54 protein-coding genes (2 of these 54 cut by a window edge) are annotated in these 57,671 nt (G+C 51.1%); 23 read left to right on the forward strand and 31 right to left on the reverse strand.

Features of this window, described 5'->3' with window-relative positions:
- The 3 genes from ACYVIY_RS10060 to ACYVIY_RS10070 form a co-directional block, all read right to left on the reverse strand.
- Positions 1-355, reverse strand: the 5' portion of a protein-coding gene (locus tag ACYVIY_RS10060; protein WP_460976196.1) for a hypothetical protein. Its footprint begins 29 nt before the window's first position; only the first 355 of its 384 coding nucleotides appear in the window; its start codon is at positions 353-355; the stop codon falls past the left edge of the window.
- Positions 356-445: 90 nt separating this feature from the next.
- Positions 446-655 (reverse strand): cysteine-rich CWC family protein, encoded by a 210-nt coding sequence (locus ACYVIY_RS10065; RefSeq protein WP_460976197.1) that lies wholly within the window; start codon positions 653-655, stop codon positions 446-448.
- Positions 642-1,193, reverse strand: coding sequence for a PAS domain-containing protein (locus ACYVIY_RS10070; RefSeq protein WP_460976198.1), 552 nt, complete (start codon positions 1,191-1,193; stop codon positions 642-644). Before ACYVIY_RS10070 ends, ACYVIY_RS10065 begins: the two co-directional genes overlap by 14 nt.
- Before the next feature lie 402 nt (positions 1,194-1,595).
- On the opposite strand from ACYVIY_RS10070, the gene ACYVIY_RS10075 reads away from it, so the two are divergent.
- Positions 1,596-2,522 (forward strand): cation diffusion facilitator family transporter, encoded by a 927-nt coding sequence (locus tag ACYVIY_RS10075; protein ID WP_460976199.1) that lies wholly within the window; start codon positions 1,596-1,598, stop codon positions 2,520-2,522.
- A 226-nt stretch (positions 2,523-2,748) separates the two neighbouring features.
- On the opposite strand, the gene ACYVIY_RS10080 is transcribed toward ACYVIY_RS10075, so the two are convergent.
- Both ACYVIY_RS10080 and ACYVIY_RS10085 read right to left on the reverse strand, forming a co-directional pair.
- Positions 2,749-3,069: an antibiotic biosynthesis monooxygenase family protein gene (locus tag ACYVIY_RS10080; protein ID WP_460976200.1), complete on the reverse strand. Its 321-nt coding sequence runs from the start codon at positions 3,067-3,069 to the stop codon at positions 2,749-2,751.
- Positions 3,070-3,136: 67 nt separating this feature from the next.
- Positions 3,137-3,934 carry an SDR family oxidoreductase gene (locus ACYVIY_RS10085; protein ID WP_460976201.1) on the reverse strand — a complete coding sequence of 266 codons (798 nt, stop codon included), beginning with the start codon at positions 3,932-3,934 and terminating at the stop codon, positions 3,137-3,139.
- A 142-nt stretch (positions 3,935-4,076) separates the two neighbouring features.
- Here ACYVIY_RS10085 and ACYVIY_RS10090 point away from each other — a divergent pair, with 142 nt between their 5' ends.
- The 8 genes from ACYVIY_RS10090 (at position 4,077) to ACYVIY_RS10125 (ending at position 12,284) form a co-directional block, all read left to right on the forward strand.
- On the forward strand, positions 4,077-5,012 hold the full coding sequence (locus tag ACYVIY_RS10090; protein WP_460976202.1) for an NAD(P)/FAD-dependent oxidoreductase: 936 nt from the start codon (positions 4,077-4,079) through the stop codon (positions 5,010-5,012).
- A gap of 321 nt (positions 5,013-5,333) precedes the next feature.
- Positions 5,334-7,151: a family 43 glycosylhydrolase gene (locus ACYVIY_RS10095; protein ID WP_460976203.1), complete on the forward strand. Its 1,818-nt coding sequence runs from the start codon at positions 5,334-5,336 to the stop codon at positions 7,149-7,151.
- 187 nt (positions 7,152-7,338) lie between these two features.
- On the forward strand, positions 7,339-7,935 hold the full coding sequence (locus ACYVIY_RS10100; protein WP_460976204.1) for an NAD(P)H-dependent oxidoreductase: 597 nt from the start codon (positions 7,339-7,341) through the stop codon (positions 7,933-7,935).
- 192 nt (positions 7,936-8,127) lie between these two features.
- Positions 8,128-8,619: a GNAT family N-acetyltransferase gene (locus ACYVIY_RS10105; protein ID WP_460976205.1), complete on the forward strand. Its 492-nt coding sequence runs from the start codon at positions 8,128-8,130 to the stop codon at positions 8,617-8,619.
- Between the two features lie 97 nt (positions 8,620-8,716).
- A complete protein-coding gene (locus ACYVIY_RS10110) occupies positions 8,717-9,775 on the forward strand; it encodes a serine hydrolase domain-containing protein (RefSeq protein WP_460976206.1) in 1,059 nt (352 codons plus the stop codon).
- 143 nt (positions 9,776-9,918) lie between these two features.
- Positions 9,919-11,163 (forward strand): MFS transporter, encoded by a 1,245-nt coding sequence (locus ACYVIY_RS10115; protein ID WP_460976207.1) that lies wholly within the window; start codon positions 9,919-9,921, stop codon positions 11,161-11,163.
- A gap of 112 nt (positions 11,164-11,275) precedes the next feature.
- Positions 11,276-11,725, forward strand: a complete 450-nt coding sequence (locus ACYVIY_RS10120; RefSeq protein ID WP_460976208.1) for a hypothetical protein — start codon at positions 11,276-11,278, stop codon at positions 11,723-11,725.
- 25 nt (positions 11,726-11,750) lie between these two features.
- Positions 11,751-12,284, forward strand: a complete 534-nt coding sequence (locus ACYVIY_RS10125; RefSeq protein WP_460976209.1) for a hypothetical protein — start codon at positions 11,751-11,753, stop codon at positions 12,282-12,284.
- A 6-nt stretch (positions 12,285-12,290) separates the two neighbouring features.
- Here the strand turns inward: ACYVIY_RS10125 and ACYVIY_RS10130 are convergent, their stop codons facing one another.
- Together ACYVIY_RS10130 and ACYVIY_RS10135 are read right to left on the reverse strand one after the other, a co-directional pair.
- Positions 12,291-15,833, reverse strand: coding sequence for a carboxypeptidase regulatory-like domain-containing protein (locus ACYVIY_RS10130; protein ID WP_460976210.1), 3,543 nt, complete (start codon positions 15,831-15,833; stop codon positions 12,291-12,293).
- Positions 15,834-15,893: 60 nt separating this feature from the next.
- Positions 15,894-16,199: a putative quinol monooxygenase gene (locus ACYVIY_RS10135; RefSeq protein ID WP_460976211.1), complete on the reverse strand. Its 306-nt coding sequence runs from the start codon at positions 16,197-16,199 to the stop codon at positions 15,894-15,896.
- 89 nt (positions 16,200-16,288) lie between these two features.
- Between ACYVIY_RS10135 and ACYVIY_RS10140 the strand changes: the two genes are divergently transcribed.
- Positions 16,289-17,260, forward strand: coding sequence for an aldo/keto reductase (locus ACYVIY_RS10140; RefSeq protein ID WP_460976212.1), 972 nt, complete (start codon positions 16,289-16,291; stop codon positions 17,258-17,260).
- Positions 17,261-17,331: 71 nt separating this feature from the next.
- Here the strand turns inward: ACYVIY_RS10140 and ACYVIY_RS10145 are convergent, their stop codons facing one another.
- Positions 17,332-18,039, reverse strand: coding sequence for an SDR family oxidoreductase (locus ACYVIY_RS10145; protein ID WP_460976213.1), 708 nt, complete (start codon positions 18,037-18,039; stop codon positions 17,332-17,334).
- 68 nt (positions 18,040-18,107) lie between these two features.
- Between ACYVIY_RS10145 and ACYVIY_RS10150 the strand changes: the two genes are divergently transcribed.
- Complete coding sequence (locus ACYVIY_RS10150; RefSeq protein ID WP_460976214.1) at positions 18,108-19,049, forward strand: tryptophan 2,3-dioxygenase family protein; 942 nt, start codon at positions 18,108-18,110, stop codon at positions 19,047-19,049.
- A 106-nt stretch (positions 19,050-19,155) separates the two neighbouring features.
- A complete protein-coding gene (locus ACYVIY_RS10155) occupies positions 19,156-20,343 on the forward strand; it encodes an ATP-binding protein (RefSeq protein WP_460976215.1) in 1,188 nt (395 codons plus the stop codon).
- Between the two features lie 5 nt (positions 20,344-20,348).
- Here ACYVIY_RS10155 and ACYVIY_RS10160 read toward each other — a convergent pair whose 3' ends face one another.
- Complete coding sequence (locus tag ACYVIY_RS10160) at positions 20,349-20,858, reverse strand: YdeI/OmpD-associated family protein (RefSeq protein ID WP_460976216.1); 510 nt, start codon at positions 20,856-20,858, stop codon at positions 20,349-20,351.
- Between the two features lie 46 nt (positions 20,859-20,904).
- Positions 20,905-21,939: a helix-turn-helix transcriptional regulator gene (locus ACYVIY_RS10165; RefSeq protein WP_460976217.1), complete on the reverse strand. Its 1,035-nt coding sequence runs from the start codon at positions 21,937-21,939 to the stop codon at positions 20,905-20,907.
- Between the two features lie 162 nt (positions 21,940-22,101).
- Between ACYVIY_RS10165 and ACYVIY_RS10170 the strand changes: the two genes are divergently transcribed.
- The 8 genes from ACYVIY_RS10170 to ACYVIY_RS10205 all read left to right on the forward strand — a co-directional run bounded on the left by ACYVIY_RS10170 (position 22,102) and on the right by ACYVIY_RS10205 (position 27,649).
- Positions 22,102-22,554: a pPIWI_RE_Z domain-containing protein gene (locus ACYVIY_RS10170; RefSeq protein ID WP_460976218.1), complete on the forward strand. Its 453-nt coding sequence runs from the start codon at positions 22,102-22,104 to the stop codon at positions 22,552-22,554.
- Between the two features lie 39 nt (positions 22,555-22,593).
- Positions 22,594-23,955: a WGR domain-containing protein gene (locus ACYVIY_RS10175; protein WP_460976219.1), complete on the forward strand. Its 1,362-nt coding sequence runs from the start codon at positions 22,594-22,596 to the stop codon at positions 23,953-23,955.
- Position 23,956: 1 nt separating this feature from the next.
- On the forward strand, positions 23,957-24,205 hold the full coding sequence (locus tag ACYVIY_RS10180; protein ID WP_460976220.1) for a hypothetical protein: 249 nt from the start codon (positions 23,957-23,959) through the stop codon (positions 24,203-24,205).
- 158 nt (positions 24,206-24,363) lie between these two features.
- The gene (locus tag ACYVIY_RS10185) at positions 24,364-24,825 is read left to right on the forward strand and encodes a pPIWI_RE_Z domain-containing protein (protein WP_460976221.1); all 462 of its coding nucleotides are present in this window, start codon (positions 24,364-24,366) and stop codon (positions 24,823-24,825) included.
- 31 nt (positions 24,826-24,856) lie between these two features.
- Positions 24,857-25,207: a VOC family protein gene (locus ACYVIY_RS10190; protein WP_460976222.1), complete on the forward strand. Its 351-nt coding sequence runs from the start codon at positions 24,857-24,859 to the stop codon at positions 25,205-25,207.
- Between the two features lie 130 nt (positions 25,208-25,337).
- Positions 25,338-25,586, forward strand: coding sequence for a DUF433 domain-containing protein (locus ACYVIY_RS10195; RefSeq protein WP_460976223.1), 249 nt, complete (start codon positions 25,338-25,340; stop codon positions 25,584-25,586).
- Positions 25,583-25,933 (forward strand): DUF5615 family PIN-like protein, encoded by a 351-nt coding sequence (locus ACYVIY_RS10200; protein ID WP_460976224.1) that lies wholly within the window; start codon positions 25,583-25,585, stop codon positions 25,931-25,933. The genes ACYVIY_RS10195 and ACYVIY_RS10200 overlap by 4 nt, the downstream gene beginning before the upstream one ends.
- A gap of 99 nt (positions 25,934-26,032) precedes the next feature.
- Positions 26,033-27,649, forward strand: a complete 1,617-nt coding sequence (locus tag ACYVIY_RS10205) for an amidase (protein ID WP_460976225.1) — start codon at positions 26,033-26,035, stop codon at positions 27,647-27,649.
- A gap of 91 nt (positions 27,650-27,740) precedes the next feature.
- Here the strand turns inward: ACYVIY_RS10205 and ACYVIY_RS10210 are convergent, their stop codons facing one another.
- The 4 genes from ACYVIY_RS10210 to ACYVIY_RS10225 are packed head-to-tail and all read right to left on the reverse strand — an operon-like array spanning position 27,741 to position 31,909.
- Entirely contained in the window at positions 27,741-28,766 is a 1,026-nt protein-coding gene (locus ACYVIY_RS10210; RefSeq protein ID WP_460976226.1) for a hypothetical protein, read from the reverse strand.
- Between the two features lie 7 nt (positions 28,767-28,773).
- Positions 28,774-31,110, reverse strand: coding sequence for a DEAD/DEAH box helicase (locus ACYVIY_RS10215; protein WP_460976227.1), 2,337 nt, complete (start codon positions 31,108-31,110; stop codon positions 28,774-28,776).
- A 3-nt stretch (positions 31,111-31,113) separates the two neighbouring features.
- Positions 31,114-31,467: a hypothetical protein gene (locus tag ACYVIY_RS10220; RefSeq protein ID WP_460976228.1), complete on the reverse strand. Its 354-nt coding sequence runs from the start codon at positions 31,465-31,467 to the stop codon at positions 31,114-31,116.
- On the reverse strand, positions 31,457-31,909 hold the full coding sequence (locus ACYVIY_RS10225) for a hypothetical protein (RefSeq protein WP_460976229.1): 453 nt from the start codon (positions 31,907-31,909) through the stop codon (positions 31,457-31,459). Before ACYVIY_RS10225 ends, ACYVIY_RS10220 begins: the two co-directional genes overlap by 11 nt.
- Before the next feature lie 138 nt (positions 31,910-32,047).
- On the opposite strand from ACYVIY_RS10225, the gene ACYVIY_RS10230 reads away from it, so the two are divergent.
- A complete protein-coding gene (locus ACYVIY_RS10230) occupies positions 32,048-32,230 on the forward strand; it encodes a hypothetical protein (RefSeq protein WP_460976230.1) in 183 nt (60 codons plus the stop codon).
- Between the two features lie 75 nt (positions 32,231-32,305).
- On the opposite strand, the gene ACYVIY_RS10235 is transcribed toward ACYVIY_RS10230, so the two are convergent.
- The 8 genes from ACYVIY_RS10235 to ACYVIY_RS10270 all read right to left on the reverse strand — a co-directional run bounded on the left by ACYVIY_RS10235 (position 32,306) and on the right by ACYVIY_RS10270 (position 42,728).
- Positions 32,306-33,073, reverse strand: coding sequence for a DNA methyltransferase (locus ACYVIY_RS10235; protein ID WP_460976231.1), 768 nt, complete (start codon positions 33,071-33,073; stop codon positions 32,306-32,308).
- A 96-nt stretch (positions 33,074-33,169) separates the two neighbouring features.
- Positions 33,170-33,568: a hypothetical protein gene (locus tag ACYVIY_RS10240; RefSeq protein ID WP_460976232.1), complete on the reverse strand. Its 399-nt coding sequence runs from the start codon at positions 33,566-33,568 to the stop codon at positions 33,170-33,172.
- Complete coding sequence (locus ACYVIY_RS10245; protein ID WP_460976233.1) at positions 33,565-33,798, reverse strand: DUF433 domain-containing protein; 234 nt, start codon at positions 33,796-33,798, stop codon at positions 33,565-33,567. The genes ACYVIY_RS10240 and ACYVIY_RS10245 overlap by 4 nt, the downstream gene beginning before the upstream one ends.
- Before the next feature lie 366 nt (positions 33,799-34,164).
- Positions 34,165-34,731, reverse strand: a complete 567-nt coding sequence (locus ACYVIY_RS10250; protein ID WP_460976234.1) for a Uma2 family endonuclease — start codon at positions 34,729-34,731, stop codon at positions 34,165-34,167.
- 178 nt (positions 34,732-34,909) lie between these two features.
- Positions 34,910-35,251: a YrdB family protein gene (locus ACYVIY_RS10255; RefSeq protein WP_460976235.1), complete on the reverse strand. Its 342-nt coding sequence runs from the start codon at positions 35,249-35,251 to the stop codon at positions 34,910-34,912.
- A 78-nt stretch (positions 35,252-35,329) separates the two neighbouring features.
- Positions 35,330-37,015 (reverse strand): glycoside hydrolase family 13 protein, encoded by a 1,686-nt coding sequence (locus ACYVIY_RS10260; protein ID WP_460976236.1) that lies wholly within the window; start codon positions 37,013-37,015, stop codon positions 35,330-35,332.
- A gap of 115 nt (positions 37,016-37,130) precedes the next feature.
- Positions 37,131-40,001 carry a TonB-dependent receptor domain-containing protein gene (locus ACYVIY_RS10265; RefSeq protein WP_460976237.1) on the reverse strand — a complete coding sequence of 957 codons (2,871 nt, stop codon included), beginning with the start codon at positions 39,999-40,001 and terminating at the stop codon, positions 37,131-37,133.
- 159 nt (positions 40,002-40,160) lie between these two features.
- Entirely contained in the window at positions 40,161-42,728 is a 2,568-nt protein-coding gene (locus ACYVIY_RS10270) for a TonB-dependent receptor (RefSeq protein WP_460976238.1), read from the reverse strand.
- Positions 42,729-42,997: 269 nt separating this feature from the next.
- Here ACYVIY_RS10270 and ACYVIY_RS10275 point away from each other — a divergent pair, with 269 nt between their 5' ends.
- On the forward strand, positions 42,998-43,681 hold the full coding sequence (locus ACYVIY_RS10275) for a DUF2490 domain-containing protein (RefSeq protein ID WP_460976239.1): 684 nt from the start codon (positions 42,998-43,000) through the stop codon (positions 43,679-43,681).
- A 92-nt stretch (positions 43,682-43,773) separates the two neighbouring features.
- Here ACYVIY_RS10275 and ACYVIY_RS10280 read toward each other — a convergent pair whose 3' ends face one another.
- The 9 genes from ACYVIY_RS10280 to ACYVIY_RS10320 form a co-directional block, all read right to left on the reverse strand.
- Positions 43,774-44,367 carry a YbhB/YbcL family Raf kinase inhibitor-like protein gene (locus ACYVIY_RS10280; RefSeq protein WP_460976240.1) on the reverse strand — a complete coding sequence of 198 codons (594 nt, stop codon included), beginning with the start codon at positions 44,365-44,367 and terminating at the stop codon, positions 43,774-43,776.
- A gap of 143 nt (positions 44,368-44,510) precedes the next feature.
- Entirely contained in the window at positions 44,511-45,212 is a 702-nt protein-coding gene (locus ACYVIY_RS10285; protein ID WP_460976322.1) for a hypothetical protein, read from the reverse strand.
- A 366-nt stretch (positions 45,213-45,578) separates the two neighbouring features.
- Positions 45,579-48,092: a phosphocholine-specific phospholipase C gene (locus ACYVIY_RS10290; RefSeq protein ID WP_460976241.1), complete on the reverse strand. Its 2,514-nt coding sequence runs from the start codon at positions 48,090-48,092 to the stop codon at positions 45,579-45,581.
- A 59-nt stretch (positions 48,093-48,151) separates the two neighbouring features.
- Positions 48,152-51,388 (reverse strand): TonB-dependent receptor, encoded by a 3,237-nt coding sequence (locus tag ACYVIY_RS10295; RefSeq protein WP_460976242.1) that lies wholly within the window; start codon positions 51,386-51,388, stop codon positions 48,152-48,154.
- A gap of 157 nt (positions 51,389-51,545) precedes the next feature.
- Positions 51,546-52,151 carry a Crp/Fnr family transcriptional regulator gene (locus tag ACYVIY_RS10300; RefSeq protein ID WP_460976243.1) on the reverse strand — a complete coding sequence of 202 codons (606 nt, stop codon included), beginning with the start codon at positions 52,149-52,151 and terminating at the stop codon, positions 51,546-51,548.
- A 156-nt stretch (positions 52,152-52,307) separates the two neighbouring features.
- Complete coding sequence (locus tag ACYVIY_RS10305) at positions 52,308-53,015, reverse strand: head GIN domain-containing protein (protein ID WP_460976244.1); 708 nt, start codon at positions 53,013-53,015, stop codon at positions 52,308-52,310.
- A 258-nt stretch (positions 53,016-53,273) separates the two neighbouring features.
- Positions 53,274-55,127, reverse strand: coding sequence for a glutamine--fructose-6-phosphate transaminase (isomerizing) (gene glmS / locus ACYVIY_RS10310; RefSeq protein WP_460976245.1), 1,854 nt, complete (start codon positions 55,125-55,127; stop codon positions 53,274-53,276).
- 133 nt (positions 55,128-55,260) lie between these two features.
- Positions 55,261-56,676, reverse strand: a complete 1,416-nt coding sequence (locus tag ACYVIY_RS10315; RefSeq protein WP_460976246.1) for a DUF4270 family protein — start codon at positions 56,674-56,676, stop codon at positions 55,261-55,263.
- Positions 56,630-57,436: a glycogen/starch synthase gene (locus ACYVIY_RS10320; protein ID WP_460976247.1), complete on the reverse strand. Its 807-nt coding sequence runs from the start codon at positions 57,434-57,436 to the stop codon at positions 56,630-56,632. The genes ACYVIY_RS10315 and ACYVIY_RS10320 overlap by 47 nt, the downstream gene beginning before the upstream one ends.
- A gap of 199 nt (positions 57,437-57,635) precedes the next feature.
- Between ACYVIY_RS10320 and panC the strand changes: the two genes are divergently transcribed.
- A protein-coding gene (panC, locus tag ACYVIY_RS10325; RefSeq protein ID WP_460976248.1) for a pantoate--beta-alanine ligase crosses the window boundary here: on the forward strand, positions 57,636-57,671 show its 5' end (the start). It continues 804 nt past the right edge of the window; 36 of the gene's 840 nt are visible here — the first part of the coding sequence; it begins with the start codon at positions 57,636-57,638; its stop codon lies off the right edge, out of view.

Genomic DNA, 57,671 nt, shown 5'->3' on the forward strand with positions numbered 1-57,671 from the left:
GAGAAGAATGTGGCGCAGAATACGTAGCGAGGAGGTACGTAAACAAACGGGCCGACCGTTGCGCATAAGGCATTATCGGAAATGTATACGAGGCATATTCGTCGCAGAACAACTGCACCGTGGGCGTATTCTGTACGCGCTCGGTGGTTTCCTTGTCCTGTTTATCCTGTTGCGCTTTGAGCTTCTTAGCTAGGTAGCACTTCCCATCGCAATGGAGTTCGGGCTTGCTACGGTTTTCGCAAAGGACACGGGCGATATACGCTTTGTTAACCTGATAATACGCGATCGTTCCCCACGGGCTGACGGTCGGCAGCAGTGTTGCAAAAAGCAGCAGGAAAACAAGTACGTTTTTCATTATCGGCCGCAAAGGTAAAGCCCGAATACGTACCAGATGCGTTGACCGCCCAATTTTTGTTTGACTAACTAAAATTAACAGACGTTCTGTTTAAGGCTCCATTCGTTCGTGTTCACTACGTACTGCAACGAGACAGTCCGCGCAGAGACAGCCCGTGTACAACGTACTGATATGATGTCGCTGCCTTGCAGTCAGCACGACCGCCTGACACTGGCACGCGCCAATGGTGCCAGCGCGGCAGACGAACGTTCGTTTGCACCGTGGACAGGCAACCGCTTCGGTTACCTCAGCGAAGTCCATGCGGTTCAATTTCCTGTTCAAGCGCAACGAAGTTAACCACCTGTTTCTGGCGATTCATAATGGGCCAGATCGTTACCTGACACCAGTACGTTCGTTGATCTTTCCGGTAATTCAGCAGTTTCTCCGATACCCGCGTCTGTTGTTGAAGTCCCTCTTTGATACGTTGCCGGGTTAGCTGACAGGTACCGGCTCCCTGCAAAAAATCGGGCCGACGACCAACGGCTTCTTCTCTGCTATAACCCGTCATTTGTTCAAAGCGGTTGTTTACGTACTGGATTGTCTGGTCGGTACCAGTTACCACCACGGCCCACAGGCCCGACTTCAATTCATCGCGCAGTGACACTGGCAACAGCCACTCCTGCGTTTTCGCCAGGGCAGCCCAGCCCGTCAGGCCCGCACTTCCCAGAATAGACGCGTGGCCAAACTCCCAGCCGCTCCACAAGGGGGTAATCCGTGCCGTTTGATACTGTTCCGCAATTTGCTTGTCGTACGGTCCACTGAAATTCATAGTACGGATGGTGAGTAACGTCTTTGGCAAGCTGTTTCGCCAGGACGGTGATGGAGTTTCTACGGTCAATAACTAAGTTATCAGCGTTTTGATAGCTCGTTCTTCATTTTTTTTTAGCACTTGTACTACCGAGCCAACTAACAAAATCCGCTCCAAATGCCTGCGTTACAAATCATTGACTTGTTTAATTTCTTGCAAAACTACCGTAAAGAGAAGTACAGCCTTTACTTAATTACCTGTTTTTTCGCCAACTTCCCCTAAGCGCTGATTTGATGGATTAACTTTGACAACAAACATCAGTTGCGCCGGATTGCTTTATAGCTAACCGGTTAGTAGTTCGCGTTGGGTCATTGGTGCGATATAGTGACCCGGTTAATTTTGCAGAACGATTAACCAGTCTTCGGATGATGGTATCAACTAGATTTTTTACACATGGCGCATGACCATACGCACGAACACGACCACCATCATCACGGCCCTACTACGTTAACCAACGTCAATCGGGCGCTGATCATCGGCGCGGTACTGAATACCGCCTACGTAGCGGTGGAGTTTATTCTCGGGTTTTATTACAACTCGCTGGCTCTGGTCGCCGACGCGGGGCACAACCTCAGCGACGTAGCAGGGCTGCTGCTTTCGCTGCTGGCATTCCGGCTGGCGCGGGTTCGGAACACCACCAATTTCACCTATGGGTACCGGAAAAGTACCGTACTGGCTTCACTGACAAATGCCGTTATTCTGCTCGTTACCATTGGAGCGATTATCTGGGAGAGTATCCAGCGCTTCCGCCATCCCGAACCCGTTCCGGGTGGTCCGGTGGCCTGGGTTGCCGGATTTGGCATCATCGTTAATGCGACATCGGCGCTGCTATTTTTCAAAGACAAAGAGCATGACCTGAATATCAAGGGCGCTTACCTGCATCTCATGGCCGACGCCCTGGTTTCGCTCGGCGTAGTAATAGCCGGTATTGTAATCAGTTATACGAACTGGGTTTGGCTTGATCCCATCATCGGCCTTATCGTTGCCGCCGTAATTCTGGGTTCTACCTGGCGACTGTTAAGTGACAGTGTCCGGCTTTCGCTCGATGGTGTACCAACCGCTATTGATCTCAAAGCGGTATTGACCGACCTGCGCGCCGTAACGGGCGTTCGCGATGTGCATCATGTGCACGTATGGGCTATGAGTACAACCGAAAATGCATTAACAGCTCACCTTGTCGTGCAGCCGGGACTCTCCGACGCCGACATAACCGCGCTGAAAGCTGATGTTCGCCATCGGCTACAACATCTCGGCATTGGGCATGCTACGCTCGAAACCGAAGTGGTTGCCGAAAAAGACTGCGAAGCCGAAAGTTGTTAGTCTGCCCTTGCTTTTAGCCGCAAAGTCTTTCTTCGGCTAGCCTTGTGTATCTATTTGGCATTATCTGGCCAAACCGATTGCAATACGACTCCTTACCGATATAATGAATCAACTTCAACGTACTGACGCCCAAATTATCGGATAAACTAGCCTTTAGCGTGTTGGCCAGGTAATTAAGCAGAGATTGGTTGGCTGCCGACGTATCGACTGGCCTGAATAGAGTACGTTAGAGCACCTCAAAGCCGTAGTCACGCTCAACTTTACAAATCCGCGTCTTGTAGGTTTCGTACCACATTTTCCGGCCTCGCTCCTGTGCCAGTTGATGTTCAGCGTGTCGCTTCCAGATTCGGATGGCATCCAGGCTTTCCCAATACGAAACGGTGATCCCCAGTTCGTTACGAGCCGACTCGACGCCCAGAAAACCGGGCTGATGCTGCGCCAACTCAACCATACGGACGGCCGTATCGCCGTAGCCTTCGTCTACATCCGTACGAACTGAGGTAAAAATAACGGCGTAATAAGGGGGTTCGGGGGTTTCAGCGATCATAGGAAGACCTGTAAGGCTGGAGAAGGGAACGTTCAGCCTTACAGGTCTCGTAAAAATAACACCAATTTTATCCCATTATCAATGACTCGGCCCCATCAATCCAGATCGGCGTTCCGGTAATGTGGCTGGATTTATCAGAAGCCAGGAACAGTACCAGGTCAGCTACCTGATCGCTCGTGCCAGGTTTACCATCGGTAAGCGGGATTTTTCCTTCCGGAAATTCAACTGGCTCTTTCTCGCGTTCAATATCGCGTTTTTCAGTACTTTCTTCAATGTTTGTCTCAATAGCACCCGGACAAACCACATTTACGCGAATGCGGTGTTTGGCCAATTCCAGAGCCGCCATCTTGGTGAAAGCCACCTGAGCCGCTTTAGTCGACGAATACGCCGTAGCGCCGGTGTTGCTGAAGATACGCGTGCCGTTGACGGAGGCTGTAATGATAATCGATCCACCCTGCTGCTTGAGCATGGGTATGGCGTACTTGACGGTAAGAAACGTACCGGTCAGGTTGATGTTGATGGTTTTATTCCATTCTTCGGGTTCGAGTTCATCAATGGGTGCCCAAACGCCGTTCACTCCTGCGTTGGCAAACACAACGTCCAATCGACCGTAGTGCTGCTCAACTTCGGCGTAAACCTTCTGCATGTCCTCAGGGACGGACGTGTCCGCTGGAATGGCCATTCCATCCCCACCGGCTTGTTTGACTTCATCGATGGTTTTGTTGATTTCCTCAGCGGTACGACTTATCGCGATTATTTTCGCGCCTTCTTTAGCCAGTAATAAAGCCGCAGCTTTGCCAATACCTGAACCGGCACCCGTGACAAGTGCCACTTTTCCTTCCATTTCTCTGCGTTGAGTCTGCATTCCTTCTGCGTTTTAGTAACCAATTGACTGACCAACTCACTCTATCCGGTTTTGTTAAAATAAGATGTTTTACCACAAATGCAACATTGTTGCATTTGTGGTAAAACATCGATAGGTTTGCAATCAGAAAACAGATGCCCTAATGAATGCTATGGATAACTATGATGTGATTATTGTGGGGGGTAGCTATGCCGGTTTAAGCGCTGCTATGCTTCTCGGCCGTTCGCTGCGTAAGGTATTGGTCATCGATAGCGGAAAACCCTGTAATCGACAAACACCCCACTCGCACAGCTTCCTGACGCGCGACGGCGAAACCCCGGCTCAGATTGCAGCCATTGCCCGGGAGCAGGTATTGGCTTATCCTACGGTTGCATTGATCAACGACCTGGTCGGCCAGGCCCAAACGACCTCGACTGGTTTTATTGTTGAATCGGCCACCGGCCAGCAATTCACCTCACGCAAACTGATGCTGGCAACCGGGGTTGAAGACATTATGCCTGACATTGATGGGTTTGCGGCCTGCTGGGGTCGCACAGTGCTTCATTGCCCATTTTGCCACGGCTACGAGGTTCATAGCCAACCGCTGGGGATACTGGCAAATGGCGAAACGGCCTATGAGCTGGTGCGGCTTATTCAGCACTGGAGTAAAGACCTTACCTTGTTCACGAACGGCCCCGCTACGTTGGCCGATGAGCAACGACAAGTTATCGCCCAACTCGGCATTCCAGTTGTTGATCATGAAATCCGCAGGCTTGATCACGTGGGTGGTAACCTCCGGGCGCTTCAATTCCAGGACGGCACTCACCACGAACTAACTGCCATTTTCAGTCGAGTTCCGTTTCGTCAGCATTCGAACTTGGCCGAACAGCTAGGCGCTGAACCAACCGACATGGGTCTGGTTAAAGCGACTCCGTTGGGGCAGACCAATATTCCGGGACTGTATGTGGCCGGCGACAACTCCACCTTTATGCGTCAAGTTTCGGTTGCGGTCACGAACGGCAGTATGGCTGGCGTCGGCATACATAAAGAGTTGATGGAAGAAGATTTAGCTGCTATTTTATCGTCAGCCAGCGTCTGAAATCGGGTGACAAGTGGCTGTTGAAACTAATATTAAGGTATATGTATGATGAATTGCGGATTTCAACTACGTTAACCGTAAGACCAAGAAACTGCTGGCCTTTAGCTCGGACAAAGTCATTTGGGTTTTTACTAGCTCTCAGCAAGTGATGGTCGCCGAACGTATCGCCGACGCCTGGCTCACCATGAATCGCTCCGACGACCCGATGGCACCGTGATCTGGAGTTGCTCGACGGACAAACCTTCAACATTGGCCACTACCTCGCCGACGAAGGCATACAGGTGGAATAGTAAGACTAGTAATCTGGTGGCTTATAGGTGTATGAAACGCATCGCCTGGTTTTTCTACTTCACACTCTTAAGCAGCCTGGGACTCAACGCGCAATCCCGGCAACGGACGTATTGTAACCCGATGGACATCAGCTATCGGTACAATTTTGAGCAGTTAAATGAGAAAATATCCTACCGCTCCGGGGCTGATCCGGTCATTATAAACCACAAAAACGAGTATTACTTATTCGTCACAATTCAGGGGGGCTGGTGGCAATCCAAGGATCTGGTGAACTGGAAATACATCGTGCCGGATAAATGGCCCATGGAAGACATGTGCGCCCCGGCGGCCTTGTCGGTACGTGATACGTTATACTTATTCCAGTCGACCTTCGAACAGCGGCCCATTTTTATTTCCACGGAGCCCGAGAAAGGCAAACTGAAATTTTATAACCGCTGGCTCCCGCGCCTACCCAAAGACATTGGCCCCTGGGACCCTGCCCTCTTTCACGACGACGATACCGACAAATGGTACATGTACTGGGGCTCATCGAACGTGTATCCCATTTTCGGAGCTGAGTTAGACAAGAGCCGTAACCTTACCTATGCTGGTAACAACCCCGCGCAGGCGTATAAAGCGATGTTCTGGCTCGATCCCTATAAACACGGCTGGGAACGCTTCGGACCTAATCACTCCGACCCGTTTAAGCCGTTTACGGAAGGGGCCTGGATGACCAAGCACAACGGCAAATACTACCTGCAATACGGCGCGCCAGGTACCGAGTACAACGTATACGGCAACGGCACCTACGTCGGAAAAGACCCACTGGGGCCGTTTGAATACGCGCCATACAACCCGGTGGCCTACAAGCCAGGCGGATTTGCAACGGGCTGCGGCCACGGCAATACGTTTCAGGACAACTTTGGCAACTACTGGAATACAGGCACGACCTGGATTGGCTACAACTGGGGGATGGAACGACGGATCGTGATGAACCCGGCCGGTTTCGACAAAGACGATCAAATGTTTGCCAACACCCGCTTCGGCGATTTTCCGCACTACTTGTCTACTAAAAAGATCAATACCGAGTCGGGGCAAAATACGGATGCGTTATTTACGGGCTGGATGCTTCTCTCCTACCGCAAGCCCGTTGTGGCGTCATCAACGCTGGCAGCCGCCCCGACCGATACGCTCACCGCCGACCGGGTAGCCGACGAAAACCCACGAACGTTCTGGGTAGCCGGACGTAACAAACCCGGTGAGACGTTAACCATAGATCTGGGCGGTGAGCGCGATGTCAAGGCCGTGCAGGTCGATTACATTGATTACAAGCAGACGATCTTCGACTCGGACTCGACGGTGTATACTCAGTTTAAGATTCTGACCTCGACTGACAACAAAAAGTGGGAGGTGGTAGCTGATTTGACGAAGGAACCCAAGCGCGACCGGGCCTGTGCGTATGTCGAATTAGACAAACCCACCCGCGCGCGTTACGTTCGCTATGAGCATGTGTACGTTGCCGGACCGACCCTGGCTATCAACGCCTTCCGCGTATTTGGCAACGGCTCCGGCAAAACCCCGGCTACACCGGCCCTATTGACGGCAAAACGCCAGAAAGATCAACGTAACGCCGATCTGAAGTGGAGCAAAGTGCCTGGTGCCGTAGGCTACAACATCCGCTGGGGCATTGCCCCCGACAAACTCTACCAGACGTACCAGTTCTGGAACGATCAGCCCAACACGTTCGAGCTTCGCGCCTTAAACGTCGACGTACCGTACTATTTTGCGATTGAGGCCTTCGATGAAAATGGCGTTTCGGCCTTAAGCAAAGTAGTTGACGACGGGTCGGCCCTTGGCAATAAGAAATGATGTATCCGAATCTGATTGGGCAGTGAACCTGCAACAACTCTACCAGGTAGCTAAATAGCTGACGTGCGACCCTTCGACTCCACTCAGGGTGACATTTCATCAGGTAGTTGTTATCCTGAGCGGAGTCGAAGGGTCGCGCGTTAGCAAAGGTTGATAGCTACGTATTCGCCATACTATTTGATCCAAAATGAACATTTTAGTTATCTATAGCCATCCGAGCAGAAAATCGTACACGTTTCAGGTATTGGAACAACTGAAAAAGGTATTATCAGACCAGAATTGGCATGTTGAAATTTCTGATTTGTATGCAATGGATTTTCAGAGCGATATGACTGAAAACGAATACGAACGGGAAGGATTTGCCAAAACTGAACTGCCGCTACCAGGTGACATAATCGAAGAACACAGAAAGATTGAACATGCGGACTGCATCATTTTTCTCTATCCAGTTTGGTGGAGCGACTGCCCGGCAAAGTTGAAAGGCTGGTTTGACCGGGTTTATTCGGTTGGGTACGCCTACGGTCAAAATGACAAAACGACCAAAATGAAACCCGTCAAATGCGGCCTCGTCATCTGTACAGCAGGACACCCTAACGCTTTTTTAACCGAAATTGGAATCGCCCAAAGTATGCAGACCGTCATGTTGGACGATAGGCTGGGGAAGCGGTTTATGCATAAAGAAATGCTTATACTCGGCGGCACGTTAGACCTTGATAAAGTCAGACAAAAACACCAACTACAACTTGAGGAATTGGTAACAAAACTAAAGAATTACTGTGCCTAACTATGGTACGCCCAAAAAACAGGCTACCAGTAAAGTTGAGTGACGGACTAATTTCAAGCCCAGATAAAGAAAAAAACAAGCGCAAGTTCGCTGCCGAAACAACGTTCTGTGATTTAACTTTTGTAACAGATAATGGCCTTGTCTATCAGAGGCTAATTCATCTGCTTCGGTATTATATCCATCATTGTATTCATGCAATTCACCTTTAGAAGTGACCAGCCCGACGTCGCCATTACGGTGTTGCGGGAAGTTGAACAATGGCTGATCGATAGTGGACGAGAACTGTGGGGAATCGATGACCTGACCCATCAGAAGTTAGTCGATGAGCATACAGAGGGGAATCTTTATGTGATGTACGCCGACAATGAACCCGCGGCTGTTTTCATTCTGCAATGGTCCGATCCGCTGTATTATCCCGATGTGCCCGCTAATACCGCCGGTTTGATCCACAAGGTAGCCATCCGACGCCAGTTTGCCGGGCGGGATTTATTCCGGCAGGTACTCCTGTTCTGCCAGCAGCAGTGCATTGAACGTGGCATCCACGAGATTCAGTTGGAAACCGATGCCACACGACCGGCACTGGTCCAGTTTTACGAGCGCTACGGCTTCCGGCCTACCTACCGACGACTGGTCGAAGAATTCGGACGAACCTATGACTGTCAGTATTACGTCCTGGTGTTTTAACGTATTGGATTCCTGCTTAAATTTAAAGCCTGTTAATTCGATTAAACCATTGGACAGTAAGCTGATCAATGGTTTGCGACCACCGTACTGATGACTTATGAAACCGGCTTGTTTCCTGCTTATCGTATTAAGTATCTCGGCTGCGTTTGGCCAGTCTAAACCCGCTGTTAGCCCGACCAAATCAACGTCTTCTCCTCCGGACGCTAACCTGCAACTCGCCTGGCAGTACTGCCAGCAATCGGGCACGCGGGCCATGTTGGTCATGCACGACGGCAAAGTCGTTTTTGAGCAGTACGCCAATGGCGGTTCGGCCACCCGTCCCCAGCTACTGGCCAGCGGCAGCAAAAGCTTCAATGGAGTGCTGGCCGAAGCGGCCGTAGAAGATGGTATCCTTAAGCTCGACGATCGCGTGGCCGACGTCATTACGGAGTGGAAAAGCGACCCGCAGAAGTCGCAGATTACGTACCGTCAGTTGCTAACGCTCACCAGCGGCTTATCGCCGGGCAGCATCCGAGGCAAGCTGGGTCTGGCGGGCTGGAAGGACGTACTGACGGTACCTATGGTGTCGGCTCCGGGCGAGAAATTCGATTATGGGGGCAATCACCTCAACGCCTTCGCGGCTGCACTTCAGCGCAAGCTCAAAACCGAAACCTACGAGAGCTACCTCAAACGACGGATTCTGGACCCGCTGGGCATTACGTTGACCTGGCGCGGCCGGTTCGATGATGGCAGTCCACAAGTAGCCGGTGGCGGCTTTATAACCGCTCGTGACTGGGCTACGTTTGGCGAATGGATTCGCCGGGAAGGGAACTGGAATGGTAAGCAGATCATTGCCAAAAATCGTCTGGCCGAATGCTTCGTCAGCACTCCGCAAAACCCCGCCTACGGCCTGACATGGTGGCTGCGTAGACCCGTAAGCCCCGACATCATTCAGGCCATTCCCGTATTACGGAGCGAAGCCGGTCCATTTCTCAGTACTCCCAATCTCCCCGACGACATTGTGATGGCGGCCGGAGCCGGTAAGCAACGGCTCTATATTATCCCCTCCCTGAAGTTGGTGGCCCTGCGCCAGGGACCCATGCTCACTCCGAATGCGGAGTATGCGGATGTTGAATTTTTGAATCGACTGCTACTCGGCAAAGCGGCCCGTCAGTAACCAACGTACCGGTTTGCTCCAACAGAAGCACTGAAACAAATCAGATTGGCGTCGTGAACGTGTATACGTAACAAACCCAATGGCTCAACCTTGGGTTTGTTACGTATACACCGGCTCAGTACAGCCGAAAAAATGCTTTATCCATGCTAAGCGACCGCCGTCTGCTTCAGATTTACGCCATTATTCTCATTGATGTTATTGTCGGCTCGGCGGTAGGGCCAGTTCTCCCCCAGTTTGTAAAAGGCCTGGAACGGCCCCAGCTTTGGCTGGCCGTGGGGACAGCCCTTTTTCTGGGTGTGCAACTGTTCTCGGCTCCCCTGCTAGGCAAACTTTCTGATGGGTACGGCCGACGACCTATTTTTATCGTTTCGGCCATTGGTACGTTCCTCGCCGACTGTCTGCTACTGCCCGTTCGGGTCGGGTTTTACTTCGCCAACCGGCTGAGCGATGGCACTACCAACGGCATGTATGCTACAGTTCGGTCGGCCATTACCGATATTTCGCCCAAAGAACAATTATTTAGAAACCTGGGTATCGAAGGGGCCATTATCTCGCTGGGTTTTGTGATCGGCCCGGCCGCTGCGGGCCTGCTCCTAACTACGTTCGACGTGGTGGAGGGCGAACAGGCGCGGGTCGTAGCGATTATGGCAGTTGCGTTATCGAGTATCAACATGCTGCTGAGTTGGACCTTGCGCGAAACGCACCCAAACCCACCCGGCGTGGCTGTAGCCATGCTCAAGTCAGAAATTATCCAGTCGTTGAATGTCCATACCCTTTGGTCTCGCCTGACAGCTAAAGACCGGCAGTATCGGAAAGCCGGGCTGGGGCGACTGAAACAACTGGTGCTCATGCAGCTAGCCTTAACCTTAAGTACAGGTTATTACAACTACTTTGTTACGTTCGCCAGCTTCGGTGAACTGCGCATGGACGCCAAAGATATTTCGTACTTCTTCATGTATTTCGGCGCCTTGAGTATCGTCATCAGCTACGTCTTCTACGCCTATATCGCCGATCGCATTAACCAGCGCCGGGCTATTTTTTGGTTTGCCTTGATTGGCGCACCGATATTAGCCGGTTATGGCCTGGTTGGTTCATCGATGCTTTGGCTATACATTCTGATTACGATCGACTGTCTGACGATGTCGCTTATCCAGGGACTGATTGAAGGCCTGATGGCCCAGTGTACGACTGACGAAGACCGGGGTGAAATCTTTGGTATTAACCAAGCTTTACAGGGTATCGCCAGCTTTACTACGACCCTCGTTTTCGGTGCTTTATCCCTCCTGGATCTGCGTATACCCTTCGGCTGGTTCGGTTTTTGTCTGGCTGCCGTAGCCTGGCTGGCTAATGGACAACTCAAGCAGGCAAAAGCTACTGCCTTACCCTAATTTTCGAAAATTTATCGCATCAACCGTTTGCGAATTGGGCTTCGTTTCGACTAAAGAATTGTCTACCTTAACTAACACAATGACAGAGTCATGGTTGATAACCGATAGATCTATGACAAACCGAATAATCGTAATTCTATGCAGGGTTCACACACCGCTGTTAGTGTTCGCCATGAGCCTACTGCTGCTGGCGGGTTGCTCGAAATGGAACGTAGCGCCCAAAGAGCTGGAGGCCGTTTCTACCCTGCCGAACCTGCAGGTTTCCAACGTCGATGTGTTTGCAATATCCGGCCGGGGCTGGAGCGCTACGTTTACGCTTAACTTAGACCCTAAACCCAACGTAGCTATTAAAGAACTGGGCGTGTGCTATTCGTCGACGAACAAATTGCCATCGCTGGTCGATGCAACCGGGGCTACGGCCACTGCCAAAGCGAAAGACGTTACGTTGCCCAACTCGATCGGTGTGCTTGTCACCGTTAAAACGACGTATTACTACCGGGGCTACGCGCTTTTCGAAGACGGCCGGGTCAGCTACAGTAAAGTAGATTCGTTTGCGCCTTGATGATGAGCTGACTAAACCGATTTTCATGCGCCTGCTTTCTCACCTAACGCTTAGTCTGCTTATTGGCCTGACCGGTTGCCAGTCGCGCCAGGAGCCCAAACCCGATCAATACGTAGTACCGGCGGAGGTTGAGCGGTACGTTCAGGCGTTTCGCAACGAAGCGCAGCAACGGAATCAGGCCATTTCGATTACCAATCTGGTTATCCAATTTGGTGCTACGTCAGGCCGCGATGTCTGCGGCCAATGTTCGCTGGAGGCTGGTAAACCGCCAACTATTACGTTAAGCATGGAGCCGTACTGCTGGCAGAACGCCAGTGAAGCGGAGCGCGAATGTCTGGTGTTTCATGAGTTGGGCCATTGTCTGCTCAATCGGGCGCACAACACAGCACGTCTCCCGAACGGAGCCTTCGGGAGTCTGATGAATCCTGACGATGTCAGCGTGTACGCCACCTGTCGGTATCCGATTGGCGATGAGGTTTGCGACAAACGTCCCCGGCGACTTTACTACGTTGACGAGTTGTTCAACGCTAATACGCCCGCACCAGCCTGGGGAAATTGATTGTTTCTACTGTACCTCGATAAATCCGCTTTTGACCACTGGACGCCCATCTCGGGTGATACCCTGCACAGTTACCCGCAGGGTCCGCACCACATCCGAAAGCGGAAAAATCAGCCGGGTATGTCCACTCGTATCGGTTTGCAGAATGGGTTTCCAGTATAACACATCCCGCCGGTCAACGGCCGATGTTTCGTCAATTTCGCCTTCGTAGCGCGGCACGTAAAACTCCCGAACTACCGACGGGAACCCGATAACCTGTAAGGGTATCATGCCGGATTTCGTTTTGCTGTCTTTATCCGGACGAAACCGTTTGGTGTAAAAGGCGATCACACCATTCCCGCCCCGAACGCCATAGATACCGGTTGACCCTCCGTTTTTGAGGACTTCTATACGCTCAATATCGCCGGGGTTAAAACTCAGCAGCGATGTACCTTCCTCACCCGTAACGGGCATACCATCCATCAGGTAAAGAGGTTCGGTACTACTCACAAACGTACCAATCCCCCGGATAATGACGCTGTAGCCACTACCCGCTGATACCGATGACAGCTGAGATACACTTACACCCGGCACTTTTCCTCTCAGCATTTCATAGAGGTTTGCGTACCGCGGCCCGTTCTCCTCAAATGTTATCGTTGCATCGGCTCCACTATGTAAGCTCATGCGTCGGATGTCTTCGGCTGCCGGGTCACGTTTACGGGCTTTGACGGTTACTTCTTTTAATACTTTGACGGTTTTGTCGCGATATAACGTTGGGTTCGACTCCTGCCGGACCCGGGCGGCTTCGAGTTGAGCCTTCAGGGCTAGCCAGTCCGGCGCGATACGTTCTTCGTCAGTTTTCCACCTTGTTCCTACCCTATCGAGTTCAATCCGCGCATCGGTAACGGGTATGTCTTTAAACTGCCGATTGGTGAGCTGCGCCAATAACTGCGTTGTGTCGGCGATGGGTAAACCCGCCAATCGAAAACGGCCCCGCTCATCAGCGCCCGCCGAGCGCACAAACGACCGCCCCGACGCCGTTGACGCCAAAATAAGCTGTGTGCCCGGCATCGGCTCATTTTTGGGGTTTATAATACGTCCGGAAACCGACACGCCCCCACCCAGTTCATCGTCGGGCTTGCCGTGAACCCGTCGCCAGCCCTGCGTCAGTAATAAATCGTCTAACGCCCGACGGGTCGTGGGTGCATTGTCTTTGAGGTAAAAATTAGGTTCTTCCACCCGGCCCCGCAGTTCGTCGGTCAGCAACAAATGCGTTTGCACGGTAGCGGCTGCTGTATCGTCGGGTATTTGGGCCGCGTCGGTTATGGATGCCGACAGGGTGGCCACCGCTGGTTGTCCGTCATCGTTCAGGTTCATGTTCAGCACTACTGACTCGCGGGGTTTGTACCGGGCTTTGTTAGGCGTCAGCACCACCCGTACCGGTGGCAGCCGATCCGGAATGAACACCAGCCGCTCCGCCTGCGGCCGAGCGATGCCATCGTAAAGGGTAATCTGGATCAGGCCCGCTGGCAGCGTAGCTTTGGGAATTATCAATTGAGCGCTACCGTCCTGCAACTGCACTTTCTGTTGACCTACAAGCTGGCCCCGCTGCTCCAGCAGTACGTATACCGGGTCGGCGCTAAAGCTACTGGTGGCCGCGATCCGGATAATAAGCAGGTTCGTATCACTGACGGCATCGGCTGAAACGATTAGCCCCTGCGCTTCGCAGGTGGGCAGCAGTACAAACTGTTTCTGGCCGTTCTGGTCGGCTTCGGCATAATATTTATGCCCGAGTTTAGGCGTCATCGATACGCTGCCCATGCCAAACCGATTACAGGCAAACCGAACCAGTTCGGTACCGGTACTGTCGACAATCCGGCCTGCGATGGCCCGGCCGCGCCCATCCGGAGCGGTCACTTTGATACCTAACCGGGCAGGTAACCCCGCAACCCAACGGCCACCTTCGGGCAGCAGCTGCACATCCAGAGTCGCTTCGGTTTTAGTCAGCTTTCCTAAACCCGTCCCCTGCATCAGGTTGTACACGGCAACGGACCGTTCAAATGCCGGGCGATTTAATCCATCGTCTTCATCGGTATAAGCTCGTAGCCGATACGTACCCGATGCTAACGAGTCGGACAGGCGGAAATCGCCTACTGCTCTGCCGTCTTTTACGTATATCCACTGGTGTTGCACCAACTGCCCCGAAGGAGCCAGCAAATCAACCTGCAAGGCCGTTTCGCCAATGGGCAGCCGACGCGTGGGGGCATCAAACACATACGCACTTAACCATAACCGGTCGCCCGTGGCGTAGAACGGCTTATCAGTCTGGACAAACACGCCCGGTGCCAAGTTCCGAAACCGCTTTGTAAACTCCTCCGTTATCCGGCCCATACGCGCATCGGGCGGCAGCAGTTGCCCTTTGGCCAAAATTGGAGCCGACGCGTTGGGTTGGTTATCGCTGCCGGCTGGTTTCCAATCGGCAGGCAGCAAGGTCGCGAGGCCCTGTTCGGCCAGCGAGCCCTGAATTTCCATACCGCTGGGCAGGGTAATCCAGCCGTCGGTCGTGAACTGCATCTGCTTATAGGGCAGCATCAACTGCGAATAAGCGAAACGGGCATCGCGATAAGGCGAGTAGGAGGACGTAGCACCGGTGTAAAAAATAGCCAGTTGCTTATCCGACACCAACCGGCGCTCAAAAGCGAGTTTCCCCGGCAGAATCAGTTCTGGGAGTTTTAAAGGCAGCAGCCGCCGACCGATGGAAGCCTGCAACGTAGCGGGCGTTCCGGGCGTCGTAATGGGAACACGGAGATCTTCCTGATAGACCAAAAATCCTTCCTGCTGATACGTCCCCGAGACTAAACTGGCCATCAGATGACGTAGTGATCCCTGGTAGGCCTTTATCCGGTTCCGGCGAAACCGGTTAGCCTGGCGTTCGTCAGCCGCGGGTAGTTCTTCGAACCGCGCCGAACCACCGTAATGCACATGCTGCCGGTAGACATCGAAATGCTGTAGATCGTAAAAGAGCCGATAGCCCATCGCCTGGTTTTCGATGGTCAGCGGTTCGCTAGCTGTCGCCGTCAGCCGACCATCAGTTTCCGTAAACTCCAGTACGTAACTGTTGGCAATGAGGCATTGATTGCCGTAGAGATCCCCGAGCAGGTGTCGTTTAAACTCCCGCAACTGCCGTTCCCAGACCTTATCTTTTTTGCGGGCCTTCACCGTTACGTCGGCCAGCACCTGGTTGTTCGGTTTGAGCGCAAAGTTCAGGGGTTTAGGCTGCGTGTCGTCGATGCGTACGGTACGTCGTTCGGTTTCATAGCCCAAAAAAGAAGCCACTACGTCAACCGTACCCAGCTGCACAGCTGGAAGCACAAATTTCCCTTGTTCGTCGGTAGCGGCTCCCTGGGTGGTGTTGTTCAGGTAGACATTGGCGAAAGGCAGGGGCTTTCCTGTCGCAGCATCCGTTACGTGCCCCGTGAGTTTGGTAGTCGTTGTTTGCCCGAGCGCATCGACAGCGCACCGCCCGACAAAGCAGCTAATCAACAACCCATATAAGAGCCAGCGTTTCATGAGTGCTAAGGGACGACAAACGTATAACTCAGAAAGCCGGGCGAACCGTATTTTTACCTATTAACTCGATTGATCCACTACCTCAAGCGTATTGCCCGAAAACGCAATGGCTTTCTCGGCAAACAATACTTTAGTAGCCGCCCAGGTGGTGCGAAATAGCTCGCTTTGCCGATACGCTTCCAGGGCCTCGGCTGACTCCCACAAACTGTGCGTCATTCGGACGTTCGGATGATCCGGATCGCGCAGCAGTTCGAGGTGATGGTTACCGGGAAACGCCCGGATGTGGTGCTTGGAACGGTCGAAAATGCTGTGGAAATCGGAAAGTTTATCTTCCTGAAAGGTCATACGAACAATGCGAACGAGCATAAAAAACTAAGTTTTATGTTTGTGGTTTCAAGTGTACAGTTGTTACAAACAACGGCAACACGAAAATCATAAACCTTTATTACTATCGAATGGAATACCGTACGTTTGGCCGCACCGGCTGGGAAGTTTCCGAAATTGGCTACGGCATGTGGGGTCTGGCAGGCTGGACTGGCTCGGAACGGGATACGATTGAGAAAGCCCTCGACCTGGCCGTTGAGCGCGGCTGTAATTTCTTTGACACGGCCTGGGGCTACGGCGAAGGGCTGAGTGAGCAGATTCTGGGCGAACTCCTGAAACGTAACGCTGGTAAAAAGCTGTACGCAGCCACCAAGATTCCACCCAAGAACCGCCAGTGGCCCTCGAAACCCGAGTTTCAGCTGGACGATGTGTTTCCGGCGGATTACATTGTCGAATACACCGAAAAAAGCCTGAAAAACCTGGCCGTCGATACCATCGACCTGATGCAGTTCCACGTCTGGGAAGACGGTTGGGCTGACCGGGACGACTGGAAAGAAGCCATTAGAAAACTCACCGAGCAGGGCAAAGTGCAGGCCTGGGGTATTTCAGTCAACCGCTGGGAGCCGGACAACAGTCTCAACACGTTACGTACCGGTCTGATCGACGCGGTGCAGGTTATTTACAACATCTTCGACCAGAATCCGGAAGACAATCTGTTTCCCCTCTGCCGCGAACTGAATTTGGGTGTTATTGCCCGCGTCCCCTTCGACGAAGGCACCCTTACCGGTACGTTCACCAAGGAAACGACCTTTCCGGCCGATGACTGGCGCTCTACGTATTTCGTTCCCGAGAACCTGAACAGCAGTGTCGATCATGCCGACGCGCTCAAACCGCTTATTCCGGAAGGCATGACCATGCCCGAAATGGCGCTGCGGTTCATCCTGAGTAACCCTGACGTACATACGACCATTCCTGGTATGCGGCAACTACGTAACGTCGAAGCCAACACCGCTGCCTCCGACGGAAAAGGTCTGCCTTCTGAATTGCTACAGGAGCTAAAGGGCCACCGCTGGGACCGGACGCCAACCGAGTGGAGCCAGTAGAGACATAAGTCTGCTAACCGACGAATGATAGGTATAAAGTCATTCGTCGATTAGCAGACATTCATATCACTTTAATACTCCTGTTCCAGCGGGTGAACCATGAACTCGTCGATGACGACGTGGGCGGGGCGGCTAACGATGAACAGCATCGACTCGGCCATGTCCTCATTTTTAAGCCAGTTTTTTGACGTCTCGTGGCCATGCCCTTTTTCGTGGAAATGCGAGTCGACCAAGCCTGAATATACGCCCGTTACTTTGATACCAAACGGTCGAACTTCCTTACGTAACGCGCCCATAAACGCTTCCTGTGCGTATTTACTGGCCGTGTAAAGCGAGCCACCCGCAAATGTCCGTTTCGCTACGTCCGACGCCACGACTACGATATGCCCCGAACCTTGTGCTTTCAGCGCAGGCAAGGCCGCTTTGGTGAGTAAGAATGTCCCCTTTACGTTCGTCGCCATGAGATTATCCCATTCATCGACGGAAATCTCATTCACGTTCTTGAAGATGCCGTAACCCGCGTTGTTGATCACAACGTCAATGCGGCCGAAACGATCCAGAGCTGTCTGCACAATGCGTTGCATATCGGCTTCGCTCGTCACGTCGCCCGGTATAGCAATAACCTTACCCTGACCATCCGCTTCAACCTGCTTGAGCTCAATCACATTCCGAGCCGTAACGACCACGTTCGCACCATGCTGGGCCAGGAGTAGCGCCGTTGCCCGACCGATCCCACGCGAGGCACCGGAAATGATAACCGTTTTGTTTTCTAAAGTCATTGTCTGGACATTTGGGTACAAAGAACGAAAAGAAATTGTAGTCAACTTTACACTTCAGTCAACACACGATGCACGAATCCATAGCTGATAAACTCAACCAACTGGAGCAGAAATTTGCAGCCATGGGCCAGGATATGGCCTCTTACCTTGAAGGGTTGCTGCAAGCGGATTACCTCACGTATTGGGATTACGTTCACCTCGAAACGCTGCTGTCGTTACAGACACCCAAAACGGCCTATCCCGATGAACTGATCTTTATTACGTATCATCAGATCACCGAATTGTATTTCAAGCTGATCCTGCATGAGATTGGCCAGATTGCCGATACCCAGCCACTAACAGCAACGTTCTTCGCGGAGCGGATGGGCCGCGTCAACCGCTATTTCGATTTACTGGAGCAGTCGTTCAGCATCATGGTTACGGGTATGGAGCGGGAGCAATTCCTGAAGTTTCGAATGGCTCTTTTACCCTCCAGCGGCTTTCAGTCCGTGCAGTTTCGGCAGATCGAGATCGTCTCCACGGACTTTATCAATTTAGTCCTTGCGCCAGAGACATCGGCCGACCACAAGCCCCTCGCTGAGCTGTATGATTCCATCTACTGGAAACGGGGCGCAACCGAGTTAGCTACCCAGCAGAAAACGTTAACCCTCCGACAATTCGACCAGCACTACGGCGACCAATTGGTTCGATTAGCCGAAGCCTACCAGCCCAAAAACCTATACCAGCGGTACAAGCAGTTAGATCAGGCGGGTTCGGCTACTGACGAGTTGATTGCCGCCCTACGGGAGTACGATTGGCGGGTGAACGTTCGCTGGAAACTAGCTCACCTCCGCTCGGCGGTCCGGTACCTACACGAAGAGCCCGAAGACATCAAAGCGACGGGGGGCACCAATTGGCAGTCATACTTACCGCCTATTCAGCAGCAGCGGGTATTTTTCCCAAGTTTGTGGTCGATAGCCGAACTACAGAATTGGGGGCAATCTGTTCATCTACCAGTTGGGCAGTTGTAATACAGAATGAACCCTATTCGCTTACACCCTATTTCAACCCAATAAAGACAATAATTATAATTTACTCAGTATGCTTAGTAACTTTACTCAATATACTGAGTAAATTATGTTTCAACGTAACGAGCTACGCTTATTAAGGCAGCGGATGGCCGAACCCCGGCGTTTCCTACAGGTCATCATGGGTCCACGTCAAATTGGTAAAACGACTCTGGTTAAACAGTTGATCAATCATCTCAATATACCTGTCCACTACGTGTCAGCCGATGGTGTAGGAGCCGCAAATCAAGTTTGGATAGAACAGCAGTGGGAAACAGCTCGATTTTCACTACGTACTGATACAGTCTTTGAAGGCCTGCTGATCATTGATGAAATACAGAAAATTGACAACTGGGCCGAAGTAGTTAAAGCGCAATGGGATAAAGACACCTTTGCCGAACGACCATTGAAGGTTATTTTGCTGGGATCGGCGCGGCTACTTTTACAGAGAGGGTTAAGCGAATCACTCGCCGGTCGATTTGAGGTAATTCAACTCACACACTGGACGTTGACCGAGATGGAAACGGCTTTCGGGCTAACGCCCGACCAATACGTTTGGTTTGGTGGCTACCCCGGTGCGGCTCCACTTATCGAGGATGAAAACCGTTGGCGCGATTATGTCCTTAACTCTCTGGTCGAAACAACGCTGTCAAAAGATATCTTAATGCTGACGCGTGTTGACAAACCGGCCTTGTTACGACAACTCTTCGAATTAGGTTGTAGCTACTCGGGACAGATTCTCTCATACACGAAGTTGCTTGGCCAACTACAGGACGCAGGCAATACGACCACACTCACGCACTATATACAGCTACTGGATTCAGCTGGACTCCTCAGCGGCCTTGAAAAATATACGGTTGATAAAGCCCGTCAACGTGGGTCAATTCCCAAATGGCAGGTACAAAACTCAGCCTTATTCTCTGCATTTGCTTCCGTGTCTTTCGAACAGATTCGAACTAATCCAGCCGAATGGGGACGCTGGGTCGAAACCGCTGTAGGAGCACACCTTTGCCGAGCAGCTCGTTTAGGTGAAGTAGACTTGTTTTACTGGCGAGACGGTAACGACGAAGTTGATTTTGTGATTCGACGAGGACGTCAGGTAGCTGGACTAGAAATAAAAAGTGGTCGCTCACAAGGCGCGCAAGGTATGGCCGCTTTCCAACGAAAAACTAACCCCGCAAAGGTCCTATTAGTAGGTAATAGCGGGATTCCCTGGGAAAGCTTTCTGCGCGCCGACGTAAAGCAGCTATTTGAATAACTATACTACAACTGCTTCCTCTTAAAGTACCGAATCATTTCTGGGTATCCCATTCCCAGCGCCAGGCCCGTTACGGCCTGCGTAATACGTTTGGTTTTGGTCTCAACGGTCTTGGCGCTTTCGATCCAGTTCGAGAAATAATTCTGGTGGCCTTTGGTCAGTCCGTTGAAGAAGTTGAGTGCCCTGGGGTCGTCTTCCAGACACGCCATCAGATCGGTGGACAAAGGCATGGGCGAATCGTCAACGTCGATACTGACCTGAACACTGGCTCCTTCTTCTTTCCGAATCCCCCGACGCATGGTTGCATTAACTGCCAGAATAAATCGCCCCTCACCCATTGGCACCAAAGCGACCTGCTCAATTGGGTGATTATCCAGCGTTCCTTTTACGCGAAAGGCCGTTTTCTGACCGGGCTTAAGAGATTCGGTGATGTCCAGCGGAATATCAATATATGTCCAGCCGGTTTTCTCGCCTTTTTCGCCAAAGCGCTGAAGAAGGGCAGTGAAGGTGTGCATGGTGTTTGAATAAATCGCAGAAAACAGAGTGAAATCACTTGCCCATTCAAGCTTCGCTGTACTTTGCTAACGTGGCACGTAACGACTCGGCCATCTCCTGGACTAAACTTTGCGGTTGTAAGACTTTCAGATGCTCTCCGTAGCTCCGCAGGTGCATCAGCAGATCACGGTTTGGAGCTAAACGTAGTCGAATCAGGCATTCGGTGTCGGTATCGCTGATGACTTCCTGAGTTTGGTGAATAGGTTTCGCTTTCACATACCGACCAAACAAAGGCGAGAACGACAGAATAATCTCTTCAACCGGCCCACTGCTGTCCGTGATGCCGTAGATGTGCTCGAACAACTCACTTACGTTGGTCAGGATATTCGGTGGCACATCGCAGGGGTCGTCCAGTATTTCGAGGTCGCTCATCCGATCAAGAGCAAACGTTTTTTCGCGACCACTGGGGGCGTCGTAGCCAATTACGTACCAGCTATCCCACACTTCACGTAACAGAATCGGGTGCAGAATACGGAGCTTTGGCCGTTCCTGATCGGGCGTCGGATTCTCGTGTTTACTGTACCGAAACGCAACCTGCCGATTCTGGTTTACCGCCCGGATCAGCACCGGTACGTATTGCCGATTACCTCCCAAAATCTTCTCCTCTACGTATACAACCCGCCGGACCGGACCAGCATCCGCGCCCGCATCGCGCTTTACTTCGCGAATAATGTCCAGACTTTGCCGCACACGCTGTAGGGCGTTGTCCAGCTCATTAGCCACCGACGCGCCTTGTGTTGCGGCTAAGACCTCACTGGCCTGCTCCATGGCTTCCATATCGTCGGGCGAGAGCATCAGCCTCAGCAGCCGAAACTGCGGGTCGGTATAGTAATAGCCGTTACGTCGCTTACAATAGGCAATAGGTGCGTCATGGTCCTCGCGCAACCGTTGAATGTCTTTCTCCAGCGACGAAATCGACCGGATACCGCATTTATCCTGGCACAACTCAAACAGTTTCTGCTTGGAAAACTGGCGAGGATAGCGACTGATGATCTCATCGATCAGCCGATAACGCTGAAAGGCAGAGCGGGTAATGGGCATAAGGAAATGGGCAATGAGTGCTATCAGTGTTTGTCATTCCGACCGGCGTACTGGTCGGAATGACAAACATCACGAAAATATTTTCGCAATAAAAGAAGAACGGAAAAAGATTACGTTTTGCCGGGTAGAACTTTGTTCTGTGAATTTTAAACAACGATACTAATGAACACGCTATTTCAAACCCAACCACAGAACACGTTCCTGCCTCTGTACCCAACTGCTCAGCGGTCAACCCTATCGGCTCAACGCCCCACAAAACGCGCTACGTTGTCGGCTCAGCAACTCCTGGACGTTGAGTTAGGGTTGTTTCTGCTTTCACAACTCCTGCCGACAGCACCACCCGACGCCTTACCCAATTTGCTGGTCGATAAGGGCAGCTCATTTCTGGACCGTCCGACCTGGACTCCGAAGCAACTCCGTTTACTGAACCGCGGACGGGCTATGCTCAGTCACATTCAGCAATGCAACATCTGGAGTGCCCTGCTCGACGCGTACGTGACCATCCCTGAGCGTTTACAAGCCTACGACATCAGCGCCGACCGCAGCCGCTTTAGCGAAAAAACGGTTGGTTTCTTCCGAAATCGAATCATTACGTTGCGGCAAACTGTAGCCTAACCCTTTCTTCTTTTTCAAGTATTTAAGCGTAGCGTACCCATGTTTACCGGTCTATTACAGCAGCTTACCAACGTAGTGAATCCCGCGGTTGCGTTAAAACAGATTCAGCTCTCCTCTGACCTTCCTAAACCCAAACCTATTTCTAAACCCGTTTCCCAGCCCAATGGCACCTCACCGACTCCGCCGGGGCGGGTGGCCAAGCTGATTATGGTGACGGCCGAGAACAACAATAAGTTTTATGAGATGCGCGAGAATGATAATGGTACGTTCACTGTGCAGTATGGCCGGGTGGGCGGCACGCACAGTACGGCAACTTATCCGCTGGCGCAGTGGGATAAAAAGTTTCGCGAGAAAGTGGCGAAAGGCTACGTAGACCAGACCCATCTCTTTGCGAAGTCAACAACGGCTACTAATGTCAGTACTATCGACAATGGCGCCGTACGCGAGCTGATGACCCGATTGCTGGAACTGGCCAATCGCTCGATCCTCCAGAACTACGTCGTAACCGCCCAGCAAGTAACTCGCAAACAGGTGGAAACGGCCCAGCGACTGCTCGACGAATTAGCCGCACTCGTAACCGTTGGCGTAGATATTGATACGTACAACCATAAGCTACTCGACCTGTTCAAGACCATACCGCGTAAAATGGGCAAGGTCAACGAGCATCTGGTTTTGCAAACACCCCAGTCGACCGACGATCTGCACCCCTTGCGCGACCGACTCGCCAGCGAGCAGGACACCCTCGACGTTATGCGCGGGCAGGTAGAGCTCACCCAATCGGGCGACACCCCCGACCAGGCTCCGCCATCGCTGCTGGAATCCCTGAATCTGACTATGGAGCCCGTTACAGACGAGCGTGTACTGACCCTGATAAAGCGCATGATGGGAGCCGACGCCGATAAGTTCGACTCGGCTTTTAGCATCCGTCAAGCCAACACACAAGCTGCTTTCGACGATTATGTAAGCCAGCAAACGAACCGAAAAACACAGTTACTCTGGCATGGCAGCCGAAGCGAAAACTGGCTTTCGATTTTGAAAACAGGGCTGGTGCTACGACCAGCTAATGCCGTGATCACCGGCAAGATGTTTGGGTATGGCATCTACTTTGCGGATCAGTTTAGTAAGTCATTAAACTACACCTCGTTGCATGGATCATCCTGGGCAAGAGGCACTCAACGCGAAGGCTACCTGGCCATTTACGAAGTGCACGTCGGAAAGCAATTGGTAGTGAAGCAGCACGAAAACTGGCATACGCAACTCGATGCCGACCGGCTGAGACAAATCGACGCGGAGTACAATTCCGTGTTTGCGCAGCGAGGTGTGAGCCTACTCAAAAACGAATTTATTGTTTACAACCCGGCCCAGTCGACAATCCGGTACATGGTTAAAATTAAAGTCTGAGATGAACGCAGCACTCAAGCAAATCACCCCTTCGGCGGTACGTATGGCCGCTACCACCTTAATCCTGGCCGAAGGAAGCACATCGACACTTATTGTCAAGCAGTTTCTGCGTAACCGGGGGTATCAGGCCTACCAGGCTCAGGTATCGAAGTGGTTATTCGTCGTGGCCCTGGAAGAGAATTGGGCCATCAATGACAACGGTCTATTCCGGGTTTATTACTTCCCTACCCTACCGGCCTTGTCGCAATAAAGAGCCGGTAGGAGAAGCAGGAAAAAATATTTTTTACGCAACGAGAACAACGTAAAAAAATTACGTTCATGAGGTGAGATCTTTGACATAACAACAGCATACAACGGCCCGACGTATCGAGATTCAATCCAACTGCTGACAGAAAACAACAAAGACAAATGAACACTGTAATGACTTCCGCTCATCCCACCGTCCGCCCGGCCCTGACCAGCCTAATGCGCTGGCAGGAGCCGTTGGCGACCCGCCTACGTCACCGTTACGCTCTACCGGGTATGGTGACAAACCGTCTGCTTAATGTAGAGCTCGGTTTGTATCTGCTGGCGGAGTTGTTGCCCTTGTGCCCTCCGCACTCGTTACCCGACCTGCTCAACGGGCAGGGAGCGGCCTACAAACAACGGCCTATCTGGTCGCCCCGGCAACACCGGGCGTTGAGCCAGGCGCGGGCCCTATTGGCTCCCTACCGCGACCGCACCGTTTGGTACAAGGCTTTGGATAAATACGCGACGTTATCGCCGGAAGTCCGGGCGTTTTCGATCAGCGTACGGGGCGGCTGGAATCCCGAAGTTAGCAGCTACACCCTCCGCGAACGCCTACAGTTATTTCAGGGCGCGTTGGCGTAATAAAAGTAGACTATTCCTATTCCCTTTTCCTATGAAACTCCTTTCGATTGAGCCGTTTATTCCTTCCGGTAGCGACTACGAAGGCTCGAAGCAACTGTTTCAGGCCCTGAGATTCCAACTAAACTGGGAAGCGGATGGCATGGCCGGTTTTGAACGTGACGGCTGCAAATTCATTTTGCAGAAGTATGATAACGTGAGCTTTGCTGAGAACCTCATGCTTAGTGTACGTATCACGAATGCCGACGAATTCTGGCGGGACGTAACAGACCAACAACTTCCTGAGAAATTCGGTATCCGGATAAGCAAACCCATCAATCAGCCCTACGGCCGCGAAGTAAACCTGATTGATCTGGCCGGTGTGTGCTGGCACTTTGTGGAGTAAAGCTACTGTTACTCTGTTTACTTACATAGCAGCGACCATCTGTGCAGTGACCAGAATGAACTGACGTGCTTCGTAAGTGGTTCGGTGCTGTTTATAACGCATTCGCTACCTTTGTAAAAACACGAGTTGTATGAACTGGCAGGAGTACATAGTTGCGAATGAAAAGGTATTGTCGGGGAAACCAACCATTAAAGGAACAAGACTCTCCGTAGAATTTTTACTGGAACGACTGGCTGATGGTTGGACGGAGCAAGACTTACTAGACAACTACCCTCGTTTGACCAAGGAAGCACTACAGGCCGTGTTTGCTTATGTTCATGCCACCATGAAAGACAATCTGGTGCTGTTTCCGGCTAATAACCTACGTCAGGCCTCATGAGGTTTCTGGCTGACGAAAACTTCCCGATTACCTCCTTTCGTATCCTGCAAACGTTTGGCTATGACATCAAACATGTTGCGTTTGATATGCCGAGTGTCGCCGATGCTGACGTCACAAATTTTGCTATTGCTGAACAGCGAATTATCCTCACGTTTGACGGTGACTACGGAACTTTAATTTTCAAATACGGCTATCGCCCACCCGGCGTTATCTACTTTCGATTAACCAATATAGCTGCAGACGAACCAGCTTATATCCTGATGAATATGTTGAAAGAAGGCTATTCAATCAACAATATGCATACGGTTGTTGAGAATGATAAGATACGCCAACGTCGGATAGCTTAAGGATGATTCTTTTGTCGGTGATTTGAATGACCTTATGTGAATGCATGCTTAACTTAATGGCCAGTTAACCTAATCCATTTAGCATTCACTCACTCCTTTATGAACAGACGGAGCTTCATCAAGCACAGTTCAGTCGTTTCCGTATCCGCAACTTCACTGGCCGCAGCCGCCTGCTCATCTCCTAAAGCAGCCGAGTCAACCGATAACTCAACCCACTCTGACGATACGTTCGCCCTTAATGAATTAACCGTCTCCGATCTGCAAACGAAGATGGAGTCGGGTGAGTACACATCCGAAGCGATTACGCAACTCTACCTCGACCGGATTGAAGCCATTGACCAAAAAGGACCCAACCTGAACGCAGTCATCGAAGTTAACCCCGACGCGCTTAAAATTGCCAAAGCCATGGACGACGAGCGCAAGGCGGGTAAGGTACGTGGGCCGATGCATGGTATTCCTGTGCTTATAAAAGACAACATCGACACCGGCGACCAGATGATGACCACCGCGGGTTCGTTGGCTCTTGAGGGACATAAAGCCGCCAAAGATGCATTTATCGTTACTCAACTGCGAAAGGCCGGAGCCGTTATATTAGGCAAAACAAATCTAAGTGAGTGGGCCAACTTCCGCTCAACCCGGTCGAGCAGCGGCTGGAGTAGCCGGGGTGGACAAACCCGCAATCCGTATGTACTGGACCGAAACCCAAGCGGTTCCAGTTCAGGGTCAGGCTCGGCGGCATCGGCTAACTTATGCGCCGTGGCGGTAGGTACCGAAACCGACGGCTCCATCATTGCGCCTTCATCGCACTGTGGCTTGGTTGGCCTCAAACCGACGGTAGGGCTGGTCAGTCGTAGCGGCATCATTCCCATCTCGAAGACACAGGACACCGCCGGACCAATGACACGTACCGTAACCGATGCCGCCATTTTGCTCGGTGCGCTGGCGGGCGTCGATCCGGCCGATACCGTTACGTTAGAAAGTCGTGGTAAGAGCGCGACCGATTACACCCAATTTCTGAAAGCTGATGCCTTACGGGGCAAGCGTATTGGCATCGAAAAATCGTTCCTGAAAGGGCACGAAGGCGTCGTTGGCCTCTACAAAGAAGCGATTGAGGTATTGAAGAAGCAGGGCGCTACGGTCGTCGAAATCGAACTCATGAAGGGACTTGGGGAGACGGGCGGAGCTGAGTTTACGGTGCTGCAATACGAGTTCAAAGACGGCGTGAACCGCTACCTATCGACGGCCAACGCGAAGGTGAAGTCCCTGGCCGACGTCATTGCCTTCAATACCCAAAACGAGGCCAAAGCCATGCCGTTCTTCAAACAGGAAACCCTTGAAAGCAGCGAAGCCAAAGGCGATTTGACCAGCAAAGAATACACCGATGCGTTGGCCAAAACGCGAACCTGGGGTAAACGCATCGATCAGTTGATGGCGGAAAACAAGCTGGATGCCATCGGCGGGACCAGCATCGGCTTCGCTGGCTGCATCGACCTGATCAACGGTGACTACGACACGGGGTTCTACTTCTGTCCACCTGCTGCGATGGCCGGTTACCCCCACCTGACTATCCCGATGGGAAACGTTCACGACTTACCCGTCGGCTTTTCGCTCATGGCTGGTGCCTATCAGGAAGGTCCATTACTCGCGATGGGGTACGCGTATGAGCAGGCTACTAAAAAGCGGGTAAAACCTGGATTTAAGCCCGGTCTGCTTTGAGAGAATGCTACCTAGCATTAAAAACGCGCACTTTTAGGCTAGGTAGCATTTGTGGTAATAGAAAATAAAATCGCTGTACCTTCATTTTCAATCATGAATCAATTATACTAGAGTCTATACTTCCCAAATGGTTTTCTGCTAGTTGCCATAGCACTACTCCTTCTTCGTTTGTCCAGTGCGCGTTTCCGTTTGGGGTACGGTTGAAATCTTGATTGAAACTATTAAATATCTTGCGGGTTAGTGCCGAGATTCGATAGATAGACTGATCTGCCTCCCAACGTACCTGTTGCGAATCACCGCCAATTACTGTAGCTATGAATCGTTTATCTCCATCAGTAAAGGGGACGTAAGTAGGTAGGTTTGCCTTCATGTATAATTTATCACCTGCCTTAAGAATCTGATTCTCTAACAGGATTTCCATTGTACGACGACGTCTGGTTTGAGTCTGCTTTTCGGCTGCTTCTTCCAGCCGCTCTTTCCGTTGGACTTGTACCATATACTGCGATGCTTCCGGTGTTGGAATAATCTTCGTCGATACAATAATTAATTGATCATGGACCGAATAAGGTTGTAAGCGAACACAGGAGATGTCAAGTCCCACTTTATTAAGCCACAAAACAGTTGTGGTTATGGCTGGTGAAAAGTTTTCAGAACAGATAATAATTCTCGGATTACCAGTTAGCTTGTCAAACGCTGTATCATCGATGAAATCCTTTAACTGTTGCAAGGCTGTTTCCGCTGTCTGTTCAGGCTTATTTAAATATTTATGACAGTAGCGGACGAACATGTTGACCACATCTGAAACGGTAACTGTTGATAGCAATGCTGCGTAGCGTATAGCTTGCAAATCAGCGTAGCCTGCATAAGAATCACGCTTTAGTTCAATAACAACTAAGTGCCCGGTCCGGTCAATAGCTAATACGTCAGGGCGGTCGGCGACTTGTTCAAACTGGTCAAATTCAATGGCAAATACTAGTAACTCCTCACCTAGCATCTGAGGATTATGGCGTAGCCATTCCTGGATATGTCTACGTTCAAGTACGTTTTCTCCTAGGAACGTACCTGGCGCTACAGGTGCAGCCTGTGTCAATTCATTGCGCGGTACAACTAACACCATAATTTACTTATTTAAACTCGTTGACAAGGTCATATACTGAATCAAACTGCTTAACTCTCGGGCCCGTATTTTGCTTCAGTACTAACGAAAATCCGTCTTTACTGCTTTGGCGGGGCGTTCCATTGGGACCCAACTCCCATTTCCCTTCTACCGCAAATGCCACCCTAATTTTAAGCGGCATGTCGTCAACGTCTGAGACGCCCAAAAGCTTTGTGCGAATAGCATCGTTCAATAAGTGAGAACCTTTCGGGTCGATTGCCCAGAGGCACTTAGCCGTCCATAAAAGAAAGTCAGGGTAAAAGTTCGTAGTCCCGTGCCCTATTTCTGGAATTGGAATGCCATAGCCTGTTTTTGACGGATTACGGCACCAATCTAGGCCCAGCGTATCCAGTGATTCAGCCAATCTAACTTCAAATGGGTTTAACCCGTTATATTCAGCATGAAGTGCGTTTGTGTAGGTTCTGACCCGATAGCGTTCACGCTTGCCCTCGTCGTCAATCTGCAAGTCAGGCGAGACCAGATTGAAGGGTTTAACCTGATACGTTGAGTCGTACTCATACTCTAACACAAACTCATCGTTCAGTCGATCGATAATGTCCGTCAGGTTTTTGTTGAGCGTATTCATGGCCCCCGACCCCATCTGCATTTTCTGCTTCATACGTGGGTCGTCTTTGATCTTAGTCGAAAAGCGGTGGCCGTTTTTATCAACGATACGCTTGTCGGTTTTTCCCAGACGGTCAGCTAAGTAGTTCCAGACGGTTATTTCGGCGTTGTTGTCGCGCTGTTCCTGTTTGTATAACGAACCGTCTTCCTGATTCCGGCGCATATCCAGCACACGAGTTGTTACTTGGCCCGGTGCTTTGAGGTCAGCATCAGCAAAAAGTGGTACGTTGTTAAGCAGTATTTGGTCAAGTTTGTTAAGGTCTTCGCCAAACGGCTCGGCTACCTTATCAATCGTTTTGGGTTTCAGAATGGGCGATTCCCTCGAAGTTTTAGGCCGGACCGCACCGCTCCCAACAGCAATGATTTCGTATCCTTCGTCAGCTAATTCCCGTTGTGTGTTCCGTACAACAGCGGCAAACTCTTCGTCAGGTACATTAAAATAGAAGTAAGCCGAGTTTAAATCACCGTCATCGAAAGGCGTAGCGTTAGGTTGTCGTAGAAAACGTCCAATCTTCTGTGAAATGTCGGTCATGGACTTGCCCATACCGTCCAGATACGCTACGTAGGCCCAGGGTTCATCCCAACCTTCACGCAATGAAAGGTTCCAGATCAAATGTGTGTATCCCTCGTCCCGCAAGGCTTCCGGCGACTTTTTGGCTTTATGGGTGTCAACTAGCTGAGTCCAGGGAGCATCAGGATTCGCGGCTGCCAGATTAGCACTCACATTGGCTAAATGTACAGCTACCCGGCTGGGATCAACGCCCAGCGTTTGTGTAAGCATATCCCAAACTTCCAGACCGGCCAAAGTCGAATTAACTATGCAACACATCACTGGCCACTGTTTAGTAGGCTTTAGCTTTTCAATCAGCGTAAACCACTTGTCATTAGCTTCACGCAACGCATCGAGCCGTGTTGTGTTACAATCGACCAAATACAGCCGGGTTTTGAGCAAACCATTCTCAACTACTTCTTTAGTCGGTACGACTACTGTTTGGAGTTGAAACGATTTTGTTTTTTCCTCACTGCCTTGCCCGGGTAACAGATCTGCCAGCCCTTCGGGCAGTTCAGACGCGGAGGCTAAAATGAACGCACGAGGGTGTAACTCGGTTAGGCGCGAAAACTGCGCTGATGTACCGCCATGCGCTTCATCATACACTACGTATAACGGACGTTGACGACCTTCGGTACCTTCTCCGGCCAGCATTTGCCAGCGAGTGGTGCCATCGGTAAGGGGTTGATGTACTTTTAATGCATCGCCCTCACGGTTGCCTTGTTCAACCGTTGCCAGAATGATCGTTAACCCAGTTTGTGCTGTACAAACGTCCACCCAGTCAGACGACTGCATATCCGACATTTCCAGTACCTGCGCGTCTTCGGGCAATAATTTGCTGTAATTACCCCCCGCGCTGAGGTTCGTTGCGGTTTGCGAAATAACCGCGCCCCGGTTGGTTGTCCAGAGTACGATAGCATCACCTAAGCTGCCCACACTTAGGGCAAGCATGGGCGTTTTGCCGCTACCCGTGATAGCCTTCAGACGACATAAAAAAGGATTTGGCCTCCCCGTTTTCTGATTATACCAAGGTTCATAAGGCGGGTTGGGGTACGTTGCCAGCATCTGCGTAAGCCTGCCAGCAGCCGTTAGCTGAAAGGGTTTGAGTGTATCCTGAGTAAGTTGTTGCACGAGTTAGTCTTGTTCTTCTTCTTCCAACATGTTCAACCGGGCCAGAATAGAATCTGGGATTTGCTGGAATCGGTATAGTTCATCATTAATGGGCGATACGTTGGCAACTGCGTAGATATATACTGGCTTAGTTACCCCTGCGTCCTCAGCTTCTTTCATAATCTCGGAGCGGATTTGGCGCGTCAAGGGCTGATGCCCGTCGGCGTTGCCTTTTTCCCAAACCAGCGCAATACCAAAGCCAAGCCGGGTTTTGCCGATGAGGTATTTGTAGCCACCAAACCGGCAATCGTGGCGGTTGGAGTCTTCTTCGATGATTTGCAGAATAATATCGGCCATGTTCTCCCGCTCAAAGCCCATAATTACACTTCTTATCGACGGGGCGTTTGGCTTCGTAGAATGTGAAGCCGCCGGGCAGGGCGGGGTGATCTTTGCCATCGGCCCACTGCCCCGACAATACGCGCTTGATACGCTCGGTGGTGAGCCGTTCGGTGTACTCGTCGCGGGGGATTTTCTTGTTGGTGGGGTCGCCGTTTTCGACCAGTACAACCTGCCGGTTGCCACCGTCTTCAGCATTCATCGCCAGCACCGCGTGGCCGGTGGTACCGCTGCCCGCGTATGGGTCAAAAATTTTGGCGTTGGGATCACGCCATGTAACAAGGTTGAACAACTCCGCCAACATTTCGTGGTCTTTAGGATTGTCAAACGTATCCGATAATCCTAAATGCTGAAGTGCTTCAACGGCACGCTGTCCCACTCGTTGAATGACACTGGTTCTTACTTCTGATTCAGATTCGTGCAAGTATCTCTTTAGACGAGGTATGCCTGTATGATCAGCTTTGAAAGCTATTTTGCCTTCATCAATTAGCCGTTGCATATCAGTTGGGTCTGCATACCGCCACCCACCTACTGGCATTTTACAAGGTAACCCAGTGACCGGATGAATAACATCATAACGCGCACCATTACGTTCTGGCTTACTCAAATCTCCATCATCATTGAACATGCCGTTTTTGTCAACTTTGCGAAAACGGTTTTTTTGGGCAGGATGATCAAGAGGAAGTTCCGTGAAGAAATTGTTCATTACTTTCTGGATGCTCTCCAAGTCGTCACCATATTCTAACTTAGCTTCAGCATAAGCAGTCAGTATCTCGTCCGCGCCTTCTTTCAACTTACGCCACTTTCCTTTATAGTCTTTCTACTTCTCAGTCCCCGCCATTTGCTTCATCTTATCATCAAGGGCCGACTTGTCCCGCGCCCACATAAGCATGTACTCGTGGCCTTCGGAGATGTAGTTGGCATCATTTTTTCGGGAGCGTTCCCAGATGAGCGTAGCCAGCCGGTTTTTCTCGCCAAACATTTCTTCCATTAGTAACCACAGGCGTGGTAGTTCGTGTTCATCAATCGAGATGATGATCACGCCCGTGTGTTTGAGTAGCTTACGGGCCGCCCACAGGCGCGGAGCAATGTGGTTAATCCACTTTGTATGCCGCGAGGGATCGTCTACTGAGACACTTCTCTCTATGCAATTAGTAGCGTTTTTTAAACGCTTATATTCAGTTGGCGAGAAGCGATAATTGTCGTTATAGATGAAGGTGTCTTTACCTGTATTGTACGGAGGATCAATATAGACAACATCAAAGCCGGTTTTCGGCCCACCGCGAAACTCGGTGAGTAGCGAACGCATCACGGCCAAGTTATCGCCGTCGATAATGCGATGATTGCCTGCCTCGGCCTTGTAGCTTTTTTCAGGTACGGGCTTGATGACAACCGGCTTTACGTTCTCGGCCAGAAAGCGATTGCGTCCTTGCCACATCAGCGCGGCATCGTTAGAACCGGTTTCAGAAATATGCGAGAAGGCTTCATTCATCCGCTTTTCTTCCTGCAACTCCTCAACCATGCGAATAAGTTGTTCACGGTCAAGGGTATGTAGAAGTGGTAATGTATCGTTGTTCTGAGTAGTCATAAATTAATGAAAGGGCGTAGGTCGATCTGGCAATTCGTAGAGCGCCTACAAACCTAAACTATAAAGAACGTAATCTTTTTACGTTGGTAAATGTCTTTAAGCACCGAGCCATGCCACATGCACCCCAGCCGTGAACTCCTCATCAGCCATACCGTCAGTGCTGACGATCCGCGAAGTACGAGCCTGTATCAGTCGGGAGTATTGTTCTATCAGGAAAGCGTTTAGCTGACGAACTAACGGCAATAGCGTTTCTAACTGTGTGTCTTTAGGCCGCAACAGGCAAAAATGTAAGTTGAAGCGTTTAACCACCTCGTCCGTATACATGCGTTGGTCAGCAGTAATAATGCCATCAAAGCCGCTCATCGCCATGAGCCCAAGCAATTCACCATTCTTGCGACCTTTCCAGCGCATGTATTGCACTGTAACAACGTCAATCGGTGTCAGGAACTCATGCCGAAGGGCAAGCGGCAAATTCTCATCCAGCAGTAGCTTCATGCCTCCAGCTGCCGAATTGTATCAGGGTTAGAGAAAGCCCTCTTAGCCAACAGTAAAAACTCACGAAGTTGTTGGGGGTCAACCGTTGGGTAGTCCTCGCAAAAATCCTGGAGCGTTTTAGTGCCACTATTTAGGTAATCGAACAGGTTGGCAAGCGGCACCCGGCTACCGGCAAAGAGGGGTACACCGCCCGACGTTTCGGGATCTATAGTTATAAGGTCGGTTCGCATTGTTATCATCCGTTCGTTTATCAAATCTACAAAATTAGCTCATTCATTGTCTCACCAATCGCCCATCCAATGGTATCTGCCGTTGGGCAACCACTTCCACCTGAGCGAACGCTGGGTGTTGCGGGTGCAGCAAGAGGTTATAGGAAGGATAATAGCTGAGAGAACAGCAATGGACAGGGAAAACGGATTGAGAAGCCATTCGGTCAGGATAGTTTGCGTTTCAGTTAGGGTGCTGGTTCGCCAGTAGGATGATAACCGGTTGGGGGAAGGCTAGAAAATCGCATTATTCAGATCATCAGGCAGGCGGATAGTACTAAGCCCTATTTGAGGAAGTTCGGGCAACGTAAGCGGAGGCAAGTTCAAAAGCTATTGAGCAAACAGATCTGCCACCGCAAACTGAAGCTCCGGCACGACGGGAGCCGCCGAAGTTACGTCTTGCTCTTTGTAGGTTTTCGATTCGTCGGGTGAGGTGTAGGCAAAGATTTTTTGCCGCGTCGGAGCGATGTACCAAACCAATTGCGCTCCCCCATCGAAGTAATCCTGCAGCTTATCTAATACGCTTTCGTACGATTCGGATTCCGACAAAAGCTCAATAGCAAACAACGTATTCACGCGCTCACCCCGACGGATGGCCTGATGCTGTTCAGCAGTGATGTATGTTAGATCAGGGATTCGCTTTCTAACTCCATCAACGTACGAATCGCCTTCAGGCATCAACGTGTGTTTTTGCGCAAACTGAGCTGTTTGCATGAATTGGCGGATCAAAAAATCAGCAATGTAGAACTCGTCTTGTTTCATGGCGGGTTTAGGAATGATGCGGCCCCGCACAAATTCATAGCTCCCCTCATGCGGATGTTCAAGCTCCCACTGCTCAAACTCGTCAACGGTTTGCAGATGAGTAGGTAAAGATGGTGTGGTTGGCGTCGCGATCATAACGGTACGTTGGCTTGGTCAGTTAAAGCAATTTACGCAAAATAATACAACACCCTTATGCTCGCTGATAGCTTAAATTTAGTCTGAAATAAGTAACGAGCACAGACACCTCGTTCTCATCATAGTAGAAGATTGGTAACACCTACACTGACATCATGCCTGATACCAATCGAACAAGCTACTGTTTCAAGGCTACGGCGATGGCTTCGCTCAGTAGGACTAGTGCAAAGAATATAATGGCTGAGGGGTGATGGCCTACCTTATACCATACGAACGCTGTACTGCCGAACAGTACTATCTTGAACATTGATAGATAGGGATACACGAGACGATGGTCTGATCGTGGGGCAGCATAGTATCCCCATAAGGCTATCGCTATAGCAGGTACACCGATGGCTAGTACGTACTTCCAGCCATTGTTCTTTCCTGTTTCGTATCCCCAGGCACTCAACATATAAAGCATGCATAGCTCGAGTGCGAAAGCCAGAACTTGGTTTGTGTATTTCAATATGGTTATCATTTATTGATCAACACGAGCTATTGAACTATAGATGAAAAGCTGACGCATATCCCCGGACGGCGTACCGCAGTCGAGTCATTACGAATAGCCAATCAGAACTCTTGCTTCGTAGGGACGTAGTGTGAATAAAGAACTAGCGTAGTTGGATAAAACTACTTCTCCGGCTTCCAGCTCCGGTACGTATGCTTCGCTGTTGGAGAAGTTAGCCAGAACCAGAATGCGCTCTTCGCCCAGTGTGCGTTCATATACCCACACTGTGGGATGATCGGGCGACAAGTCTTTATACGTACCCTCCCAGATGACGGGCGTTTTCCTGCGCCAACGAATGAGTCGTTTGTAAAAGCTAAGAATCGAATCATCCCGCACCTGCTGATCCGCTACGTTGGTTTGCGTATAATTTGGATTTACCTTGAGCCAGGGGCGGCCCGATGTGAAACCCGCATTCGGCCCATTATACCACTGCATGGGCGTACGGGCATGATCGCGGGCAATGTAGTTGACCGATTCGAGAAAGGCCGACTCGGGCACTTTTCCGGTTGCCACCAGCGCTTTGTAGGCGTTAAGCACCTGTACGTCGTTGAACTCGGTTATGCTGTTGAAGTGGCAATTGGTCATGCCGATTTCGTCACCCTGATAAATGGTTGGCGTACCACGCTGCGTCAACAAAACCGTGGCTAGTAGAGTCGCCGATTCGTACTGGTAATTCGTTACGTCGCCGAAGCGGGATACGCATCGCGGATTGTCATGATTGCCCAAATAGATATTTTGCCAACCCGCTCCCGTATCGCCTTCGTTCTCCATCGCGCGGTCCCACGTATCGAAAATGCGCTTCAATTCCAACAGGGTAAACTCTGGCGCTGGTTTGGAAAAATGGTATTCATCCCGTGGGATGGCGTGGCCGAAGTGATAGATCATGTCTAGTTCATGCCGATCTTCACCCACATACAGCTTTGCCTGCTCCGACGAAATACCCACGCCTTCGCCAATGCTGATGCAGTCGTACTGGCTAAGCACTTCGCGGTTCATTTCCCGCAAGAACTCGTGAATACATGGTCCGTTGGCATAAACTGACGTATCACCAAACCGACCGGGCGGGTAATCTGGAAATGTGTGATCTTTGGACAGAAACGGAATTACGTCCATTCGGAAGCCGTCTACGCCTTTGTCGAGCCAGAAGCGCATCAGCTGATAGACCTCTTCTCTCAACTTCGGGTTCTCCCAGTTTAAATCTGGCTGTTTATTGAGGAATAAGTGCAGGTAGTATTCACCCGTTGCTTCGTCAAATGTCCAGGCTGGGCCGGAGAAAATCGATAGCCAGTCGTTGGGTAGATTGCCCTGTTCCGGTAGATCCTGAATCGATTCGTGGTCTATCGGAACAGGAGGGCGCCAGATGTAATAATCCCGATAAGGATTGTCTTTGCTTTTGCGGCTTTCCACAAACCACGGATGCTCGTCAGAACTGTGATTGACGACCAGATCCAGCATCAACTTCATATCTCGCTTATGGACGCCCGCCAGTAGCTCATCGAAATCGTCCATATCGCCGAATTCGGTCATGATGGCTTCGTAATCGCTGATGTCGTAGCCGTTATCGGCATTGGGCGACTTAAAAACGGGGCTAAGCCAAAGTATGTCGACACCCAGATCATGCAGGTAATCGAGCTTTTGGATAATACCCATCAGATCACCCACGCCATCGCCGTTCGAATCGTTGAAGCTCCGGGGATAGATCTGATAAATGATCGCGGATTTAAAGTCACTCATGAAGCTACCAGAGATCAATGAAACTTAGGATATGCAGACATAACCGACCAGTCTCCCATAAGGGTATAGCCAGCTTACGTCCATTGAAGGGATTGTGGTGGTCGTCGCAAATCAGCTACCGCATCAGTTCACCAAATGTGATGCTCACGTAATACAGGCCACCAATTTGCGCTAGCCCGTACCCTTGTGAGTAATACTGGTTCAACAGGTTAGTTCCCCCCAGCTTAACCACCGACTTAAACGACGGTACCCGGTACGACACTTGTGCGTCAAGGCTACTCCACGAAGGCAACCACGTATCACCTTGGGTTGTGCCCTGCTCTATCCAGGTCTCGTCTGTCCAGCGGTACGTAACAGTAGCTCCGATTCGGTTCGTTATGCGGCTATTGCTCAGGCCGATGTTGTAGCGGTTCTTAGGCGAATTAAAGTAGTTACGTCCCTGCTGCGACACTTCCGGACTACTCATCTCGCGCTTAACAATGGGCCTGCCCGAACGATCGCTAAGTATGGTGCCCTGTGCATCGCGGAGTGTTACTAAACCATTCTGATACGCGTAGTTGCCGTGCAATGTGTACCCTTTTCCAAGACTATATTCAACGCCAAACCCGATTCCCCGGACAAAAATTTCGTTAGAGCTATTGACGTTTACCAGCAACGGCCGGTAGTTGGACGGCGTTAACAGGTCCGTGGGGCCACCGCCTGGTATTAGCAGCTGATTAAGCGGTTGCGTTGTAATAAAATTAGAATAGCGGCTGGCAAAGTAATAGGCATCGATAAAGAACCGATCAGCCACCAGCGCCTTATACCCAATCTCCCAGGTTTTAAGCGTTTCGGCGGTAAACCGAGTAGGGTCAATTATAAACGCCTGGGGTGCCGTTAAGGTCGTGTTGCTTTGAGAAGTCGTTATCCCAACCTGCAAATAACCGGGATTGGCATTTAATCCTGCTCCGTTATAGGCTTGCCCCAATCCGCCCACTTCACCGCCCTGGCCGATTGGCGGTGCCCCAAACAGTTGCAAAGGGGATGGATTGTGGAAGGCGGACTGCCACGACACACGCAGGTTGTGCACACCGGAACTGACTACGGCCGCTACCCTTGGGGTCAGTATGCCTTTGAGATACTGGTTCTTATCATACCGGGCAGAAACGGTAGGTTTTACCGACAGCGCGCCAACCGCAAACGACTTCGAAGCCTCCACATAAGCGCCTACTTCGTTGATGGTATATTCCGACCCGTCGGGGCGACGCACAAACAGCGTTCCGCCCGACTCCAGCGCATAATGGCGTAGACTGGCCCCGGCAACAACCGTAGCGGCTCCGTTCAGCAGCTTCGAGAAATCATACATTCCCTCGTAGTGCCACAATGCCGAATTGTCGCGAAACCGCAGACCCCGGTTCATAGTCGCCCCCGGAATAAAGTTGGTATTGAACGTATTGGCGTAGGCATCCCGAACCCGGTTGAACTCCAACGAACCCGGCAGGTAACGTCCTCGGTCGGCTACCGAACGCGCCAGGTCAATACCCCCATTCTTCCCGCCGTCGAAATAAGCTAAGCCGAATTCAGATGCCCACTGATCCAGTGGTTTCCAGGTGTTGTTGATGGCGCGGGCCGTTTGGCCGATGTTCCAGCCTTCAGCGCGCTGCTGCGTGGTATACGCCCGCAGAAAGAAGTTATCACCGCGCAACTCGGCTTTGATCTGATTACGTCGGTAATCAGGAAAATACTCTCGAAATTCGGCCGTACGAATAAAGTTACCGTTTCCATAGTACCACCCAATTGAAGCCTCAATAGAATTGGTCAACTTGTAATGCAGCGATACGTCGGCGCGGTTGTTGAACACCTTCCCATTATTGCCGAGTACGTCAAGCTCCGTATAGCCGGTGCGGGTAACCAGCTTATTACGTAACAACGAGTTTGCATAATCGCCCGGAAACAGAAACGCCCCGCCGTTATTGATGTCGTCACCGTAACGATTGACGCCATCGTACTCAAAATTTGTGTTCGAGTCATCATTCGGTACGTAGCTAATTCCCGTTGCGACACCGCCCCGGACGGGATCTGTGCTGAAAAAACCGGTACGAGCGCGTGTCGAACGGTCGCTGTAATCATCGGCGATAAAATCCGTAGCGGTTATTCGTTGGAAATTAACCTTAAAGGCAAAGCGTGTACCCAATTGTTTGGCGTAGCGAATGGCGTAGTCCGAGTAGGGTTTAGCCCCAGAACCAGTCTTACCAAAACTATTCGCCCCAACTTTCACCTGAGCGCTCAGCCCCTGATACGTAAACGGACTCTTGCTGGTTGTCGACAGTACGCCCTGAAGCGCATCGGGGCCGTACAAGGCTGAAGCCGGGCCCGTAATTAACTCTATGTTCTCAACGTCGAGATCGGGAATGCCAGCAATAGTACCAAAGCCAAACCCAAAGCCGGGTACCCGGTTGTCCATGCCATCGTTAAGCTGTAAGAACCGGTTGTTATTGTTCGCGCCGAAACCACGCGCGTTCACCGACTTAAACAGCAAACTTTGGGTCAACAAATCAACGCCCTTAACGTACTGCAGCGCGTCGAACGGCGTAATAGCTGGTGAATTGGCGAACTCCTGAAGGCCTAATTTTTCGACGGTTACGGGCGCTTTTCGAATATCTTCGGACACCCGACTTGGCAACGTAACGGCTTCATCGGTTACGGTAGCCTCTTCAATAAGTTTGACTTCTACCGCTCTGAAGTTAGAGCCACGTACCAGAACCGATTGTCGGCTGTAGCCACCCAAAAAGGCCTGTACCGTTAGCGGGAGCGATTCGGCGGTTTCCAGATTGAACTGTCCATCAGCATCGGTCGTCGCGCTCGCTGCTGTTCCCCGGATCGAAATGGTTACGCCACCCAATGGCTGACTTTTTGCGTCGGTAACCCGCCCCGCAATCTTGATCTGCGCCTGAGCAGCTATACTACACAAAATCGAGAAGTACAGAAAAAGGAGTAGTTGTTTCATAAGCGTCATTCGTTGGATAAAAGCCCGGCCTTTACCAAAGACAAGGCTGGCAAAGATACGCCATCGAACAACCACCTATTAAAAACAGGCCCTGAATCTATCGCTTAGCCTTCGATAAGATTCAGGGTCCGTGTTCAGGACTACGTAACTACACCTGGCTTAGAACGAGTAGCGTAACGTAACGCCATACGTACGTGGGTCGCCGACAATGCCGGCATAATGCCCCGCGCTTCCCGGAGCGGCCAACAATTGCTCAAAGTAATTGGTGTTGAACAGGTTTCGGCCCCAGACGAAAACGGTAATCCCGGTAGACGCCCGGAATCCAACCCGTCCATTGATCAGTGAATACCCATCGATATTCAGGTACTTTGAAGGCGATGGACTCGACGAGAACGAGGACCGGTAGAAAGCATCTACCCCTAAGAAGTAATTACCTTTCAGGCCGAGGAATTTTCCGCGGGCGGTTGCTTCGCCACCCACAGAACCTGACCATTTCGAGATACCGGGCAAAACGCCCCCCGAAACATCTTTGAAGGCTTGCTCGCCACCGGTTTCTTCCAACGGCACCGGCGCATTCTTGAACGATACATACTTACCGTCCGTGTAAGCAATGGCTGCGTTTAAAGTCAGGAAATTAGCGACGCGAATGTTTCCGTCAACTTCAACGCCCATCACACGCACTTTTTCGGCATTGGCCAGATAGCCCCGGTTTACGCCCGGCTCAGGCGTTTGTACCTGCGTCTGGTAATCCTTAATATCTGTGTTATAAAGTACTACGTTCAACGTAGAATTAGGCGTTGGTTTTGTTTTGACGCCGAATTCGAGGTGTTTGACAAACTCAGGCTTCACCTCAGCCAGGCTAAGCAATACCTGCCCATTAGCCGTTGGCAGGCCGCCAATGTTGATTCCAACGGGTTTGTAGCTGATCGCGTACGTCCCAAAGGCATTGATCGCCTTGCCGGCTCTATACTGCAGGGTAAGCTGACCAGAGAAGTTATCCGACGATACGTCGGTATCAAACGCCTGATTCGTATAGACGCCGTTTTTTAGGGCCAGTAGAGCCGGGTCGGTCGTTTGCAGACCGCCGTAGGTTTCGCGCTTGTAATTGGCAACCTTCTTGTCGTAGTTATACCGGATACCGGGCAGAACGTGGATTCGATCCGTTACGGCCCAGTCAAGTTGCCCGAAAGCCGCTAAACCTGTGCTCTGGATTCGGTTGGTGGTACGGATGCCAAAATTATCGAACAGTCCAGGCGTTTTCCAGAGCGCACTGGTTGAGCTTTGGGCAAACCGCCATTGCGCCGAACCCGCTTCTTCGGTCTGCACGGGGTCAGATTTTAAATCCTGCCAAAGACCGAATAAACCAACAACGCCCGTGAGGCGCGATGAAACCCGCCCGGAGTACCGTACTTCCTGCGACCACTGATCATGAACTGAGTTACCAGCTGAAACGGTAAAAACGGGTAAACCGATGTAGTCACGGTCATTCAGTGGCGTCCACCGCCAGTGCCGCCATGCCGTTGTCGAGGTTAACGTACCATTGCCAATCTTTATATCTGCATTCAGCGATACACCACCCAGGCTGTTATCCGCTTTCGAGGGCGTATCCAGGTCAACAACCCGCTCGAATGCGCTCGAGTACGGTAGTTTGTAATTTAAATCCGCAATGATCGCATTGAATTGACGGTAAGCCGCTCGTTTGGTGGGTACAACACCAGCTACTGGCCAGCCGTACCCATTCGGTTTTTGATCAGAAAAATCACCAATCAACGTAATATTTACCTTGTCGCTTGGGGTGTACAGCAGTTGCCCACGCACGCCAATGTTGTTGATATCATTGATGGACTGTTGGGTATGTACATTGAAAAACGTTCCGTTTCGTTGTGTACCTGTAAACGAAACCCGCGCGGCCAGCTTCTTGCTTAATGGCCCTGTGAGTGAGCCCTTAGCCTGGATGTAGCCATAATTACCATAGCTCAGTTCAAACGTTCCGCTTGGCGTAAAACCGGCGGGACGCGTCGTAATATTAAATGCCCCGGCTGTTGTATTTTTCCCATACAGCGTTCCCTGGGGTCCTCTTAATACTTCGACCTGCTCAATGTCGATAAAATCGAGTGCTGTAGCGGCCGGACGAGCGTAGTATACACCATCTACGTAAAAGCCAACACCTGGATCAATCCCATCGTTTGTCAGGCCGTAGGTAGACCCCAATCCACGAATATTCAGCGTCGTGTTCCGGGCGTTCGAGGCATATAACTGAACCGTTGGTACCAGTTCTTTCAGCCGGTTTACGTTAAAAGCGCCAGCATCCTCGGCCCGGTTGCCGCTCACAATCGAAATCGGGATAGGAACCTCCTGTGCCGATTCCTGACGGCGCCGGGACGTAATAACCACATCGTCCAGTTGATTAGCGCCTTCGACGAGTTGAATTTCTACGTTATTGTCGTTAATAACGGTTTCTTTGGTCTGATAGCCCACGAACGATACGACGACGGTGAACGGAAGCTTCTGCCCCGTGAGCAGATTAAACTGGCCGTTAATATCGGTTGGGCCGCCATTCGTTGTCCCTTTTATGGTTACGGTGGCTCCGATCAGTAATTCTTTGGTGCGTGCGTCAATGACTTTTCCCGATACCGTGGAGTTGATAACCGGGGCATTCTGAGCCGATAAAAATGAGGGTATAAAAATTGCCCCTAGTATCAGAACAGATTTTAAAAATTGCTTCATTCTCAGTTGTAGTTAGCAGTGTATTAATGTTTTTCAATGCACAGAGAGTATGGCTTTCAATTCAATTTTTCCATTTCTCCCTAAACTCCCGGTTGTAGATAGACTATTAGTACTTATAATCTATTGAATTAGTAGGGATTGCAAAGAAAGGTGTATATTGCTACCACTTCCAAACAGGAGAGCTAATTATTTTGGTTTCTTATTTATTTTTCTTGTTTTGAAGCTAGCCGTTCGCGGAAAAAGTCAATTTCAACGCATCAATTAGTTGTATGAAGAAAGCAGTACTATTTGTAGTTTACGTTTTGATTTCGAGTACAATTCAGGCTCAGCAACCGACGCTGCCACTGGCCAAACTAGTTCTGGAACAGGAGCAAGCCTGGCTTGGGTACTTCAATCAAACCCGATTCAATACGCATTGGGGTATTTGGACAGACATTCGCCACCGACGTACTGACTTTCTCGACCGGCTGAACCAGAATCTATTCCGGGCCGGACTAACCTACTACGTCGTCGACAATCTGCGGCTCACGGCGGGCTATGCCTATGCCGGATCTGCGTTATCGCCCAGTGGAACCATTCGGCCTGAGCGTCGACCCTGGCAACAAGTCTGGTGGGCGGGGCGGTTCAATCTGTTGCAGTGGATTAGGGCTGGGCAACGGTTCAATCACCGTGTTCAAGGGGACCAGTTAGCGGATGGCTACAGTTTCAACTGGCGGTTTCGGTACAACTTCATGTTGCAAATACCGTTCAATGGCGAAACTATTCAGCCTGGTATTCCCAACTTTGTTATACAGAACGAATTCTTTATTAATGCGGGCAAACAGATCACGTATAATTACTTTGATCAGAATCGCTTTTTTGTCGGACTATCCTATCCGCAAGAATCTGACGGCGCAGCTTGGCTACATGAACCAGTATGTTCAGCAACCGTCGGGCAATGTATTTATCAGTAACCATACCGCACGACTGTTCGTATTTCATACGCTTGATTTGCGTAAACAGCCGTAACGGTCTGGAAGAGGTAAAGCTTCGTTAACGTAGCGCTTTAGCGGAAGTAGCCGGTTAGTTCACCGTAAGCAAGCACATGCCCTTTCATGGCATCCAGAACGGCTTGTTTATCAGGAGCGCTGGGGAAAGTCAGGAGTTTATCGAGCGCATAGACACGAAATACGTAGGCGTGTCGGCCAGCCGGTGGGCAGGGACCGATGTAGGTCAGGTCGCCGGTTGAATTCTTACCGGTTTTGCCACCCAGCATGCGCATCTGCTCAATGGATAGCCCTTCGGGTAAACTACGTACCGACGCCGGTAAATTGTAAATAACCCAGTGCGACAAATTGTAAACGGGAAAAACGGGAGTCGGTACGTCATAATCCGTCATCAGCACTACGTACGACTCGGCATTGGGTTCGTCACCCTCCCACATCAGCGCCGGAGAAGCCTCCTGCCCTTTGCAGCTACAATTTATGGGCATGTCGCCATTGGGCGGAAATGACCTGCTGGTTACAGCAACCGTTTTCCTAAGCGCAGCATGATACGCCTGTTCATCCTGACGCTGGTTTTTTGCCCGGATATGCATCACAGCCGCCACTGATCCACAGATAAGGAATATACCCACAAGCACCCAGAGGAGGACACGCATAAAAAAGCCGGTTAAATACGTTATCGTATCTATCCGGCTAATTTATAGTAAAACTTTGCTAAGTTTCCGGTTTCTCAACCTGTTTATGAGCCCATTCACTCATATTAGTAATACTACTTAAGCGTAATTCTACGCGGCCCGACCTACGCAGCCCGGCTACTCTGTGGCCGACGTAACGTTGTAGAACGTAGCAGCTGCGTATTTGTGCGGGCTTCTTCAATGACCTGTTCAGAAACAAGACCGAGGTGGTTTGCCCGCTTCAGTACGTAGTCGAACGGCAAATTGAAATAATTCGCCACTTCACTGCGGAACGAATCGGGAAACTTCGACAGCCGTAGGCCAAAAAACTTACGAACTTCATCTTCCGGCAACATAGCGGCTAAAGCCACCCGTTCGGCCTCAGCCAGCAGTTCCAGGCGCGAAGGGTACAAATACTCTAGCCCGATAGAAGCCGTTAGAATATTAAGAAACAAGTTCTTATACATTGCCGACAGTTCAGCGGGCAGGATGATCCAGCCCTGCTCCCGAAACTTAGCCGAGAAGCCAGTAAGCCCCTGTTCACCGCGAATCTCTCCGGCAATAATCTCGCTGGGGAAACGCAGGCGGTTGGCCTCACTTTCGCGATCGGCCTTCTGCAGCCGGAATACGACAGCTTCGACCGGACTTTTTTGGAACAGTAAGTCGGCAGGCATGACGCGAGTGCTTTCCCACTGGTCAGTCATACGCATAAACAAACTTTCGTTCACGGGTAAGTTCTCGGGGTTGCCGAGGCTGATAAGCATCCGGCGGAAAGCCGCCAGAAAATCGATCTGGAGTTGATTCGGATTAGTGCGTCCTCGCTTCATGCGGTTGAGGAAACTGAGCGTTGGTTTTAGACCATAACTCAGCGTCATTAGTATGGTTGTTGATTGTAATTGGGGAGGTAAATATAAACAATAAGCTACTGAAAACAAAGGAGTAACGTAGATTTATACCGTGAAGTTGTTTGCCAGAAAAAAATAGCCGAATCACCATTAATCAGGAGATTAGAACGGTGATGTTACTCTTTGTTTCAACGGATGTTTTGACCAGCTGAGCATAATAATACCCCTCAACTTGATACACCAATAGCCTCTCAAACACAGACAAAAATTAATTCTTTACGTAAAAAAGAGGTGGTTGTCGGACCACCTCTTTTTTCGTTTCCTATGGAGCAACGTATCCAGGCGCGTTTACACGACGGCCCCCATCAGCGGATCGGTCTTAGACGGCGTTCCGGTTTCGACATGGCCAGCGAACCGTTCTTCGAAGTCATCAGCACCCGTTACCCGCACGCTCATATCGTACCAGCCGTGCTGTTTGCTTAGGTCAATCAGTACGCTGGTTTTGCTACCAGCTGCTAACCGGACCTCTTTGGCTTTCGTTTTATAACTATTGTCGACCAGGGTCAGCGTATGTGCTTTTGTGTCGCGGTTATGAAGGGTCAGCAGCAGGTTGCCAGTCAGCTTGTTTTGCCGCAGCCGCTGGGCCTCGTAGCCGCACTCGATCTGAATCAGAGGATTCTGCTTACTGCCTATAAACTCCCGATAAAACCCGTTGGGGCCATAGACGCGCAGGTGATATTGACCGGCTTCAAAGTCCTGAATTGCCCATTCATCCCGCAGGGTATCACCCGCAGCTACCGAGTAGTCCCAGGCGCGCATCACTTCGCCCTGATAGGGTCGGACGGCGTATACACGGAACGGCGCTCCAGTAGCCTGTTTTCCAAACACTACGTTACCCGCTTTGAATGTCAGGCCAAACGGTTGCGTATCCCGCCCGGCAACTCGGTTCACGTACAGCTCATAAGGCAAGGCACAGGCCGACCGGATGCCCGGTTCCTGCTGGGGAAAATGGGGCGACTGCGCTGGTTGATTGTTGATCTGCTTAATGGCATCAGGGGCTAGCCTGGAAACCTGAGCAGGAGCCTGCTTGAATTTAGCCTGGTGAATAGCTTCCAGAAAAGGCTGCCGGTCGATGAACTTAGGTTGATCGATGGGTTCGCCGTTATAAGGACGGAACACCGAGGTCAAGTCCCCGCAGATGGTACGTCGCCAGGCTGTAATGTTTTCTTCCCGAATGGCTTTACCGGTTTTTTTGGCCAGAAAATGCTCCAAAAACTGCAGCGACGAGGTATGGTCGAACACTTCGGAGTTTACGTACCCACCCCGAGTCCAGGGCGATGCGATAATCATCGGTACCCGGTAGCCTAACCCAATTGGTCCTTCGCGCAGGCTACTGGCCTGAGCCGACGGGTTGGTCTGCTGCTCCTTGGTGACGAAATCGAGCCGGGGGTCAATACCCGCCGATACCTTACCCGTATTCGGTTTATAGGGGTTAGGAACCACATAAGGCGGCATGTGGTCGAAGTAGCCGTCGTTTTCGTCGTAGGTGATAATAAAGATGGTTTTCTTCCAGACCTCCGGATTTTGCAGTAGAATTTCCATTGCTTCGCTGACGTACCAGGGGCCAAACCACGGCTGACCGGGGTGATCCGAGAAGTGAGCGGGCGGCATCAGCCACGATACGGTGGGCAGGGTTTTGTTTTGAACATCCTGACGGAACTGGTGGAAGACATCACCTTTTGGTACGTCCATCGTCCGTTCGGTGCCGCCGTCGGTATAGGCCATTGCCGCCAATTCATGGAAGAATGGGTCCTGCCGATTTGTCACGAACGCCTTTTCGTGCAGATTTTTGGCTTCATCCGGTAGCTTTGCGTAGCTATCGGCGGTGTAGCGCTGCTGAGCGGTTTCAATGTTAGCCAGCAGCTTACGGGCAGCGGCCAGTTTCTGAGCGGTCTTTTCGTCGGCGGGTTGCTTTTCCAGCCCGGCGATCAGCTGGCGCACCGATTCGTTTTTGGCCTGTAAATTTTCAATCCCTCCCTCGTGCAGCCGGACGTTATACTGCTGGTAATATTCCAGTACGTTCGTGCCGAAGTTACTAAGCCAGGCACTCTCTTCTCCCTTCAGTCCATAGCCCATCGTGATTTCGTTCTGGTACACCTTCCACGAAATACCGTTGGCTTGTAGCCGTTCGGGGTAGGTAGTCCAGTTCAGCGTTGGGTATTCGTAGTTACTGACGTTCCAGAGGTGAGCTACTGCTTCCGGCTCGTTCTTTTCGCGTACCGTACCCGTCATCCAGTAATGCCGGTTGGGGTGCGTGCCGGTGATACTGGAGCAGAAATTATGGTCACAGACCGTGAAGGCATCCGCCAGGGAATAGTAGAACGGAAAGTCCTGACGGTCGCCGTACCCCATTGTCAGCGGCATTTCGGCAAAATCCTTATTGCGGGCTTTTTTTGTCTCAAGCCACTTGTCGTATTTACCATTGTTCATGGCATCGGTCTGGTCGGTCCAGCCGTGGGGCAACGATCCCATCCAGGCCACTTTAGTATCTTTTACATTCAGACGAAGCGGTCCGTATGTATCGCCCTTGGCATTGGTTTGCAGCCAGACGGTGTTCTTGTCGGGCAACTGAATGGCTCGGGGGTCGTTGAAGCCCCGTACGCCCTGCAGCATGCCCAACTGGTGATCGAACGAGCGGTTTTCCTGCATCAGAAACACGATATGCTCAGCATCGTAGAAGGTACTTCCCGGCTCGGGCGCAATCGCCAGCGCTTTCTGAATAACGGGGGGCAGGGTATTGCTAAACAGACCACTGCTTGACAGTAAGGCTGCTTTTTTGAGAAAATCGCGACGATTATCCATTGGGTGGGTTGATTAAGGAGTTTACTCTATAAAAGTAAAACAACTGCTTTGTCATACTTCTAAAACGAGTAACGAGCCCCCAGCTGTACTGAGTAAGGTGTGCCTTGCTTCTGCGTAGTACCAACGTTTTCATTGACGCGGTAGCTGTACTGGCGAGTAGTCGGGTTGAAGCCGGTTGGTGTCAGCAGCGTCTGGTTGCTCAGGTTATAGTTACCGCCCCAGTTGCGCCGGGACGTCGCTTCGCCCCCACGCGTAGTCACACCATCGAGCACCTGACCCAGCAGGTTAGCAAAGTTGAACACGTCGACGCTAAGGGCTAGTTGCTGCTTGCCGAACGTCCGGAACGACTTAGCCAGCCGCACGTCGAACGTACCTGAAAAGCCGTTCTCGCCCCCGTTCCGGTCGAAGATCTTACCAAGGCTGTTGCGAATGGCACCCGCAGCCCTATTGTCGGGGTTATCTAGGACTTTCTGCATGGACGTGCGAATAATCTGCGGCAGCTCAGGATTTTTCGGATCGAATACAAACGCCAGGTCGTTGTCGGTGCCGGGACCGCCCACAAAATCACCGTTAATGTCGCCGTCAACCACCAGCGAATAGCGTGTCCCGCCCACACCTGTAAACCGTACACTGAGCACGATGCCCGCCACCGAAGGCGTCGAACCGTAGGCCACCAGCTTATGCCGGAACTGGTTGTCGGAGTAGTTGATTTCGTTCAGGCTACGCGGATCGCCCTTGATGGGCCGGAAAGTGGAAGTATTGGCTACGTTACCATTGTACGACGTATTATCACGGGCATCGTTCCAGGTATAGCTAAACGCCAGCGACCCGTTGCGCGGCAGGCGGATTTCTCCATCCAGCACGAACGTCAGCGTTTGTAGCTTGGCTCCGTTGGTCAGCATCAGCGTTCGGCCGACAGCCTGCGTTTTACGGCCCAGTACGTTGTTGGTCTGTCCGCTGTTCGTAGCAATCGTATTAGCTGGCACAAACACACCCCGGTTGACTTCGTTACTGAGCGTAAAATACGGCTGATCGACCAGGTTACGATCCAGATACACGTAGTTATTCACGGTTCTGGCATAGAGTACGTTGGCCCCCAGTCGAATGTTATCACCGAAGAAGTGGCTGTACGATACGTTCGCCTTGTAGATGGTGGGCACCTGGAAATTCGGATCGTTGAGATTGATCGTCGAGACGTAGCTGGCTCCCGCTGGAACGCCCGGCGCCGTGCTGGGATCATTCCGATACGAAACAAAATCCGGACGAGGCACCAGATTCGGCTGGCTGGCATTAGTCGGGCGCGTTACGTCGATAGATGCCACTTTGGTACCACTGTTCTGAATATTGTTCACCTGTGCGTAGTTGATGACGTAGGCCGAGAAGGCTCCACCCCCTACCCGGATGATGTCGCGGTTTTTGTTACCGGGGTTCCAGGTCAGTTGAAAACGGGGTTGAATGTTGTTCCAGTCGGTTGGGTTAGCGTCGGTGCGCAGGCCCAGTTCGCGATCTACTACAGGGTTGTAATCGCCTTTGGTTAGGTAGCTGGTCAGGTCCCACCGCAGCCCCGCCTGGAGATCCATATCGAACCTGGGCTTAAATTGCACCTGCCCAAACAGTGACGCATTTAATACGTACTGTTGCACTGATGGAATGCCGTTGATTGGGACTTCGCGGGCGTAGCGCGAGGGATTCAAATCGTTAAACTCCTTGAGGTTATTAAAGATAAATCGCCCGTTTTGTTCGTTGGAAATATAGGTATCCAGGTACGTCAGTGTGTTGTCAGTACCGAAGGTGAAATTGTAGCGGTCCTTATTCCAGTACAGGGTGTTCACCAGTTGTATCTGGTTTTCAAGGTTGCGCTCGGGCGTAAACCGCTGCCCGCCTAACTGAACCGACGTACTTGAATTGCGGCCATTAGGCAACACAGAATTAACGGTCACGATGGCGCGGGGAATGTTGGCCGAGGGAAGTAGACTGTTGGTTTCGTAATTACGGGTCGCGTGCTGGTACTGCACCTTCAACTCATTAACCAGCGTCGGCTTAAACGTCGACCGTAACGACAACAACGTACTGTTTTCTAACGATTTAAAGCCACCATATACTTCAAACAGATTAATAGCCGAGTTATCGTTGTTGCTATTGGGATTATTCCAGTTGCTGAAGTTGTTACGTAATGTCAGGGTATGTTTGGCGTTGATTTGCCAGTCGAGCCGGGTAAAGACAGTGTTGGCTATCGTCTGCCGGTTAAACTCACCCACTTGCTGCGTATTGCTCAACCCATATTTCTGCCGACCAATGGTAATCACACTGTCAAGCACGGCTTTACTGATGCCCAGCGCATTGGCATCGTCGTCCGTGCGAATATCGGCGATATAGAACGGAGCCGACTCGGTTTGTCGGTCGAGGGCTACAAAGTAGTGCAGCTTATCTTTAATAATGGGACCACCCAGCGAAAAACCGTACTGAAACCGGCTAAAGTCCGACGCGCGAACATTACCTCGAATGTCACGTGGGCTCGATAAGCCATTGGCGTTGTAGTACGTAAACGCCGTACCGGTCACGGTGTTTGTCCCGGATTTGGTCACCGCGCTCACCGTACCGCCCCCCTGCCGACCCTTGCTTACGTCGTACTCGTTGGCTACAATCTCAAACTCGCGGATGGCTTCCAGCGAGAGCGAGAACGGCCCGCTGCCCAACGCACCGCTGGTCAGGTTATTCCGTGCGCTGGCTCCGTCGATCAGGAAGTTGGTCGATGAGGCAAGCTGACCGCCTATGCTGGTACCGTTGCTCAGGGGCGACAGTGCCAGCAGGTTTGTAAAGCTGCGATTAAAAACGGGAAGCTTGGCAATGTTGTCGGCCGTAATAGCCGTTGACGCCCCCAGTCGATCAACCCGATTTTTGAGACTGGTACCCGTCACAACAACTTCCTGCAATTGCTGGTCCGTTTCAGCCATCGTTGCGTTAACAGTCACCAAATCGCCTTGATTAAGCTGATACCCCGTCCGGTTCAGGCTGGTAAACCCCACGAATGAAAACGTAACGGTGTAGGGGCCGCCGAGCGGTAGCTGCCGCACGGTAAACCGCCCGTCAACGCCTGTTTGCGTACCCGTTTGAAAACCGGTAGCCTCATTACGAATTCGGACTGTCACACCCGGCAACATACTACCTGTTTTATCCTTGACCATACCGGCGAAGGAGGCATCGGTGGCCTGGCCCCGGACCTGGACCGTACTAAAAAAGCTTACTAAAAGCAGGCCCGTAACAAATCGAAAATAGGAAGCGAAAATGTGCTGCATTGAGTTGGTTAGAGTAGCGAAAAGACAAAACTCGCTGACTCCACCCGCTCACCCGTGTTACTTTTTAACACCCAATCCAGCCTTAATAAAATCGTAACGCCTGCCCCCCGAATGTTAAGCAGGCGTTACTGATTTTGGCCTTAAACCAACCGATTGATTACAGTTCACTAACACAGGAGACGGGCGACTCCGAGCTAGTCCGGGACCAGCGGGAAACGGTCTGACGGGTAGCGCCCACCAAATCGCCAATTTCCTGGTAGGACAAGTGGTCAACCGGTCGATGCAACCGGCCATCTACATCAGGAATCGACAGACTATATTGCGCCCGCAAATGTCGAATTCGTTCCTCGACGGCTAAGCTGTTCCGATGCAGCAGCCGAACTTCCGTGCGGTGCCACCTACGGATAATAGTCTCGGCAAACCAGCTGGCCAGTACGGCGTTGTGAGTCACCGCATACCGAAAAGCGGCCCGGTCGATGGTGATTATCGATACGCTGGTTGCGGCCTGGGCATACTCAAAAAACACGGCTTCATCCAGATAATCCAGATTGCCAAACAGTTCCTGCGGCTGCAGGCAATCGTAAAGGACCCGCTGGCCCCACTCCCCCAGACTACCAATCTTAATCAGTCCCTGTTCCAGTATATACACGTGCGTATCCACGTCGGCTGGTTGGTAGACGAAATCACCCGCCTGGATCGTCTTTCGGAACCAGCTATGCGAACACGTATCAAGTAACAACTGGACAGCATCAGAAAAAGGCATAAGTCGAGCGGCTTGTGATAAGACACTAAAAGTAGGCTCAGAACATGTAGTAGTGATTACCAAACTGTTAATGAATCATTAAATAACCACTACCTGCTTTTATGCTTTATATCACAAGCCGACAACCAAATTTTATACGTAACAGAAGCGAAGAAATTAGTCCCGCGCTACGGTGCTGGCCCCTGACACTTCGGAGTTTACGCGGGCACTGCCCCGGTAACGTACTTTGCTGGCTCCGCTGGCTTTCACGTTTAGCGCGTCGGTAACCTGTACGCGGGCATTGCTGGCTCCTGATACGTCCAGTTCGGCCTGGTTGACCGGAAATTCGTACGCGTCTAACGTACTAGCACCCGATAAACCACCCGATAGACGAGTACCGTTACCCGTAATCGTTAACTGCGACGCTCCGGAAAGATCATGACCAACCTGAGCAGCAATCACGCTCACCGCAGCTTTGGAAGCGCCAGACAGTTTTACGTCGAGTTCGTTCAAGTTTGTGAAGCCGACAATCGTTGACTTAACGGCACCTGAGAAGTCAACCATACGTACCGTTGGCATGGTAACCGTGAATACAGTCTTATAGCGCTGTTTACGATTGTAGTTGCGGTATTGCGCGTGTAGGGTTGAACTCCGTACGTTCACATCTAAATCATCCAAATCCGTCCGATTGCCTCGCACTTCAACCTGGTAGATATTACCAAACCGGACGTCAACCTGAAATCCACTGCCCATCGAGAGCTTATTGAAATCCGCGAGCGCATACGTACGGGTAGCTTCCTCATACGGCCCGATGTCTTCTTTGCAGGAGGCCAAAAATGTGAACAGAACAAATAAAGTAGTGTAAAAAGAGACTTGTCGTTTCATAGTCGTGTGTCATTAGCTTTGATCGCTCAAAGTTCTGACGGCCTTTCTGATCACGAAAGCCTTAAAAGCTGAACCTACGCATTACCGTTCCGAACCCGATAAATTACCCGATGAACAGCACTACCAAAATCCGTTGGCTCGTAGCTTTATTAGTTAGCTAAGACGTATTAACTCAGTAGAGATCGACGTATCGACTGCACCTATAGGAATGTCAACAAGAAAGCCGGGACACTTGCCCCGGCTTTCTTATCGTTTGAATTATTCGACTGTCACGGATTTAGCCAGATTCCTCGGCTGATCGACGTTTCGACCGCGCATCACAGCAATATCATACGCCAGCAGTTGCAGCGGAATCACCGAAATCAAAGGCATCAGCACATCGTGTACTTGGGGGATTTCGATGGTAAAGTCAACCATACCGGGTAGGTGCGAATCACCTTCGGTTGTAATGGCAATGACCCGCCCTTTACGTGCTTTCACTTCCTGAATATTCGAAACCACTTTTTCGTACGAGCTATCCTGGGTGGCAATAACCACAACCGGCATATCTTCGTCGATGAGCGCAATCGGGCCGTGCTTCATCTCGGCAGCCGGATACCCTTCAGCGTGTATATAGCTGATCTCTTTCAGCTTAAGCGCCCCTTCCAACGCAACGGGGAAATTCAGGCCACGACCCAGATAAATAAAATTTCGGGCGTAGGTGAAGATATAGGCGATTTCTTTGATCTTATCGGCGGCCTTCAAAACCGATTCTACCTTCGTTGGGATACTTTCCATCTCAACCAGCAGTTGACGGAACAGCGAATCCGAAATGGTGCCTTTCCGTTGAGCAGCGGCCAGAGCCATTAAGGTCAGTACGGTTACCTGGGCCGTGAATGCCTTTGTACTGGCCACGCCAATTTCCGGACCAGCGTGCGTATAAGCCCCAGCATGCGATGCGCGGGCGATGGATGAACCCACTACGTTACACACGCCAAAAATGGTCGCTCCTTTCGATTTAGCCAGTTCGATAGCTGCCAGCGTATCGGCCGTTTCGCCCGACTGCGAGATGGCAATCACAATATCGCCTTCTTTGATGATTGGATTTCGGTAGCGAAACTCCGACGCGTACTCAACCTCAACCGGAATGCGGGCCAGCTCCTCAAAGATGTATTCGGCTACTAAGCCAGCGTGCCAGGACGTACCGCATCCGACAATAACAATACGTTTGGACTTGGCGAGCTTATCGAGGTAATCGCGTAAACCACCCAGTTGGAGCATTCCCTCGTCGGCCTGCACCCGGCCCCGCATCGAATCAGCGATGGACCGGGGTTGCTCAAAAATCTCTTTGAGCATGAAGTGATCGAAGCCGCCTTTTTCGATCGCTTCCAGCTCCAGCTCAATCTTATGCACGTACGGTGTCGTGGTCGTGTTATCGAGCGTTACCACCTTCAATGCACCATCTCTGATGACCGCAATCTCGTAATCGTTGAGATAGATTACGTTTTTCGTGTACTCAACAATCGGAGTAGCATCCGACGCCAGAAAATACTCATCCTCGCCGACGCCAATCACCAAAGGCGAGCCTTTACGAGCGGCAATGAGCTGGGTTGGATCGGCTTCGCTCATGACCACGATGGCGTACGCGCCAACCACTTCCTGCAACGCCAGCCGTACGGCCTCTTCTAACGTACCGGCATCCGATGCCCCGGCCTGATTTTCCCAGATGTCTTCGATAAACTGACCCAATACTTCGGTATCCGTTTCGCTGCTAAACGTATGCCCTTTCTTGAGCAGCGCCTGTTTAATAGCCGCATAATTTTCAATGATCCCGTTGTGGATAATAGCCAGCTTCCGGTGGAACGAATAATGCGGGTGTGCATTTACATCATTGGGTTCGCCGTGAGTTGCCCAGCGGGTATGCCCCATACCAATAGTGGCGTGCGTATCCTTGGTGGCCAGTTCCTGCTCAAGGGCCGCAACCTTTCCTTTCTTTTTGTAAACCTGTAGCCCCCGACCGTTCATCAGGGCGACTCCGGCGCTGTCGTATCCCCGGTATTCGAGTCGTTTCAATCCTTTTATGACCAGCGGACAGGCTTCACGGTGTCCGACATAGGCGACAATACCGCACATAATTGTTGTTGAGTTAAGCGTCTATTCCCGGATACCAATGACCACCGGGTTAAGACAAGGTGATGGTATTAACGTTAAAATAAATACAAAAAGCCGGGTAATCCGGCTTTTTGTAAGTAAACATACCGACCAACTATTTCGAGGTCGTATAGAAAACAACAAGTTTCACGCTGGCATTACCATCCAGCACCAGGCGCCAAACCCGGTCCGTCAGGTACTGCTGAGTGGTATTCGTAAGACCACCCGATGACGTTTGTGAAAACAGTGGTCCACCTGGTGTCGTAAGCACTAATCCGGTATTGGGACTAAGGCCTGAGACAACCGACTGCAGATAACCACCAATGCTGAAGGTATAGCTGTTCGTCCGATCATCGCGAAGAGGAGCCTGCACATCCGCGAAACTACTGATCAGCCGATCCGATGGCCCACTTGTGGGCACGGCGAACAGGAAGTTGGCCGTTGCATCGCGCCGAAGCCGATTCTGCTCATCTACTTCGGCCAGCACCAACTGCGGTGGATACCCCAGGAACGCGTTATTGGATTTGGTAGGCGTAATGATCAGGTCGGCCCGGTTGATAGCCACGCGGCCGGATTGTACCAGATTCTTCAGATAAGGAAACGAAAGTTTGGTTGTGACACCGGTAGCGGGTTGAACGAACAACCGGTCGTTTGTTGCCGTAGCGGGCAAACTCTTGCCACGTTGCAAAGCAGCCAAGGGCGTACCGCTCCGGTCGGCTGTAATCTGATTGAACCGCTTACCCGCCAGGAAGAACCCGTAGACGCGCGTCGTTTTTTCACCAGCAACGTGATAATACACAACTACGGCTGACCCTTGCGAGAACCCTACCACAGCTGCCTGATCGGTACCGGTCGTGGTCAGCATCAGACCCCGCGGAAACTGCGACCGGAACAAGGCAGAATTGGCCGCTTTCCCGGCATCGGTGTTCGCTAACGCCATTAGCTCACGTCCGTACGAATCGGGTAAGGGCAAGCGGAACGACAACGAATCCGTCGTATTTGGCCGCGGCCGAATCGTCTGCCGCACCAAAGGCTGAGCTTCGGCCGGTATGCTGCTGCTGATGTCGTAGTTGATCCGCGTATTCAAACTATCCGTCAGCCGGTAGACCTGCAATTCCTGCGCCTGCGTGGTATCGCCGTAGGAGAACCGGTTATAATCCAGAAACAGACGGGTTGAATCCAGTATGATCCGACTGGCGGGCGTTGCCGTTGTTGTCGACGAATCGTTCACCACAAAATCGCTGGTAGTCAACAGCTGCACAAAAGCTCGTGACTGAACTTTTCCGAACACCGGATCCGTATACCGGCCAACCATCAGATTACTCTGATCGTTACTACGTACGGAATCAAACCGGATCGTTTCGCGGACGATAGTCACCGTATCGGTATATGAAACATCTACCGGTGTGGTAGGTGGTAATCCAATTTCCCTGGGTTCTTCACAGGCCAGAACGCCCACTACGGCAACAGCGAGTACAAAAAGTTTACCCAGCCAGTTGCGTGTATAGGTTGTAATAGCGTTCGGCGACATCTTCATCTTCGGCAGCATCAAATTTATGTTCGGGTAAATCAGTTAAAATTGCATTCAGGCTTTCGCTCGATTCTTCTTCGGCGCGAACAACCGCGTCGGCGTAGGTGCTACCGATGCGAATAAAACCCTGAAAGTCTGCCGTCTTCAATTCTGCCAACATCTCATCATCAATATCCATCATGCGCGCTTTCTCGATGATGTCTCCCTCAAAGCGGTGCTCGAATGCGTTGTTATAGACCGTGAAAACCGATTTGGTGTCTTTAAACATCGGGTCGTTTTTGTAGGTCGTTTTCAGGTAAAGCGGAATCAGGGCCGTCATCCAGTCGTTGCAGTGCACGATGTCTGGTGCCCAGCCGAGCTTCTTCACCGTTTCCAGCACACCTTTGCAGAAGAAAATGGCGCGCTCGTCGTTATCTTCATAGAAGCGGTTCTCTTTGTCATGGAAAACGTACTTCCGCTGGAAATAGTCTTCATTATCGATAAAATACACTTGTAATTTGGCCGTTGGAATGGAAGCCACCTTGATAATCAACGGCTTTTCTTCATCGCCTACGGCAATGTTGATACCTGACAAGCGCACTACTTCATGCAACCGGTTTTTGCGTTCGTTGATTAGTCCGAAGCGCGGCACCAGAATTCGGATTTCCATCCCCCGCTCCTGCATAGCCTGCGGCAGTTTGCGGACGAAGTCAGCGACATCAGACGTTTTCAGGAAAGGATTGATTTCGCTGGCAACGTAAAGGATACGTAGTTTGCTCATAAGTATACGGGAAGCGTGTGTTGTCTTTGAGAACTAAAAAACTTGCAAAATTATACAATTTTTTCCCGTATTTCAATAAGATTTGTGCAAAAAAAGAGGAGTGAGAAGTCAGGAGATAAGAGTGAGAATGCTGCCGCAACATTGCGTTACCGGACGAATTCTAACTCCTATCTCCTAACTTCTCACTCCTACACGAATCATGCACCAATTCGACTCCATTGCTTCTCTACGTCAG

This window comes from Spirosoma knui, from assembly GCF_054780635.1.

Bases quoted from the DNA above. Each gene is read 5' to 3' on its own strand.
- ACYVIY_RS10065 (WP_460976197.1), bottom strand. From the start codon at position 655: ATGGACTTCGCTGAGGTAACCGAAGCGGTTGCCTGTCCACGGTGCAAA.
- ACYVIY_RS10075 (WP_460976199.1), top strand. From the start codon at position 1,596: ATGGCGCATGACCATACGCACGAACACGACCACCATCATCACGGCCCT.
- ACYVIY_RS10080 (WP_460976200.1), bottom strand. From the start codon at position 3,069: ATGATCGCTGAAACCCCCGAACCCCCTTATTACGCCGTTATTTTTACC.
- ACYVIY_RS10085 (WP_460976201.1), bottom strand. From the start codon at position 3,934: ATGCAGACTCAACGCAGAGAAATGGAAGGAAAAGTGGCACTTGTCACG.
- ACYVIY_RS10090 (WP_460976202.1), top strand. From the start codon at position 4,077: ATGAATGCTATGGATAACTATGATGTGATTATTGTGGGGGGTAGCTAT.
- ACYVIY_RS10095 (WP_460976203.1), top strand. From the start codon at position 5,334: ATGAAACGCATCGCCTGGTTTTTCTACTTCACACTCTTAAGCAGCCTG.
- ACYVIY_RS10100 (WP_460976204.1), top strand. From the start codon at position 7,339: ATGAACATTTTAGTTATCTATAGCCATCCGAGCAGAAAATCGTACACG.
- ACYVIY_RS10105 (WP_460976205.1), top strand. From the start codon at position 8,128: ATGCAATTCACCTTTAGAAGTGACCAGCCCGACGTCGCCATTACGGTG.
- ACYVIY_RS10110 (WP_460976206.1), top strand. From the start codon at position 8,717: ATGAAACCGGCTTGTTTCCTGCTTATCGTATTAAGTATCTCGGCTGCG.
- ACYVIY_RS10115 (WP_460976207.1), top strand. From the start codon at position 9,919: ATGCTAAGCGACCGCCGTCTGCTTCAGATTTACGCCATTATTCTCATT.
- ACYVIY_RS10120 (WP_460976208.1), top strand. From the start codon at position 11,276: ATGACAAACCGAATAATCGTAATTCTATGCAGGGTTCACACACCGCTG.
- ACYVIY_RS10125 (WP_460976209.1), top strand. From the start codon at position 11,751: ATGCGCCTGCTTTCTCACCTAACGCTTAGTCTGCTTATTGGCCTGACC.
- ACYVIY_RS10130 (WP_460976210.1), bottom strand. From the start codon at position 15,833: ATGAAACGCTGGCTCTTATATGGGTTGTTGATTAGCTGCTTTGTCGGG.
- ACYVIY_RS10135 (WP_460976211.1), bottom strand. From the start codon at position 16,199: ATGCTCGTTCGCATTGTTCGTATGACCTTTCAGGAAGATAAACTTTCC.
- ACYVIY_RS10140 (WP_460976212.1), top strand. From the start codon at position 16,289: ATGGAATACCGTACGTTTGGCCGCACCGGCTGGGAAGTTTCCGAAATT.
- ACYVIY_RS10145 (WP_460976213.1), bottom strand. From the start codon at position 18,039: ATGACTTTAGAAAACAAAACGGTTATCATTTCCGGTGCCTCGCGTGGG.
- ACYVIY_RS10150 (WP_460976214.1), top strand. From the start codon at position 18,108: ATGCACGAATCCATAGCTGATAAACTCAACCAACTGGAGCAGAAATTT.
- ACYVIY_RS10155 (WP_460976215.1), top strand. From the start codon at position 19,156: ATGTTTCAACGTAACGAGCTACGCTTATTAAGGCAGCGGATGGCCGAA.
- ACYVIY_RS10160 (WP_460976216.1), bottom strand. From the start codon at position 20,858: ATGCACACCTTCACTGCCCTTCTTCAGCGCTTTGGCGAAAAAGGCGAG.
- ACYVIY_RS10165 (WP_460976217.1), bottom strand. From the start codon at position 21,939: ATGCCCATTACCCGCTCTGCCTTTCAGCGTTATCGGCTGATCGATGAG.
- ACYVIY_RS10170 (WP_460976218.1), top strand. From the start codon at position 22,102: ATGAACACGCTATTTCAAACCCAACCACAGAACACGTTCCTGCCTCTG.
- ACYVIY_RS10175 (WP_460976219.1), top strand. From the start codon at position 22,594: ATGTTTACCGGTCTATTACAGCAGCTTACCAACGTAGTGAATCCCGCG.
- ACYVIY_RS10180 (WP_460976220.1), top strand. From the start codon at position 23,957: ATGAACGCAGCACTCAAGCAAATCACCCCTTCGGCGGTACGTATGGCC.
- ACYVIY_RS10185 (WP_460976221.1), top strand. From the start codon at position 24,364: ATGAACACTGTAATGACTTCCGCTCATCCCACCGTCCGCCCGGCCCTG.
- ACYVIY_RS10190 (WP_460976222.1), top strand. From the start codon at position 24,857: ATGAAACTCCTTTCGATTGAGCCGTTTATTCCTTCCGGTAGCGACTAC.
- ACYVIY_RS10195 (WP_460976223.1), top strand. From the start codon at position 25,338: ATGAACTGGCAGGAGTACATAGTTGCGAATGAAAAGGTATTGTCGGGG.
- ACYVIY_RS10200 (WP_460976224.1), top strand. From the start codon at position 25,583: ATGAGGTTTCTGGCTGACGAAAACTTCCCGATTACCTCCTTTCGTATC.
- ACYVIY_RS10205 (WP_460976225.1), top strand. From the start codon at position 26,033: ATGAACAGACGGAGCTTCATCAAGCACAGTTCAGTCGTTTCCGTATCC.
- ACYVIY_RS10210 (WP_460976226.1), bottom strand. From the start codon at position 28,766: ATGGTGTTAGTTGTACCGCGCAATGAATTGACACAGGCTGCACCTGTA.
- ACYVIY_RS10220 (WP_460976228.1), bottom strand. From the start codon at position 31,467: ATGGGCTTTGAGCGGGAGAACATGGCCGATATTATTCTGCAAATCATC.
- ACYVIY_RS10230 (WP_460976230.1), top strand. From the start codon at position 32,048: ATGAATAACATCATAACGCGCACCATTACGTTCTGGCTTACTCAAATC.
- ACYVIY_RS10235 (WP_460976231.1), bottom strand. From the start codon at position 33,073: ATGACTACTCAGAACAACGATACATTACCACTTCTACATACCCTTGAC.
- ACYVIY_RS10240 (WP_460976232.1), bottom strand. From the start codon at position 33,568: ATGAAGCTACTGCTGGATGAGAATTTGCCGCTTGCCCTTCGGCATGAG.
- ACYVIY_RS10245 (WP_460976233.1), bottom strand. From the start codon at position 33,798: ATGCGAACCGACCTTATAACTATAGATCCCGAAACGTCGGGCGGTGTA.
- ACYVIY_RS10250 (WP_460976234.1), bottom strand. From the start codon at position 34,731: ATGATCGCGACGCCAACCACACCATCTTTACCTACTCATCTGCAAACC.
- ACYVIY_RS10255 (WP_460976235.1), bottom strand. From the start codon at position 35,251: ATGATAACCATATTGAAATACACAAACCAAGTTCTGGCTTTCGCACTC.
- ACYVIY_RS10260 (WP_460976236.1), bottom strand. From the start codon at position 37,015: ATGAGTGACTTTAAATCCGCGATCATTTATCAGATCTATCCCCGGAGC.
- ACYVIY_RS10265 (WP_460976237.1), bottom strand. From the start codon at position 40,001: ATGAAACAACTACTCCTTTTTCTGTACTTCTCGATTTTGTGTAGTATA.
- ACYVIY_RS10270 (WP_460976238.1), bottom strand. From the start codon at position 42,728: ATGAAGCAATTTTTAAAATCTGTTCTGATACTAGGGGCAATTTTTATA.
- ACYVIY_RS10275 (WP_460976239.1), top strand. From the start codon at position 42,998: ATGAAGAAAGCAGTACTATTTGTAGTTTACGTTTTGATTTCGAGTACA.
- ACYVIY_RS10280 (WP_460976240.1), bottom strand. From the start codon at position 44,367: ATGCGTGTCCTCCTCTGGGTGCTTGTGGGTATATTCCTTATCTGTGGA.
- ACYVIY_RS10285 (WP_460976322.1), bottom strand. From the start codon at position 45,212: ATGAAGCGAGGACGCACTAATCCGAATCAACTCCAGATCGATTTTCTG.
- ACYVIY_RS10290 (WP_460976241.1), bottom strand. From the start codon at position 48,092: ATGGATAATCGTCGCGATTTTCTCAAAAAAGCAGCCTTACTGTCAAGC.
- ACYVIY_RS10295 (WP_460976242.1), bottom strand. From the start codon at position 51,388: ATGCAGCACATTTTCGCTTCCTATTTTCGATTTGTTACGGGCCTGCTT.
- ACYVIY_RS10300 (WP_460976243.1), bottom strand. From the start codon at position 52,151: ATGCCTTTTTCTGATGCTGTCCAGTTGTTACTTGATACGTGTTCGCAT.
- ACYVIY_RS10305 (WP_460976244.1), bottom strand. From the start codon at position 53,015: ATGAAACGACAAGTCTCTTTTTACACTACTTTATTTGTTCTGTTCACA.
- glmS (WP_460976245.1), bottom strand. From the start codon at position 55,127: ATGTGCGGTATTGTCGCCTATGTCGGACACCGTGAAGCCTGTCCGCTG.
- ACYVIY_RS10315 (WP_460976246.1), bottom strand. From the start codon at position 56,676: ATGTCGCCGAACGCTATTACAACCTATACACGCAACTGGCTGGGTAAA.
- ACYVIY_RS10320 (WP_460976247.1), bottom strand. From the start codon at position 57,436: ATGAGCAAACTACGTATCCTTTACGTTGCCAGCGAAATCAATCCTTTC.